Below are 45,004 nucleotides of genomic sequence, written 5' to 3'. Positions count from 1 at the left end.
GAAAGGCCAATCAAACTCGGAGATAGCTGGTTCTCTGCGAAATCTATTTAGGTAGAGCGTCATCCGAATACCCCGGGGGGTAGAGCACTGGATGGGTAATGGGGCCCCACAGGCTTACTGATCCTAACCAAACTCCGAATACCCGGGAGTACTAGATGGCAGACACACTGCGGATGCTAACGTCCGTAGTGGAGAGGGAAACAACCCTGACCTACAGCTAAGGCCCCCAATTCATGGCTAAGTGGGAAAGCAGGTGGGACGACCAAAACAACCAGGAGGTTGGCTTAGAAGCAGCCATCCTTTAAAGATAGCGTAACAGCTCACTGGTCTAAACAAGTTGTCCTGCGGCGAAGATGTAACGGGGCTCAAGCCATGAGCCGAAGCTTAGGATGCCGTAAGGCATGGTAGCAGAGCGTAGTGTGACATAGATCCATGCCTCCTTGATCCCTTCGGGGATATTGGAGGCGAGGATCTTTCGATGAAGCCGGCCTGTGAGGGATCCGGTGGAGAGATCACTAGTGAGAATGATGACATGAGTAGCGACAAAGAGTGTGAGAGACACTCTCGCCGAAAGTCCAAGGGTTCCTGCTTAAAGCTAATCTGAGCAGGGTAAGCCGGCCCCTAAGCCGAGGCCGAAAGGCGTAGGCGATGGGAACCAGGTTAATATTCCTGGGCCAGGAGGATGTGACGGATCACAGGTGTAGTTCAATCTTATCGGATTGATTGGGCTGCTGAGTGGTTCCTGGAAATAGCCCTCCATCAGACCGTACCCTAAACCGACACAGGTGGACTGGTAGAGCATACCAAGGCGCTTGAGAGAACGATGTTGAAGGAACTCGGCAAAATACCTCCGTAAGTTCGCGAGAAGGAGGCCCGGTTCCTAGGCAACTAGGGGCTGGGGGCACAAACCAGGGGGTGGCGACTGTTTATTAAAAACACAGGGCTCTGCGAAGTCGCAAGACGACGTATAGGGTCTGACGCCTGCCCGGTGCCTGAAGGTTAAAAGGAGAGGTGAGAGCCTTGAATTGAAGCCCAGGTAAACGGCGGCCGTAACTATAACGGTCCTAAGGTAGCGAAATTCCTTGTCGGGTAAGTTCCGACCTGCACGAATGGCGTAACGACTTCCCCGCTGTCTCCAACATCGACTCAGCGAAATTGAATTGCCTGTCAAGATGCAGGCTTCCCGCGGTTAGACGGAAAGACCCCGTGCACCTTTACTACAGCTTCGCACTGGCATCAGGACTGCAATGTGCAGGATAGGTGGTAGGCTTCGAAGCAGGGACGCCAGTTCCTGTGGAGCCTCCCTTGAGATACCACCCTTTGCATTCTTGATGTCTAACCGCGGTCCGTTATCCGGATCCGGGACCCTGCGTGGCGGGTAGTTTGACTGGGGCGGTCGCCTCCTAAAGCGTAACGGAGGCGCGCGAAGGTTGGCTCAGAGCGGTCGGAAATCGCTCGTTGAGTGCAATGGCAGAAGCCAGCCTGACTGCGAGACTGACAAGTCGAGCAGAGTCGAAAGACGGCCATAGTGATCCGGTGGTCCCGAGTGGAAGGGCCATCGCTCAACGGATAAAAGGTACGCCGGGGATAACAGGCTGATACTGCCCAAGAGTCCATATCGACGGCAGTGTTTGGCACCTCGATGTCGGCTCATCTCATCCTGGGGCTGGAGCAGGTCCCAAGGGTACGGCTGTTCGCCGTTTAAAGAGGTACGTGAGCTGGGTTTAGAACGTCGTGAGACAGTTCGGTCCCTATCTGCCGTGGGTGTAGGAGACTTGAGAGGAGTTGCCCCTAGTACGAGAGGACCGGGGTGAACGATCCACTGGTGGACCTGTTGTCGTGCCAACGGCAGTGCAGGGTAGCTATGATCGGACAGGATAACCGCTGAAGGCATCTAAGCGGGAAGCCCCCCTCAAAACAAGGTCTCCCTGAGGGCCGTGGAAGACCACCACGTCAATAGGCCGGAGATGTAAGCGCAGCAATGCGTTCAGTTGACCGGTACTAATCGCCCGATAGGCTTGATTTGATCCAGTAACAGAAAGACAAATCACCAGAAGCATACACTGACCTTGAGTTGGACAACGTTGATTGATGTGAAACCCCGCAAGGGGTGACACAACAACCGTGCGGGAACGCGCATTCGCAAGCGAATACGCCGCCTCCCGCGCGCCGCCTTTTTGCAAAGCAAAAAGAGCGACGGGGATTTTCCTCGGTTTGGTGGTCATAGCGCAAGTGAAACACCCGGTCCCATCCCGAACCCGGAAGTTAAGCACTGCAGCGCCAATGGTACTTGGGCTCAAGCCCCGGGAGAGTAGGTCACCGCCAAACCTAGAAAAATCCCCCCTCTCTAAAACGATCAAAAACACGACCAGGTCTCAAACAGCCAAATAGGCAGCAGACCAACCCAAAGTGTCGCGGGATGGAGCAGCCCGGTAGCTCGTCAGGCTCATAACCTGAAGGTCGCAGGTTCAAATCCTGCTCCCGCAACCAAAACAGCCGAACAAAACAATCCACAAAATCCAAGCTGCGGGCCAAGGCTAATCCTTTACCGATAGGGTATAGAGTAATGTCTTGGGGCGCCGAGCAGAAGCGCTTTAGGAATGCTTCTCCGAAAGTGCTCCACTGTGGCGCCACACCTTCACGTCCGATGAGCCAATTCGCCTAACTTACGTTCGCGCTACCGCCGATGCGATTGACATCTGTGTTGGGAAAGAACTCTGCCCAGACGTGCCAGAACAGCCCGGCACGCAAGGTTTCAACCCGCGTGAGTTGCCCCCGATCGCTATTTCCCCAAAAGTCACATCGCTTTACTGGTTTTCCGCTGTCGTTGTACCAGACCCCGAGGCTTTCGAAATGTGGGTCTATTTGCACCACAAGATCACGCCCACCGACTTGTGTGTTCACTAGCCAGTTCTGATCAACCACGAAGTCGTCGGTCCAACACACGGCATCCGACCCGATGGTCACGCCCCAAACAGGTGTCTTGTTGGGCAGGCGTGTGTCGGGCGCGTGCTCCATGTTGTCCATGACGGGGTCAGCCTCTTGATGCTGCCTGGCGATCCCCCATCCGAAAATGATCTCTAGCGCCATGTCGAGCAGTCTCAGGAACGGGTTGCTTGACGGCTTGTTCAGAAAGACCTCACCTTCCGGATAGGCTTTCTTGAAGCCACGGAATGTCATGCGGAACGTTGGCCATGGCTTCATTTGAGCTTCCGGGCGCAATGGACAGGCGGGACCGTCCGACGCGGTGTCCCGATCCGCTTCTCGGAACCCATAGATGTGTTGAATCGGTTCCCCGGTGTCGTTGTCCCGCAGGATCAGGTTGTTGCCATGTTGCGCAAGAACTTGAAGGTTCAGCCGCTTTCCTTCGATGGATGGCCTGTAACCCTGGCCAAGATTGGCCATTGCACAATAGGTCATGACGATGTCTTCGCCCCCAAGCCCCTTGGCGTCGCCGGCCAGGTGAGGCCGCATGATCTGGGCGTCAGGATGTGCCCGGGCGTGATCGCCGTTTGTCATCACGATCACGGGCGCGGTCGGTCCGACGAATCGTTCCGCTTCGGCAATGCTGTAATACCGGGCTGTGTTGAGCTGGTTTCTCAACCCTAAATGGACCCACACATAGGGAAAGCCATACAGAACCAATGCCAGAGCCGCGCCCAACCACCAGATCGCGCCGACGCCGGCACCGAACGCAAAGCGAGCTATGGTAGCAACCGCAAAAGCCGCAAGGCCAAGCCCGATCAACCGATATTCGTTGCGAATGAAGCGGATCATGTTTTCTCGCTTTACCTTCAGCAACATCTGGGAAACGTCACCTAGGTCGCGGAAATAGACAAAGCCAATCCCGAGCGAGACAGCGAGTCCGATATAGAAGATCAGGTTGGCAAGCATGGAGGTGCCTCTTGAAGGTGGTGGGCCGACGTGAGGTCGACTGCAGTTAGCGTTCGACCGCAGCCTGTTTGGTCAGAAAGGCTTCGACCGCGGCAACGGTTTCCGGGCGCAGGTTTTCGATGCCTTCATAAGGCACGCCGCGCGCAGGTTCGGTATCAGGATACAGCTTCTTTCGGGCAAGATGCCGGCCCAGAATGCGCTGGAATTCCTGGCCGCCCCACGCGCCGACTTCGGTCGAAACCGGGTACTTTTCATGCGTATCCCGATAAATATCGAAGAAATTCGCCAGAATTGCACTTTCTCCGGCACCCGGAAGGTTCAGTTTCAACTGGTCCTTCACGATCGCCTTCGGGGACGCCACCGAATAGATGATCACGTGATCGCGCCGCGTTTTCGACTCATCACCGAACAGGATTGACGCGGATTGGTCCACTCCATCCACAAGCCTGTCCCGCGGGATGAACGCGTCGGCGCCCGCCAGGCGGGACAGGGTCGTATACAGATCCGACACATGGATGATGTTGTTCACGATCGAGTCCGCCTCGATCATTCCGGGCCAGCGGATGAAGGCATCCACACGTACGCCGCCTTCTGTCGTATCTCCCTTGCCGCCGCGGAAAATCATCGGTGTGAAACCTGACTGTGGGGAATATTTCGTGAAGTGCCCGTTGTCGCCCATCAGCACCACAATGGTGTTTTCGGCTACGCCGAGCGTCTCCATCTCGTCAAAGAGCACGCCCAGATATTCGTCCAGCAGTTGCAACTTGTCGGCGTAAAGGCCGCCATTCACGCTTTCGGGGCCGTCGCGTCCTGCACGCGTGTTGTCCAGCGGGATCATCGGCCAGTATTGCAGAAAGAAGGGGGTGTCGCCGCCTGCCAGCCGCTGCAGTTCAGACAGCGCCTTGAGCTGGAACTGTTCGTTCATCTCATCATATTTTTCTGCGTCCCAACGCTCGCCGGGCTGCATGCGGATTTCGCGGATTGGACCGCCGGCCTCACCTTCGATGACGGTGGCCATAGCGGCAGGATCGGGGCGGAACCAATCGTCTACGATATAGTCCTCTTCGAAGTCCTGGATACCGACCGAGACCTGCTCGCGGATGGCGTCATCGTTGAAGATCGTCAGCTGACCCTGTTGATGGATGGCATGCTGCGCATAGTCGAAACCCTGGTTCATCGCCCAGCTTTCCGCGATATCACCCATATGCCACTTGCCGACATGGCTGGTGGCATAGCCGGCCTCTTTCAGAACCTCTGCCAGCGTGACCTCATCTCCGGGAAGGCCAAAGCCGGCAATGTCGACCGTCGTATCGCCCATGCCCATGCGTACCGGCAGGCGCCCAGTCATCTGGGCCACGCGCGTCGGCGTGCACGAGGGCTCGGTATACATTCGAACCATGCGCATGGCTTCGTCCGAGAACGCATTGATGTTGGGGGTCTCAATTCCGCGTACCGCATTCAGTTCGGGAATGCCCATGTCGCCGAAACCCAGATCGTCGATCAGAATGGACACGATGTTGGGAGGGTTGCCAGCATTGCCTTCCCGAAATTCTTCCAGTAACGCATCGACGGCAGCGTTGTCTTCAATCCACTGCTCGCCATTCTGCGCTTCCAGAATATAGTACTGTGCGTCATGGATGATCGGTGTGTCCTGCGCAAAAAGCGGGGAAGACAACAGGATCGAGATGGCCGGCGCCAAACAAAAGAGTCTTGTGAACATAAGGGTTTCCCCGCTGCAGGATGGTTGCGACTGCGACAAGTCTAATTATTTCGGTCCCTAAATCAAATTCAGGGGCGGTGGCATGAAGGCCGGTCACCCCGTTTGGGGGCAAACCACCGGCGTGATCACTAGGCTGTTTCGAACAGGGCGTCGGTGAGCACATGTTCCGAAAGCGCACCGGGCGCGCCGATCGCTACAAGCCGCGTCTCGGGTTTTCGGTCACCCCATGCGCCATCCCGTGAGATGTCCATGCGCTTTCCGACGACCTGCACAAGAATGCGATGGTCCGGGTCCTCCTCGCTGAAAACGAACCCTTTGAGGCGATAGACGTCGCCCGGAAGCTTTCGGATTGCGCCTCTCAGCGATGACAGGCTGATGGGTTGTTCGGCCTTCATCATCGTGGTTGAGAATCCGTCAGAATGGTCAGCGTGTTGGCACCCGCAGTCAGACCCATGCTCATGATGCTCCGGCACTTCTGTCTCAAGCTGTTCGGCAGCAAACCGGCCGACCGACAGCAATATGTCCAGCGGGACATCCGCATTGACCGCTTCGACCAGGCGATACCTGCGGAAACGCGAGCCGAGCCAGTCGTGCACTTTCTGAACTGTTTCTCTGCTGACCAGGTCCACCTTGTTCAAGATGACCATGTCGGAAAACGCGATTTGCCTGAGTTTCAACTCCATCTGCTCTGGTGCGGCGAACAGCTGCTCGGCGTCGACAAGGCACATGAGGCTGTCGAGCCGGATCATGTCCCGGAACTTCTGATCCGTGAACGTCATCGCGATCGAGGACGGGTCCGATACGCCACTGGCCTCGAGGACGATGTATTCCGGTTTCTCCGGTCGGGCGAGAACGGCCTCGACCGTTTCGATCAGGTCATCCCGGATCGAGCAGCACACACAACCATTCGCCAGGCTCATCACATCGTCTTCCAGGCCAACCACAAGATCAGCATCCACATTGATCGAGCCGAAATCGTTGACCAGAACCGCAACCCGCAGACCATGATTGCCGGTCAGGATGCGGTTCAGTAGGGTTGTTTTCCCCGCCCCGAGAAAGCCGGTAAGAATTGTGACCGGAATTGCCGCAGTCGAACCAAACTCGATCATACTGTCACTCCGTCTTCTTCTTGCGGTTTGGAATGACGTCGTCGGTCTTGATCACAAAGTCGCTGGGCCATTCGGGATTGGGCGCGCGGAACACGTCGGAGGGGTAGTATTCCTTGGGGTCGATCTCCATGTCGCGGTACTTTTGGTCCTGCTGTTCGGCGCGCGATGACCGAGGGGCAGGTGGCTTGATTTCATCGGGCAAGGTGATCTTGCCTTCGGCTTCCATCTTGCCCAATTCACGGAACGGTGCGACCGAGCCTGACTTGCCGGGCAGTGTCGCCTTCCGATACCAGATCGCATCTTTTGTGACGTTGACCACGGCCACGTCCAGACCCCAGGCGAACAGCCCATCATAATGGGCCCGGATACCCGCCAGCATCTCGGCATCAATGTCCTCGTCCTGCGTGTAATGGGTCACCATCGCAAGCCGGGGGCGTGCCTCAGCCATCATCTTGCCAACCGCATAATGCGAGGTGTGATGGGTATCGATCGTGTAGTTGAACAGCTCCTGCGGCAGGCCGTATTTGTAGGTCATCAACTGGCCGATATCCTGACCCGACATTTCGGTGACGAACACATCAACGCCTTTGCCGTATTCAAGGCTCAATTCATCCGGTCGGCCGTCCCCGGTCCAAACGAAGCTCAGGCCGTTCCAATCCAGGCGATACCCGACGGCGCCGTCCTTGGCATGGCTGCGTGGCCAAGAGCGCACGGTGACGCCATCTTCGTCATAGACGATGCCGCCTTCCTGACGGAAATCGAACTCGTTGACCTCGATTTCGTAACCGTCTCCAATCGGGAATACGTCGAAGGCCTCTAAATGCCATTTCAGCATTTGCTTCATGCCGTCCACCATGCCCGCCGTTCCAAGCTCGGGTGTCCGGCCGGACGGGCCGTGGATCCGCAGCGGCGTGTAGCCACCCGACCAGGCTCTGAACGGATAGATATAGGGGATGTCGGCGTAGTGATCGACATGCAGATGCGTGATGAAGATATCGTTGATCAATTGCGCAGGCACCTGCATCCCGATGATGTTGCGCACACAGCCCGACCCGAAATCGAAGAAGAACCGTTTTCCATTGCCCAGCTCGACCATCACACAGGTGCCTGCCTGATCCTCACGCGGAGGAAACGGCGTTGACCCGCAGAAGGAGATGCGCATCTCGTCGGGCCCCAATTCCTCGGAAAGCGGGAAATAGTTTGCGTTCGACCCGGTCATGTATTTAGTCGGCCGGAAGTATTCGGGCAGAGTGATGCCGCCGGCCGGCCGGCCGCCATAGGGGTTCTTCAGGCTTTCACCCAGAGGGCCGTCCCCCTCATGCGCCTGTGCTGCGCCAGAGCCGTAGCTGACAGCCCCCGTTGCCACCGCACCTGCCGCCAGCCCCTGCATGACATGCCGGCGCGAAGGGTTTTCGATTTCATCCGCTGGCTGGTTTTGCTCGTTTTCGTGATCGTTGCTTTGGTCTTTGTTGGTCATTGCTAAACCCTCAGTCGGATGCGTTTCTAAGATTGCGCTTCGCCAGACGACGAAGCTCGTTCACAAGCTCAGATTTGATATGGGCCCATTCCTCGCGCTCGGACGCAGTGATCGACGTATCCTTGAGCTTTGCGCAGACTTTGCCGAAGTCCTCGATGGCCTCGCTCAGAAACGCGTCCGGCTCGAACTGGCTGGAAAGCGCAGTCGAAAGCTCGGGTAGCTCGTCTTTGAGGTCGTCCGTCACTGGATAAAGCCCGATTCCCAATATCTATTCTCGCATCAAGATGCGTGCGGTTGACCGGGGCGGCCAAGTGAGTCACCGTGAGTTGGGGGTGAGTTTGCAGTGAACCAAGCCAATGATTTATTGTTAGATCAAGATGTTGGGCAACCATCGCCTGACCTGGTTCGGCAGGCGCTGCGTGATGTTGTTGCCAGCGCCGAGTTCCAAACTTCGCCCCGGCTTCAGCAGTTTCTGACTTATGTCGTCGAGGAAACCCTCGCCGGTCGCGGTTCCCAGATCCGCGGCAAGGCCATCGCAGTCGAAGTGTACGGTCGCAGCATTGATGGCAGCGGTGGTCGAAATCTGGTTCGGGTAGAGGCGAGGCGACTACGGCGTTTGCTGCGTGAGTTTTACGAAGACCATTGGGACGGCCAAGGCGTTCGGATCTTCGTCGATCCCGGCGGATACAAGCCGCGGTTTTCGCACCAAGCTTCCCCGGATGATCCGAAGTCAGACCTGGCAAGCCACGGCCCGCCCGGCGGGGCCAGGCACCTGCGTGGACTTCTGTTGGTCGGGCTGGGCGTTGTGGCCATGATCGTCATGCTGGGCATGTGGCTGAGACCCGGCAACGACGAGGCCGGGCAACCCTCCAACACCACCCGGCAGGCCGAACGGGCTGCGCTTGGTCAGCAATCGCTTGCCAGATTGCAGGCGGCCAACCTGGCGGATCAGGCGCGGGGGATGTTCTTTCCGGTCTTCGATGTCAAACGCCAGCAGATCGCCCTGGGAATGTTCCAGCATTCCACCGAGCTCGACCCGGCCTTGCCCGATGGCTATGCGGGAATGGTGCAGGTCTTGGCCACACTGGCTCTGCTGTCGCAAGACGAGGGCACACGAGAGGATCTGTTGCGCCAAGCATCCCAGATGTCAGGAACGGCACTTGAGTTGTCCCCGTCGGGTGCTTGGGCCAACGCCTCGAATGGCTGGCGATTGGCGGTGTCGGGCGACGCCGATGAAGCTTTGAAATACGCGCGGCTGTCTGCCGAACTTGCGCCTGAAGATGGGCATGTTCTGGACCTTGTCGGGATTGCCGCCCTGATTGCGAACGAGCCCGAACTTGCGGCCGAGGTCAGCAATCCGTCGCGGGCCAGATCCGGGTCCGGCCGATTTGGGGCGAGAAATATCTGGGGCGTATCGCAGCTTGTGCTCGGGAACTACGAAAACGTTGTCGATGCCTTTCAGGGTGCGCCTGCTGCAGGAGCGCCCGTAAGCGGGCCATCACTTTTGTTCCAGGCCGTCGCTCATGATCAGCTGGGCAATTTTGACGAAGCGCAAAGACTTGTTGATGAGTTGGAGGCCACGTGGCCGGATTTTCCGTCCGAATTTCTGGTGCAAAGGATCTTTCCGGGTGACGCCGATATACGGAAGAAGATACTCGGATCTCTGGCGAAGTACTGACAGACCCGTCGCAGCCTGCGCCGCTAAGAAGTCTTCAAGTTCCAACTGATGGCTTCGTGCGCGGCCCAGCTCGGCGTTGACGTTTCGGTGCTGCAGTCCATCGTCGGCTTTGGGGAAACTTGCGGCAAACTTTTCTTGACCTTCCAGCGCGGGAATGGGGCAGACAGTCCCCCCGAAACTGTGCGCAAGGCGGCAAGACCGGCAGGTCAAACAGGTTTGATCAGTGTCAGACCGTTTTGGTGTCGCCCGCGCCAAGCCAAAAACAACCGAGTGAAACGAGACGATGAACAAACTGACGCTATTGGTAGGCGGCGTTCTGATCGCAGGCGCTGCCGTGTTCGCCTACAACCTCAGCCAACAACCTGCAGGGCACTCGATGGAGGTGCCTGACACCTCGTCGCTGTCGCGGGGGGACCCGATCGCGCAAGTCAGCGTGCCGGCGACGTTCAGTGCGCCGGCCCAGATGGGCAAGGTTGCCTTTGACGTCAAATGCGCTGTCTGCCATGGGGCGAATGCCACGGGTTTGGAAGGCCTGGCTCCGCCCTTGGTGCACAAGATCTATGAGCCCAGCCACCACGGGGACGAGGCTTTTCAGCGGGCGGTTCAATATGGTGTTCAGGCCCACCACTGGCGCTTTGGCGACATGCCACCGGTCGCTGGCTTGACCCGTGCAGACGTGCAGGGCATCGTTGCCTATGTCAGGGAACTGCAGCGCGAGAACGGGATAAACTGAACCTTGCACAGTTGGGCGGACAGGATGATCGGACGGTGGGTTCTGGCCTTGGGCCTGGTTCTGGCCGGTATTCTGGTGTTCTCGGAACCCGCCTTTGCGCATGGGGGCGATGAGGGCACACATGCCGTCGTCGATCTGGAAGCATCCGACCCCGACCATGTCGAACAGGGCCACCCGGGCCATTGCCACGGCGGGGCCTTCTGCAACGGCGTGGCCATGACCGTGGCCGCGCCCGTCGTTTCCGCGCTGGTCTCAACGATCAACCGCCGTGCCATCCCGTCGGGCCAATACCGGATGTTGCCGGTGGCCCTGTTCGATCCGCCCCCGCCGCGCGCCGTGTCCTGAGTCAGGTAAGGCCTCTTCTGGGGGCGAGTTGAAGCAGACATACAGGACAAGACGATGACCTTTTTCAAGCTGACGACGGGCGCCGTGCTGGCGTGGATGGTGGCCGTGACCGCCCTGGCGCATGGTGGCGCCACCGGGATCGTGAAGGAACGCATGGACGGCATGTCCGCCATGAAGGACGCCATGAAGACCCTGACGCCGATGGTGCAGGGCAAGACGCCCTATGACGCCGGCACCGTCCGAGACGCAGCCGAGACGATCGGCCGCCATGCCGGCGACAGCATGACCCGGCTGTTCCCCGAAGGCAGCGATGGCATGCCCTCCGAGGCCAAACCCGCGATTTGGCAGGACTGGGACGCCTTCGCCGAACTGGCCGAACAGCTGCAGACCTATGCCGAGGGGCTGGCCTTGGCGGCCGACAACGGGCTGATGATGGCCGGTGCCGGGCAAGGGTCCGGCATGATGGGCGGATCGGGCATGATGGGCGGCGCTTCGATGATGGGGGGCGGGGCCATGACGGGCGGCCCCCCCGGGCGCGAGGAGCTGTCCGAGATGCCCGCCGATGGCGTGTTCATGATGCTGGGCCAGACCTGCTCGGCCTGTCACACGCGGTTTCGGTCGGAATAAGGTGCTTCGATGAAACGCCTCTATCGTCTGGTCCTTGCCTCTGCCGTACTGGCTGCGGCGGGGCTGGCCGCCGTAATCGCGTGGCCGATCGGTCTGACGCCGCAACTGCCCGACCTGACGGGCGACGTTGACCGCGGGGCCTACCTGGCGCGGGCGGGCGGCTGTATCGCCTGCCACACCAACTTCGCCGAGGGCGGCGCGCCCCTGGCCGGCGGCGTCAAGCTAAAGACACCCTTTGGCACGCTGTATTCCCCCAACCTGACCACCGACCCGGACCACGGAATCGGTGGCTGGACGATCGAGGAATTCGCCAAGGCCGTACGCCAAGGCGTGGCGCCGGACGGGCAGCCCTATTACCCGGCCTTCCCGTACCCGTTCTACGCCGAATTCACCGATCAGGACATCGCCGACCTGTGGGCGGCGTTCCAGACCGTGCCCCCGGCGGCCACGCCGTCCCGCGCGCAAGAGATGGCCTTTCCCTTCAACCAGCGCTGGGGGCTGAAACTGTGGCGCGCGGCCTTCCTTGATCCTCCGCGCACCGATCCGGTCCCCGGCAAAGGTGATGTGTGGAACCGCGGCCGGCTGCTGGTCGAAGGCGCCACCCACTGCGCCGCCTGCCACACCGGGCGCAATCTGCTGGGTGCCCGCAAATCGGATTCCGAGCGCTTCAGGGGCAGTGATGCATTGCCGGGCGGCGACAAGGCGCCGGCCATCGACTCTGCAACCCTGCAGAGGCGGGGCTGGACGGTCGACAGCCTGGCCTATGCCCTGCGCACAGGTATCATGCCCGACGGTGACGTATTCGGCGGCGCAATGGGCGAGGTCGTGACCTACGGCACCCGCTTCCTGACCGAAGAAGACCACCGCGCCATGGCCACCTATCTGCTCGATGCCCATGACGAAGGGTAAAAAGGTGGAGCCGCCGCGCCGAGTGATCTCGCCAATGATGAAATGGGGTACACCGGTGGCCGTTGTGATCATCGGTGTAGCCAGCGCTCAATGGTGGATGTCAAAAGGGGTGCCTGACGGTGCATCCGCCGATCCGCTACGTGGGGCGGCGCTTTATGCCGAAAACTGTGCGTCGTGTCACGGGGTCAAGCTGGAGGGTCAAGCCGATTGGCAAACGCCTGATGCGGACGGCGTCCTGCCAGCCCCGCCGCATGATCGAACCGGGCACACCTGGCATCATGGCGATGGCCTATTGTTCGACTATACCAAGTTGGGCGGCGAGGAGATGCTCAAGCGAATGGGAGTCTCGGGGGTCCAAAGCGGAATGCCGGGATTTGCCGACAGCCTGTCCGATCAGGATATCTGGGACATCCTCGCGTTCATCAAGGACAGTTGGCCCGAACGCGAACGCGCGATTCAACGCCAACGTACCGAGGCGGAAGCCCGGGCAGGCAACTGATTTTTTGTCGGAGTTTACGCGTCAATTCTGTGTCTGCTCAAGTCGGTTGGGCGAGATCACTACTCGCCTCCGCTCGGCTCGGTCCCGTGTTCGCCACCCTATGAAGCAAGCAGACCCGACAGTTTGAGTGCCCCGGACTGCAGCAGTGGCAGGAATTGCTTCAGGCTTGTCAGATCGTGCCGCTGCGTGGGGGCGTGCACGGACAGAGTGGCCGCAAGCCGGTCATTCTCGTCAAAGACCGGAACCGCGACGGCGGCCATGCCGGGCATGAACTCCTCGTCGTCGGTCGAGTAACCGTTCTGGGCGATTTTGGCGATCTCGGCACGCATGGCCGTGGGGTCGGTAATGGTTTTCTCGGTGTTAGCGGTCAGCCCGCGGGCCGAGAGAAACCCATCCAAGGTGTTTCGGCGCAGGGTCGAGAGGTACATCTTTCCGCTGGCGGTGCAGTGGAATGGCACCTGGGTCCCAATCGGCAGCTGGATTCTCAGTGGCCATTTGGTCTCGACCCGGTCGAGATAGATCATCCCCTCGCGGTCGGGGATGGCAAGGTTGCAGGTCTCACCAATTTCGTCGGCTACTCCGCGCAGAATGGCCAGGCGGGCCGTGCGGAGATGTTCGGACGACACGGTGTTCACGGACATCTGCCGCAACCGGGGGCCGGGCCCATAGGACCGGCCGTCCAGATCTCGTTGAAGGAACCCTTCGGCCTCGGCCGTCTGCAGCAGCCGGTGGACCGTCGGCTTTGCCAGACCCAACGCTTCGATCAGATCTGCCGGTTTGACCGCGACCCCGCGCCGCGCGACCTCTTCCAAGATCAGCAACAGGCGCAGGTTCGTTGGAATTTGAGTGTCCTTGTCTTGTGTGTCCGTCGCGGTCATCCGGCTACAGTCTAGTTTTTCGGCAGTAGTATCAAGGCCAGATCAGGCACCAGTGACACCAGAATCCAGACCGAGAGCAACGCCACCAGATAAGGCACCGTATACCGCAGAAGCCGGAAATACGGCACGCCTGTAACTCCCGAGGCGACATACAGGTTCAGCCCGTATGGCGGCGTGATGAAGCCAATGGATGCTCCGACAAGGAAGATCACCGAGAAGTGGATCGGATCAATCCCGACCGAAGCTGCGATCGGCGCCAGAATCGGGGCCAGAATGATGGTCACCGGCAGGCTTTCCAGAACCATGCCCGAGAAAAACACGATCACCATCGAGGTGAACAGAACAGCATGGTAGCCCCCCATCGAGGTCACGAAATTGCCGATCGTTTCCTGGGCACCCAGCAGGGAAAGGATCTGCTGCATCACCACCGAGATGGCAATCAGAGGCGCCAGGATCCCGGTGATCTGTGCCGAACGGATGACGATTGACGGGATCTCGGGGATCGTGAAGCCCTCGACCACCAGCATTTCGGCAAAGCTCTTGTCCGTTGGGGAAACATCGTCGCGGGCGCCCATGATCCGGTTGATCGGATAACTCACCAGCCCGGCGATGACGCAGAAGCCAACGGTGACCCCGGCGGCCTCGGTCGGAGAGAACTTGCCGGTGTAGATGCCCCACAGCACAAGCCCGATGGCAAAAAAGCCCAGCCACGCGCCGAAGGCGGTTTTCAGAACGCGGTTCAGCTGCAGCGGGATCAGGTGACCCCAGCCGTTCATGCGGCAGATGATCCAGCAGGCAAACTGCATCCCGATCACCATCAGCGCGCCGGGCAGGATGCCGGCCACGAACAGCTCGGAAATCGGCAGGTTCATCAGGAAGCCATAAACGATGAAGATGATTGATGGTGGGATGATGATCCCGACTGTGCCGCCCGCCGCGGCGGTCGCAGCGCTGAAGCGTTCGTCATACCCGCCCTTGACCATCTCGGGGTGCAGCATCGATCCGATCGTGGCTGTCGTGGCCGAGTTCGACCCCGAGATCGCTGCGAACAACCCGCAGGCCCCAAGCGAAGCCATCGCCAGACCGCCGCGTATCCAGCCGAGACAGGCATAGGCGAAATCGCTGAGCCTTCGGGCGATACCCGACTTGTTGATCAGGTCTCCGGTCAGGATGAACAGGGGCATGGCCAGCAGCGCGAAGCCCTTGTTGAACACGTTCAAAAGCTCAGCGCCCATGTTGTCGAGCGTCAGGCCCAGAACAAACGAGCAGCCGATCACCCAGTAGCCGATGACCAGAAGGACCGGCACGCCCAACATGAACAGGAATGTCACGCCGAGCGAAATCAAAGTAACCCAAGTTCCGTCTGCCATCAGTCTGCCCCGATCACGGCCTGCTTGATCAGCGGCTCGCCTGTTTTGAAGTTGCGCAGATCGTCCGCCAGGTTCTGGAACACTCGGCCGACCATAAGAAAGAATGACAACGGTGCCGCCAGCAGGAACCACCACTGCATGACGTTGTCCGTGCCCAGAACGATCTGGAAGTTGGACGCTGACAAGGCCACCAGCCGCGACGTGGTCACGATGACGATGACCGCGAAGATGAACCACAGCACCGCGTCCAGGATCAGGCAGGCCAACTGCCCGCCGCGTGGCATCGCGGTCCGGAATTCGCTGAAGCTCAGATGCGTTCTGAGGCGCACGTTGTAGGAGGCCCCGAACCACGCCATCACCATGAACAGCAAGGGCGGAATTGTTGTGGACCAGGGTTCCTGGTCATTGAAGACGAACCTGTCGATCACGCCCCAGAAGATGATCAGCGCAATGGCGAGATAGGAATACACCATCACGGATCGTTCCAGATGGCGCTCGATGAAGGGAACCTTGCGATAGATCAGCATGACTAGAAGCCCGCCCAGCGCAGCGACGACGGCGCCGACAACCCACGCTGCGTCGGACTCCAACGCTGATTGAATTTCAAAGGAATCCTGGCTGAGAAAGGCGCTGAATATCGCGCCAATGTCTGCCCAAAATGACATGAACCCCGTCCTCCCAGTCGGTCTTCGGTTGAACCGGCCCGCGCGGGGCCGGTTCAAATCAGTTTATCAGGCTTGGCCCATCCACCAACGGCGCGGCTCGACATTTTCCGGCAGGGTGTCTGCCGGGATCTCGCGCGCGATGTCGTAGATCTCCTGATAGGTGTCGATGCCGCCGGCCCACTTGTTCAGGCGCTCGCGCCATTCCGCCCAGGGTTCCGGGTTGAAGTTCGGGGCACACATTTCCTCGGCCAGCTTGATCTGGTCGTCCGGCAGGAAGGCCGCACGCACACCGTTCTCGGCAAAGATCGTGTTGGGCAGCTGCGGATCCGAGAAGCCGACCGTGTTCAGCAGCGCGGCTTCGTTTGCACCCTGGATCAGGGCCTGCGTGAAGTAGGACGATTCCATGACCGCATCCTGCAACTCGCCGCCCAGGCTGTCGAAGACCTTGGCCGACATCGACGTGTGTTCGGTACCGCAGAAGAACTTGAGGTTGACCGACTGGGAAACGACTGGCGCCATGTTCGCATAAGCCACCGCCGATGCCCAGGTTTCGGCCCCATCGATCAGACCGGTCTTCAGCGCATCCAGCGTCTCTTCCCAGGCCACCGGAACAGGGTTCAGGTTCAGCAGTTGCATCGCGATTCGACCCAGCTGAGTGCCGGTCACGCGGTTCTTGGTGCCAAACAGCTCTTCCAGTTTGGTGACGGTGGGCTTGTCCGCAAAGGTCGACCCCATCTGAAGCCCGCGCAATTCGCAGTGGGTGAAAAGGAACTTCAATCCGTGGCGCTTCTCGAGCGGCTCGCGCAGGATCCGCTGGCTGGCGGGGCTGTAGAAGAAATGATACTGCGCTGCGCGGCTTGGGAACATGTAGGCATAGTCCAACACGTTCAGATAGGGTGCGCCACCGGCCGAGTTCTGGGTCGAGGCCGCGTAAATGTCCACGATGCCCTGCTGGGTTTTTTCGACACAGCTCAGCTGACCGCAGATCTGGTTGTCGCCGATGAACTCGATGCGAATCTCACCGTCCGTGCGTTCCTCGAGGTCGCGGGCGAATTCGATGGCGCCGGCCCGTTCGATGAGAAGGTTGCGCGTGTTGAAGCCTGCCGCACCGAATTTCAGCGTATGCTTAGGCTCTTTCGAGAACCGTTTTTCATACGTGGATTCAGCCGCCTGCGCGAGATTGGCAAGGCTCATGGCCCCACCGAAACCCCCTGCTGCCAGCAGAGTGGAACTCATGCCATAGCGTCCGGCAACGCGGAAAAAGTCCCGCCGTGAAATGCCACTTAACTTTCGTCCGATCTCCATTGCTATCCTCCCGTTTCGCAATTAATGAGACGTTTTGTATCAAAAAATGCTAGCTTAATTCATGCATCTTGCATAGGGTTTTTTTAGCAACTTCGGGAGGAGCCGATCATGGAAGTGGACTATGTGATTGTCGGTGCCGGTTCTGCGGGATGTGTCATCGCCAATCGGCTTAGTGCTGATCCCCAAACCAAAGTTGCATTGATCGAGGCGGGCGGACCAGACACCAACCCGTGGATTCACATCCCGGTCGGGTACTTCAAGACCATGCACAACCCCTCGGTCGATTGGTGTTATCGCACCGAGCCTGACCCGGGCCTGAATGGGCGTTCCATTGATTGGCCGCGCGGAAAAGTGTTGGGTGGGTCGTCGTCGTTGAACGGGCTTCTGTACGTTCGCGGACAAAAAGAGGACTATGACCGCTGGCGCCAGATGGGAAACGTCGGGTGGGGCTGGGACGATGTTTTGCCCCTGTTCAAACGCAGCGAAGATCAAGAGCGCGGAGAGGACGAGTATCACGGCGTAGGTGGCCCGCTGTCCGTCTCCAATATGCGCATACAGCGCCCGATCTGCGATGCCTGGGTCGCCGCGGCGCAGGCCGCAGGCTATCCGTTCAATCCCGACTACAACGGTGCCAACCAGGAGGGCGTCGGGTATTTTCAGCTGACTACGCGCAACGGTCGTCGTTGCAGTGCGGCCGTCGCCTATCTCAAGCCCATCCGCAACCGGCAGAACCTGACGATCATCACGCGCGCGCTGGTGACGCGGGTTGCCATGGACGGCAAGCGCGCAACAGGCGTCGTTTACCGCGATCGGTCGGGCGAAACCAAAACGGTGAAAGCCCGGCGCGAGGTCATCCTGTCCGGGGGGGCAATCAACTCTCCGCAGATCCTGATGTTGTCAGGCATCGGTGACCCGGATCATCTGAAGGCAAACGGAATCGAGCCCGTTCACGCCTTGCCGAACGTCGGCAAGGGGCTGCAGGATCACCTGCAGGCGCGCCTGGTATTCAAGTGCAACGAGCCGACCCTGAACGATGAGGTGCGGAGCCTGTTCAACCAGGCCCGCATCGCGCTGAAATACGCGTTGTTCCGGGCCGGTCCCATGACCATGGCGGCCAGTCTGGCAACCGGTTTCATGAAGACCCGTCCTGATGTTCAAACCCCGGACATCCAATTTCACGTCCAGCCCTGGTCGGCGGACAGCCCTGGCGAAGGCGTGCACCCGTTTTCGGCCTTTACGATGTCGGTCTGCCAACTCAGGCCGGAAAGTCGTGGAGAGTTGCGGTTGGACGGACCGGACCCTGCCAGCTATGTCAAAATCATCCCGAATTACCTGTCGACAGAGACCGATTGCCGTACGATCGTCGGCGGCGTCAACATCGCGCGCAACATTGCGCGCCACAATCCGTTGGCCTCAAAGATCTCCGAGGAGTTCCGACCGACGGCCGATCTGTCCTGTGACGACTATGAAGGTACGTTGGACTGGGCGCGCTCGAATTCAGTGTCGATCTATCATCCGACCGGAACCTGCGCGATGGGTACGACCGACGCGGCCGTTGTCGGACCTGATTTGAAGGTGAAGGGGATCGAGGGGTTGCGCGTTGCAGATTGCTCGATCATGCCGGAAATCGTCAGCGGAAACACCAATGCGCCCGCCATCATGATCGGCGAGAAGGCCAGCGATCTGATCGCGGGACGCGGCTGACACGGAGTCTGTGGGTCGGTTTTTGGCTGGGTAAGGTCAGAGCGTCATTCGACGGGCAATCCGAATACCGCGATTGCTGCGCCAAGAATGCAGAACAATGCAAACACCAACGCGCGGAAGCGCAGGTTTTGCTGAGACGCCGACCGGGCCGCGATGCCGGCCTGCAGCGCGTAATAGGCTGCAAAGGCGCGCGACGCATAGCTGATGATTTCAAAGACATTCGATGTCCAGGTCAGTATCAACCCGACGCCGACCAAAACGGTATAGGCGGTCCGTTCAGAGACGCGCCCGCCTGAAATCTCGGACAGCAGTCCACCGGACCCGCTTGTATCCGCGACGGCGGCGCTGAACTGGGCCGACAGGGCCGCAATAACCAGAAGGACGGGCAGTATCGGGGCGACAACCTGCATCAGGTCAATGATCGCCGTTTCGTCCAGAACCAAGCCTCCCGGTTCGACCGAATAGGTCAACAGGCAGATATAGATCAGGTAAACCGCGCTTGCGATCAACTGGGCCCACCGCATCGAGCGAATGCGCGTTTCCGCATCATAGGCGTGGCCGAGGTAACGCGAGGTTTCAAATCCCTGCACGGTGACGATCAGGCCCGCCAACAACATGAACGCGTGCGAGCCGCGCTCGGCCGGCGGGTCAAAGACAAGCGCATCTTGGCTGTATTGCTCGGCGAAATACGTGGCAAGTCCGACAAGCAGCCCGGCGATGATTGCCAGTTTCAGGCCGACTGAAATCTGCTCCAACCGTTCCAGCGCGGAAAACCCCCGGGTGCAGCCAACGAAAAGGATCAGCACAAGCACGCCCGAGGTCACAAGGCGGGCATGAAACGCGTCATCCACCTGGGTCAAGCTCACGCCAAACGAGCCGAACAGGTTCAGGTAGTAGGCGACCGAAATGAAGTAGGCAAAAGACAGGCTTGCCGACGCGACCCTTTCGGCCCGCTCGATACCGGCACCCCGGTCGGATCTGTGCGCAATGTCGCGGATGTTGTATCGAATTGCGCTTCCAAACCCCCAGGCCGCGGCGCAGAGGCCCAGCATGGCAAGCGGGGCCAGATCGCCAAAACTGACGTCCAGGATTGGACCAAGAACAAGGAACCCGCTGCCGATGATCGACGCCAGCGGGGTGATCGAGGCTCTCCACATCCGGGAATTGGCGACACGTGGCCAAACCAGAATGGCCAAGACCACCACGACCGCGGCCAGGATCAACGTATTCTGCAACTCGGTCGTCAAGGGAACGGTTCGGCCTCGCTAGTGCTCGTCGGGACGCCGCTGGTGGGGGTTCAATCGCTGAGGGGCGATCATGGTATGTGTACCGGCATCCAAGGTCGCTCAGATTTACCAATCAGCGGTATCCCGTTCAACTCTGGCGCTTGGTTGTGCCGCGTTCCATCGCCTTTTCCCAAGCCAGATGGCGGGCGCGTCAAAAAAACCGGGTGGCTGTCAACGTCTTGTTGCATCGCTCGTGCAAGGTCTTCCGGCACGCAAATATGACGTGACGTGCCGGGGTATGAGTTGGACATTTCGCGTGTAATCCATCAGGTTCCGGGCAACACAGCTCCGGTCGCTCGGCCCTTGTATGGCCGCGTTCGGCGCGCAATATTCGCAGGTTGAACCAGATGCAGTATCACAACAAACCCTATGATCAGCTCAACATCGGGGACACGGCCGAACTGAAGCGTCTGTGCACCGAGGATGACTTTTATGCCTTCGCCGCGAATTCGGGCAATCACAACCCGCTGCACCTGGCCCATGAGGACGGGGATGGAGACGACCGGCCCGAGGCGGTGGCGCCATCGCTGTTCGTGGGCGCGCTGATCTCGGCTGTTCTGGGAAACATCCTTCCCGGGGCCGGGACGCTTTATAAGTCGCAACAGTTCGACTTCGTGGGCCGTGCCATGGCCGGGGACGAGCTTTTGGCGCGCGTGGTCGTCACCGAAAAGCGTGCCAACCGCGAGGTGGTCTTGGATACCACCGTCACCCGATGCAGGGATGACGCGGTCATCGTCAGCGGCAAGGCCGTGGTAATCGCGCCGGACCGCGCGCTGTCGTTCCGCGAAATCGAGGTTCCCGGCCTGATCGTTCAGCGGCACCGTCACTTCGACGCGTTGCTGGAGAAATCCCGGCCGCTGGATCCCATCCCGACCGCCGTCGTCGCGCCGGAGGACCCGAACTCGCTGGGCGGCGCGATCCTGGCTGCGCGGGAAACGATCATTGAGCCGATACTTGTCGGTCGCCCGGACCTGATCGGGCAGGCGGCGCAGGAACTGGGCGAAAAGCTGGATGGTTTCGAGATTGTCGCCGCGGAAGAGCACAGCGAAGCCGCCCGCATCGCCGTCGACCTTGTGGTCGAAGGCCGGGCCGGGGCGCTGATGAAGGGGCATCTGCACACCGATGATCTGCTGAGGGCCGCATTGCGGAAGGATCAGGGATTGCGCGCGGGCCGGCGCTTTACCCATGTTTTCGTCATGGACGTGCCCGGGCAACCGCACCCGCTGCTGGTGACCGACGCCGCGATCAATATCGAGCCCGATCTGCAAACCAAGATCGACATTACCCAGAACGCGATTGATCTGGCGATCTCGATCGGGATGGAAACGCCCAAGGTCGGCGTTCTGTCGGCGGTCGAGACGGTGAACCCGGCCATTCGGTCCTCGATCGACGCGGCGTTGCTGTCCAAAATGGCTGAACGGGGCCAGATCATAGGAGGCTTGGTCGACGGTCCGCTGGCCATGGACAATGCGGTCAGCATGGCCGCAGCACGGATCAAGGGGATCGTCTCGCCAGTGGCCGGACAGGCCGACATACTTGTGGTTCCGAACCTGGATGCGGGCAACATGCTGGCCAAACAGCTGACATATATCGCCAACGCCGAAGCGGCAGGGGTGGTTCTGGGGGCGAAGGTGCCGATCATCCTGAACAGCCGCGCGGATGACGACAAGGCGCGTTTGGCATCCTGCGCCGTGGCTGCCCTGCACGCCGCCCGCATTGCCGGGGGGCGGTCATGAGCCATGTCATCACGCTGAACGCAGGCTCGTCGTCTCTGAAGTTCGGGCTGTTTTCGTTGCCATCCGATGACCCGGTTGCAATCTGCACCGGAATCGTGGACCGCATCAGCGCCGCTGGCGCGACCATCCGCGCCAAAACGTCGGATGGCCGCACATTGGGCGGTGATGTGGCAGACGGGATTGCCGATCACAACGAGGCCCTGAACCATGTTCTGGACCTGATCGTCCAGCAATTTCCCGCGGCCAATATTGCAGCCGTCGGCCACCGCATCGTTCACGGTGGTCCTGACCACGATCAACCGATCTTGCTGACACCTGAAAGCCTTGCAGCGCTTGACGAACTCTCGCCGTTCGCGCCGTTGCACCAGCCCTACAACCTCAGCGGCGTTCGTGCCTCGGTCGAGCGGTTCCCCGATGCGGTGCAGGTTGCCTGTTTCGACACCGCCTTTCATCGCAGTCACCCTTGGGTCAACGATACGTTTGCCTTGCCGACCGAGTATTATGACAAGGGCGTTCGCCGTTATGGGTTTCACGGCCTCAGCTACGAATACATCTCGGGCCATCTGGCCAAGACCGCTCCGCTGCTGCATGGCGGCCGGGTCATCGTGGCGCATCTGGGCAACGGCGCGTCGATGTGCGGTATGATCCACGGCCGCTCGGTCGGGTCCAGCATGGGGTTCTCGGCCATAGACGGTCTGCCTATGGGAACCCGATGCGGCCAGTTGGATCCCGGTGTCGTCCTCTACCTCATGGACCAGAAGGGCATGAGCGTGGATGAGATCACCGAACTTCTGTATCGCAAATCCGGTCTGCTGGGTCTGTCCGGTCTGTCCAGCGACATGCGAACTCTGGAAAAGTCCGACAGCGGCAGCGCGCGCCGGGCCATCAGCTATTTCAATTTCCGTGCGCGGCGTGAACTCGGTGCCCTTGCGGCTGTGCTGGGTGGGCTGGATGCGGTGGTGTTCACTGGTGGGATTGGCGAGAACTCTGCGCTGGTGCGCGAAAGGATTTGCGTCAACATGGGATGGTTGGGGATTGAGCTGGACCACGATGCCAACACGGACCACGCCCGGATCATCTCGACACCGCTGTCCCGGGTTCAGGTCATGGTCATCCCCACCAACGAGGAACTGGTGATCGCCCGTGCGGCTGCTCGCTTCGTCTATCCGCACATGTACGAGACGCTTTTGGACAAAGCGAGCCCAGCCGCGCCACCCCCGGCCGATGGTTTGGGGCCTGAGTGATCAGGCGCTAGACGTCAGCGAAGGAAATTCTGCGAATTTTTCGCAAAAAGTGTCTCTCTACGGGAAACCCCCAATTTCGGGCATAGGTAGGCTGGGCTATTGTCTGATTAACCAAGGTCAAACTTGGCCTACCACTTTCCCCGAAGAGGGGCTGGCTACCTACCCCCTCAGCCGGCCCCTCAAAAACCCCAGAAAATCAGTTGAATCCCTTGGCAGCCAAAGCCTTAGAGCCCGGTGCCAGATAAGCCCGTGATGCGCATTGCCAGGTCGGGGAGGCGCGCAAAGTCGTCGAAGCTGGCCAAATGAGGAAGTTCTGAGACCGGCGACTTTCGATACCCTTCCGAATACAGCAGAAATGGGACTTGGGCACGTTGGGCGGTTTCTGCGTCCACTTCGCTGTCGCCCACAAAGACACGCGCGTCGTTTGAACCCAGTGCCTCGAACGTGGCGGTCAGGTGGGCGGGGTCGGGTTTGCGGGATTTCACTGTATCTCCGCCGATCACCACGTCGAAGAACTGCGCCAGATCCAGAACCTCAAGGATATGCTGCGCGGGCGCTTCCGGTTTGTTGGTGCAGACCCCTAGCGCGATATTTGCAGCCCGCAGTCGTCGCAGAGCGTCTTTGACACCTGGATAAGGCCTGGTGATCGCACTTGATGCCTGGCTGTAATGGTTCAGCGTGACCTGTGTCAGTTCGGAATGGCGCTCAATGCTCAGTCCGCAGTGGAGGATCACGCGCTCAACCAGTTTTGGCAGACCATTGCCGACGAATCCCCGGATCGTTTCTTCGGGCAGGGGCGCATAGCCCTGATCGGCCAGCATCCGGTTCGCTGCTGCCGCAATGTCGGCCAGGCTGTCCACCAGCGTGCCATCCAGATCAAACACGATTGCCGCCGTCATCTCCGCTCCCGTCTCTAAGTGCCGAGACCCGGCCTAACGGGCCTGCCGCAAGGGCGCAATGGTTCGGTGTGCGAATAGCAGGAAACCGGCACTTGACATACCTTAGTATTTTTATCAGATTAAGCATGAAGACACGCAGCCAACCCGGTTCCGGGCCAGCCAGATCCATGAAAGTTGAACGGAAAAGGCGCTTTGCCTGAACACAACCGGAGATGACCCGATGAACGCGCAGAACCCGAATCCGACCCAAGCCTATGCCGTTTCGATGCTGCCGGCCCACAAGGCCGAGGACCTGACGCAGGGCGGCAACCTGGCCCATATCGAACTGGGCGACCAGCTGTATACCCTGCGCATCACCCGCGCGGGTAAATTGATCCTGACAAAATGAGCGGCGCATCGACCCGGGGCGGCGCCCCGGTCGGACGGCTGGCCGATCTGACCCCGATCGAGGCTGGCGCCGTCATGTACCTGCGGATGTGGAGTGACGGGGCCGCCGGCCGTGCCGACGCCGCACATGACTTCGACATCGCGCTGGGCGCCGATCATGGGCAGCTGGCCATGCTGGCGCTGGATCGTCTGTGCAGCCTGTGCGCCCATCACGCCCGCCGCCCCCTGATCCGGCACGGGCTGGGCTGCGCCTGTCTGGGCGCGGACGAAAGCTGTTTCGCGCAGATGATCGCTGCGGCCTCGGAAGGGGCGCGCGAGGATGCGATGATGCTGGCCGCCTTGATCGTACGCCCCGATTTCGCGCCCGCGCTGGCGTCACTGTCCGAAGAGTTCGGGCTGGCCCTGCGGCGCATGACCTCCGCCGTTCCACTGCCGACCACCGGCCATCAGACCCCCTCGGCCGTGCTGCACTGACAGCGCGGTTCAGTGCCCTGGCCGAATTCGGCCGGGGCGTTTCTCAGCAGCAGCCGCACCCGTCATGGTGATGGCTGTGGTCGCACACCGGGGCAGGGGCATAGTCGCCCACCTCGGCCAACACAGACCGCAGCGCCCACAGGATCATGTCCACATCTTCGGCCTCGATGGTCAAAGGCGGGCGGATCTTCAGGATGTTGTCCTTCGGCCCCTCGCTGCCGATCAGGATGCGGTGGTCCCGCATCCGGTTCTTGACGTACCGGCAGATCTCGGTGCCTTCCGAGCCGTCGGGGTTGATCAGTTCGACCCCAAGAAACAGGCCCATCCCCCGCACGTCGCCCACGCAGGCGAACTCGGCTTCGATCGCGCGCAGACCATCCATCAGCCGTGCGCCCATCACGCGGGCATTCTCCTGCAGGCCCTCGTCATCGACGATGTCCAGCACCTCCTTGCCGATCCGGCAGGACAGGGTCGAGCCGCCGAAGGTCGAGAAGAACTCGATCCCGTTGTCGAAACTGTCGGCGATATCGCGCGTGGTGACCAGCACGCCCAGGGGGTGGCCGTTGCCGATGGGTTTGCCCAGAACCACGATATCAGGGGACGCGCCCTGATGTTCGAAGCCGAAATAGTACTCGCCCAGCCGGCCCAGGCCCGTCTGCACCTCGTCGGCGATGCAGACGCCGCCGGCGGCGCGGATCTTTTCGTAAACCGCTGGCAGATAGCCTTTTGGCGGGATGATCTGCCCTCCGACCGAGGGGAAGGTCTCGGCGATGAACCCCGCGACCCCGTGCCCCTTGCGCTGCAGGGCTGCAATCGCGTCGTCGACCAGGTCGGCATATTTCTGCGCGCGGTCGGGGTCATCACGTTTGAACCGGCCGCGATAATCGTCGGCCACCTCGACCAGTTCCACCCAATCGGCTTGGCCCACGCCGCCGGGCTTGTTGAATTTGTAAGCCGAAATGGCCACCGCCGCATTGGTGTTGCCGTGATAGCCGTGATCGGGCGTCACCATGCCCTTGGCCCCGCTATGCGCCCGCGCCAGGCGCAGGGCCAGCTCGTTGGCCTCGGTGCCCGAGTTGACGAAGAAGCACACCTGCAGGTGTTCGGGCAGTTTCGACAGCAGCTTGTCGGCAAACTCCACCTGCGCCGGATGCAGATAGCGGGTGTTCGAATTCATCCGTTTCAACTGATCCGCCGCCACGGCCTGAATGCGCGGATGCGCGTGCCCCACATGCGGCACGTTGTTGTAGGCGTCCAGATAGGGCCGCCCCCATTCGTCGAACAGGTGATGTTTCCACCCACGCACCAGCATCACCGGGTCGTCATAGGTCAGGCTCAGGTTGCCGCCAAAATGCGCCCGCCGTTTGTTCAGGATCTCGGCCTTGTCGGTCGGGCGATAGAAGACCTTCTCGTCGGGCAGGTTCAGCAGGGCCGCCGGGTTCGGGCAGACCGCATGCCACAGGTCCAGCTCGTCCGGGTCGGCGACGCCCGGCCAGTCGGCCTGCATGCCGTCCGTGGTCAGCGCCAGCTGGAAATGCACATGTGGCGCCCAGCCGCCGTTCTGGCCGGCATCGCCCAGCCGGGCGAATGCCGCCCCCTGCGCCACCGGATCGCCCGGTTTCAGCCGGTCACAGACCTCGGGGTCCAGATGCCCGTACAGCGTATAGAACGCGTCACCTTCGGGGGTTTCGTGATGCAGGATTACCACGCCGCCATAGTCCAGATGGTTCGCCCGGTTCTCGACCGCCTCGACCCGCCCGCTCAGCGGTGCCAGCAAAGGCGTCCCCGCCGGCGCGAACACATCCACCGCCAGATGCACCGTGCGCCGGTCCGACGCCTTCCACGGACCTTTGCGGAACGCAGGCTCGGCATAGATCAGGCGCGGTTCGTTGTAATAGCCCAGCCACAACCCGTCGCCGAATTCCGCGCCCACCCGCGCGGCCTCGTCCAGCGGCATGTGGAACGGGTTCTGCGGCCAGGTCGAGTTTTCGACCGACAGCGAACCCATCGGAACGTCCGACAGATCCTGCCCCAACAACTGCGCAAACTGCCCGCGATGCTCGGCCAGATATGCGTGAATGCGCTCGGCCCCATCGGTGACGGGCAGCCCGCAGACCGCCCGCAGCCGCGCCGACATCAGCTCGCCATTGACCGAACCATCCTCGAGAAACCGCCAGGCCGGTGCCTGGCTGATCGTCACATACGGGTCGTCGGGGTTTTCGGTGGCCATCAGCGTGGAATTGACGACCGACACGGCCAGCCGCATCCGCAGCAGAGGCCAGAGCAAATCCACCTCCTGCGGGCGCAGCCGGTTTGCGGCGTGATAGCCCCGCACCAGCGCGGCCAGTGCCCGTTCAGGGCGGGGGTAATCCAGCACCACATACGCCCCAGCGATCGCCAGTTCGCACACCCGCGGCGCGGCGCACATGTCGCCCAAATCGATGAGGCCCGAAACCTGCCGACGCTCCGACAGCTCTCCTTCGACCAGGATGTTGTAGTCATTCACGTCATTGTGGATGGCCTGCCGGGGCAGCTCGGCCAGCATGTCCGCGACGGCATCGAACTGTGCACAAATCTCGCGCAGAAGGGCCGCGCGATCGGGGTCGGCAACCGCATCCAGCTTGTCAGCGATCCAGCCGGCCTGGGTCAGGTCCCATTTAAACTCCGGCCGCTCCAGGCCGGGATGCGAAAACCGCTCCAGCGCCCGATCGGTCGCCCCCAATACCCGGCCCAGTTTCAGGATCAGGTCCTCGGATTTCGGCACCGTCTTGGCATAGCACCGGCCCGGCAGCCTTTCCAACAGCCACGCCAGACGAGGCCGTCCCGCGTCGTCGTCGATCTGCAGCAGCAAACCGCCGTCCAGACCGGGGATGACCTTGGGAAACGGTAGCCCCGGGGCCTCGGCCGCGATATGCTCCAACGCCTTGATCTGCAGATCCACCAACTGCGAGTCACACCCGGCCCGCATGACCTTCAGAACATAATCCTGCCCATTGGTGGCTTGCACCAGGAAATTCAGGTCATACTCGCCATCCAGCCGCGAGAGCCGGGCGTCCAGCCCCCAGACCCGCCGCAGCGCGGCCGCCCAAAACTCACTGACATCATTCATTCGAACTTCCGCCCCGTGCGCGCCGGGGCCCTCTTCATCTGGCTGAATATATCCTCGGGGGGAATCGCGCTTGGGCGCGATGGGGGCAGACGGCCCCCCGTTTTATCCCAATGCCCGCAGGCGTTTGATCAGTGACGAGGTGTCCCAGCGGGCGCCGCCCATCTTCTGTACATCCTTGTAGAACTGATCGACCAGCGCGGTCACCGGCAGTGATGCCCCGGTCTCGTCCGCCGTGTCCAGGCAGATGCCAAGGTCCTTGCGCATCCAGTCCACAGCAAAGCCGTGGTCGAAATGGTCATCCAGCATGGTCTCGTAACGGTTCGACATCTGCCAGCTTCCGGCGGCCCCCTGGCTGATTACCTCGACCACCGCGCGCCCGTCCAGCCCGGCCTTCTCGGCGAAATGCAGCGCTTCGCTCAGGCCCTGCACCAGCCCTGCGATGGCGATCTGATTGCACATCTTGGTCATCTGGCCCGCGCCGCTGTCTCCAATGCGGCGGCAGATCTTGGCATAAACCTGCATCACCGGCTCGGCCCGGTCATAGGCAGCCTGATCGCCGCCGCACATGATCGACAGAACCCCGTTCTCGGCCCCGGCCTGACCGCCCGAGATCGGCGCATCGACAAAAGAGATCCCGCGCGCCTTTGCCGCCGCATACAGCTCGCGCGTGACCTTGGCCGAAACGGTGGTGTGGTCAACGAAAACCGAGCCTTCCGCCATGCCGCCGAACGCGCCATCCTCGCCGGTGCAGACCATGCGCAGATCGTCGTCGTTGCCGACGCAGGCCATCACGAACTCGGCCCCCTCGGCGGCACCGCGCGGCGTGGTCGCCATCTGGCCACCATGCTGCGACACCCATTTCTCCGCCTTGGCCGCGGTGCGGTTGTAGACGGTCACCTCATGCCCGGCCGCCTGCAGATGCCCGGCCATCGGATAGCCCATGACGCCCAGGCCAAGGAATGCAACTTTCGCCATTTTCGAGATCCTCCCTGTGACCGGTCCGGGACATGAAACGCCCAATGGCCGGAATGCTTGCCAGAGACAAAGCAAAGCCGCGGCCAAAGGGCAACCCCGCACCGGGAGACAGGCCGCAATTAATGGCCGTGCGTCACGCGCCGCTGATTTTGCGCTCCATCAGGCGCTGGTACAGGCGTGGGGCCAGCCGGTTCAGCCACCAGGCCAGCCGCGCCACCCGGCCCACCGGGATGACGGGCCGCCCGCGATCCATCCCTTGCAGGATCACGCGGGCGGCCGCCTCGGGGGTCATCTCGTCCATGCCGTCGCTGGCAGATCCGGGGCGTGCGGTGCCATCCGGCTGCCGATCAGCCCGGCCCGGGTTGGTCGCCACGAATGATGGCGCCGCGATATGCACCCGCACGCCATGGGGGCGTTCTTCGGACCGCAGCGATTTGAAGAAACCTTCCAGCGCGTGTTTCGAGGCCGCATAGGCCGTGCGGTGATACAGCGGCGCAAATCCCGCCACCGACGAGATCGCCAGATGCGCACCTCGCGACCGGCGCAGCGCGGGCAGAAAGGCGCGGGCCATCGAGACGGCCGAAAAATAGTTGATCTCGAACACCTTGCGGTGGCTGGCGTCGTCGGACTGATCGAACCCGCAGATCTGGGTGATCCCGGCGTTGTAGACGACCAGATCGATGCTGCCGCAATGCGCAAGCGTATCGTTCACGGCGCGCGCCAGTTGCGCCGGATCGGTCAGATCGCAGGCAATCGCCATCTGCGTAGCGGTGTCCTGCACCCCATCCACCTTCAGATCCAGCAGGACCACGCGCCATCCACGCTCTTGCAGCGCGGCCGAGAGCGCCTGACCCAGCCCGCCGGCACCGCCCGAGATCACTGCGGTTTTCATAGGCCCACACTCCTTTTCCAAAGGTCGAACACCTCGGCGCTGGTCTTCTGCGGGACATAGCCGAACACGGTCTTCAGCGCCGTATTGTCCAGAACCGGTCGGTATTGCAGGAACCGCACCTGTTCAGGTCCATAGCGCGACAGGCCCAGAGGGCGGGCCACGGCCAGCGCCGCCTTGAGCGCCCACGCCGGCAGGCGCAGCACGGGTTTGTCCAGCGCGCGAGCCAGATCGTCGACGCCCAGCGCGCCGTCCCCGGCCACGTTGTACACCCCGGGCGGCCCATCGGTGGCTGCGCGTTTCAGGATGCGGGCCAGATCGCGGGTCCAGATGAACACGAAGGGGCTGTCGCTGCCCGCCACCGCCAGCAGGCGGGGTTTGCGGAACAGGGCGGTGATCTGGTTGTCGGTGCCGTCGCCCAGCACCGTGCCCACCCGCAGCACCACCTGCTCCAGCTGCGGCGCGGCGGTTCGGGCCTCGGCCAGCAATTCCTCGACCTGCCGCTTGTGGTCGGAATAGGGAAACTCGGGGTTGCCGCGCACCGGATCGGTTTCGCGCAGCAGCACCGGGTTGTCCGCGTGATAGCCATAGGCCGCTCCCGACGAGGTGACGACCAGCCGCCGTACGCCTTGGGCCAGCGCGGCATCGACCACCTTGCGCGTGCCGCCCACGTCCACCGCATGGGCCTCGGCCCGCGACATCCCCGGCGGAGGCGTGACGATCGAGGCCAGATGCACGATCACCTCGGGCTTCACCTTGGCGATCACCCGGGCGGGGTCGCCCGTGGTGACGTCCATGCGCAGAAACGGAACCTCGTCCGGCAGCGTGTCCGGGCGGCGCAGATCGGTGGCAAACACCTCATGGTCGCTCAGCTCGTCCAGCAGGGCGCGGCCGACCAGGCCCGCAGCACCGGTGATCAGGATGCGGGTCATCGGGCGGCCTCGGTCCGGGCCATTAGTTGCGCCAGCGCCAGCCCCGAGATGGCATGCCAGATTCCCCAGAAAGCGGCCACCACTGCCATCCCGCCCAGCCCGTTGAAAAAGGCGAAGATCAGCACCAGCCCAAGGCCCGAATTCTGGATGCCGGTCTCGATCGTGATTGCTCGCCGGTCAAAGGGGGACAGCCGGGTCAGAGTGGCCACAACCCAACCGCCCCCCAGTGCCAGTGCGTTGTGAGCGATCACAAGCCCGGCGACCGCCCCGGCGTAGCCCAGGAAGAAACTCCAGTTGGCCGCCAGGGCGAGTACGATGAAGGCCACGAAAATGGCCATGGACAGGATCTGCAGCGGCCCGCGCAGCCGCGCCGTCAGGGCGGGGCGCTTCTGGTTCAGGGTCACGCCCAGAACCAGCGGCAGGATCAGCATCAGCCCGACGATGATGGCGATCTGCACCGGGTCGATCTGGGTCTGCTGCAGAATGGCGCGGGTCGGCGGGTACAGCCCGCCCCACAGCGCGATGTTGAACGGGGTCATCACGATGGCCCCGATGGTGGCGAAGGCGGTCATCGACACCGAAAGCGCCGCGTTTCCGCCCGCACGATGGGTGATGAAATTCGAGATGTTGCCCCCCGGACATGCCGCCACCAGGATCAGCCCCAATGCGATCGAGGGGCGCGGCTCGGTCAGCCAGACCAGCAGGAAGGTCAGCACCGGCAGCACCAGGAATTGCGAGGCGAGCCCCACCACCACGGGCTTGGGCGCGCGCCGCAGCCGGTCGAAGTCGCGTGGTGACAGGTCGATGGCGATCGAGAACATCACGATCGCCAGAATCGCGTTCAGCAGAGTCAGCGAACCGGGGCTGAAATTCAGCGTGATCTCGTCGATGCCGGTCATGCGCGGGCTTTCCGGAACCGCGCGATCCAATCCGTCACCGCCTTGCGATAGGTCGCCTTGTCCACGTAATAGGCCATGCGGGGCAGGTTCAGGTACTGCATGCCTCCGGTGGCGCGCTGATAGTCTTTTTGTTTTTCCGCCTTCAGCGCCGCGGCCACGGGGCAGCCGGACTGAAGACCCTTGATATAGCGCGCCACCATTTCGGCCTGCTCGTGGCGTCCTTGCCAGCCCAGCCCGGTGGCCTCGATCATGCCCAGAACAAACAGATCGTCGCGTTCGGGATGCATGGCGTTTAGGTACAGATGCGGCGCATCGCCCTTCCAGTTCAGCAGGTTGGGGTCGATGAACGGGTAATGCAGCTTGTACCCGGTCGCGGCCAGGATCATGTCATAGTCGCTGGCGCTGCCGCCCTTGAAGTGGACCGTGCGGCCCTCGATCCGCTCGATGTCGGGGCGAATGCGCAGGTCGCCGTGGCCCGCGTGGTACAGGACCAGCGAATTCACCACCGGGTGGCTTTCGTAGAGTTTGTAGTCAGGCTTGGGGAATCCGTATTTCTGCGGGTCGCCCACGAACCAGCGCAGGATCATCCCGTCGATCCGGCGCTTCAGCCACATGGGCAGGCGGATCATCCCGCCCAGCGTGTCGGCGGGTTTGCCAAAGACGTATTTCGGAACGAAATAGTATCCCCGCCGCATCGACAGGTCGCACTGCGCGGCGTGATGGATGGCGTCCACCGCAATGTCGCACCCGGAATTGCCCGCGCCCACGACCAGCACCCGCTTGCCGTCGAACTGGCTGGGATAGCGGTACTGCGCGGCGTGGATCAACTCGCCGTCGAACCGGCCGGGAAAATCGGGCATGTTGGGTTCCGACAGGGTGCCATTGGCGATCAGTACCCCGGCAAACTCACCGCTATGCGTGCCTTGGTCGTCCCGCCAGGTCAGTCGCCAGCCATCGCCCGGTGTACCCAGCGGCGAGGCGTCGATCACTTCGGTGTTGAACTTGTAGTGATCGTGCAGGCCGAAATGATCGGCAAAAGCCCGGAAATAGTCGCGCATCTGCCGGTGCGACGGGTATTCGGCCACGTCGTCGCCCATCGGGAAATCGGCAAATTCGGTCATCGTCTTGGACGAGATCAGATGCGCGGATTCGTACATGGTCGACCGTGGCGCATCGATATCCCACAACCCGCCCACATCGGAATGCAGCTCGAAACCTTGGAACGGGATGCCCTGTTCCTTCAGCACCTTGGCCGCCGCCAGCCCCATCGGACCTGCGCCGATCAAGGCATAAGCCTTGCGCGCCTGTGTCATGAACCCTCCCCTGTTCGTGGCGCTTAACTTGAACGATCGTCCAAAATAAGGCAAGATGAAAAACATGAGCGCGAAATACATTGAAAAACAAAGGCAAAGGGCGCCGTCGGCCCGGTCGCTGGAAACCAAGGCGCGGATTTTGGACGCGGCCGAGGCGCTGTTTGCCGAGCGGGGATTCGAGGGCGCCTCGATCCGCGATATCGCCGGGCGGGCCGGGGTGCAGGTGGGACTGGTCCACCACCATGGCGGCGGCAAGGAAGAGCTGTTCTTCCAGACCGTCGCGCGCCGCGCCGACGAGCTTGCCCGGATCCGGATGCAGGCGCTGGAGGATCGGCGCGCGCAGGGCCCGCTGACCCTGCGGGGTATTCTGGACTGTTTCATCCGCCCCTATGTCAGCCTTGCCGAAACCGGCGGCCCGGGCTGGATGGCCTATGGGCGGCTGGTGGCGCATGTGTCGGTCGATCCGCGCTGGCGCCATATCGCGGCCGAGTGTTTCGACCCCACCGCTCAGCTGTTCATCCGTGAAATCGCCGCTCTGTATCCGCAGGCCGACCCGGCGCTGTTGGCCACGGGCCAGGTCTATTCGGTCTCGGCGATGCTGGCGCATCTCAACAGCGCCTGGCGGGTGCAGGCGCTGTCGCAGGGGGGCGATCTGTCCGGGATCGACCAGCTGGTCGAGTTCTGCGCCGCGGGGATCGAGGCAATGGTGCACTCGGGCCACGCTCGGCCCTGACCCGGCTCAGTCGATGGCGCGGGGGGCGAGACGCGCAAGGATTCAAAATCTCGGTCCTCAATTTTCAGTTTGTCGGCAGCTTGGGTGACGACTCGGGCTTTGGTTGCGCCTTGGATTCTGTGTAGGGGGCAAATCCGGGATAGACGGCCTGCATCCCGTCGATGGCCTGCGCGCGGAACTGGGTCTGGAACGGGTCTGGCTCGGCGGCGCGCACGGCCTCGGGCGAGAGGTAGAAGCCGACGGTCACGACCGAAACGGCAAAGACCGATCCGGCGGTCAGGGTGGCGAGGGTGTTGGTAATCGCGCGTAGCATGGCATTGATACTCCTGTTGCTGACGGGTTCGGGGTCTTGGGGGTGGCTCAGGCCTTTCGGGCCAGGGCCTGCTTCAGTTGGTCGTTCTCGGCCTGCAGCTGGGCCAATTGGCGGCCAAGCGCGTTCAGATGCGGGCGCAGTTCGGCCTCGGTGAAGCGGGGAGTGATGTGGCGCGGGCAGTTCCAGTCCAGCGCCGCGACCTGGATGATCGCCGCGCGTTCGGCCTCGGCCCCATCGGGAAACAGATCGCGCGCGGCCTCGGCGCCTTCACGAAAGTCCACGCGGCCCAGGATCTTGAGCCTGCGCTGGTTGGCATAGTCCATAAGGATCAGCGCGATCCGGTCATTGCCGTCCAGGTTCCCGCGCGAGATATACTGTTTGTTGCCCGTGAAATCGGCATAGCCGATGGTCCGGTCGTCCAGCACCTTCAGAAACCCCGCCGGGCCGCCGCGATACTGGACATAGGGCCATCCGGTCTCGGACACGGTGGATTGATAGAACCCGTCGCGCGCCTCGATGAAGGCCTGCTCGGTGGGGCCGATCAGGTGACCCTGCTGCGGGCCGCCGTCGATGAACTTGGCGTAGGAGGCGGCGGACCCCATCCGCTCTTGATGGGCGCGGACGGCGGGAGTGAAGGTCAGTTCGGAAAAGGCGCGGGGCATGGGGTGCCTCCTTTCACAGGTTCAGATCGGACAGGCCGGGATGGTCGGCGGGCCGTGGCCCCAGGGGCCAGTGAAACAGGCGCTGGGCGTCGGTGATCGGCAGATCGTTCAAGGACGTATGTCGCTGGGCCATCCGGCCATCGGCGGCAAACTCCCAGTTCTCGTTACCGTAGGAGCGGAACCACTGGCCGCTGTCGTCATGCCACTCATAGGCATAGCGCACCGCGATGCGGTTCCCGTCACAGGCCCACAGCTCCTTGATCAGGCGATAGTCCAGTTCCGTGCGCCATTTGCGGGTCAGAAAGGCGTGGATCTGGGCGTGGCCGGTCAGGAACTCGGACCGGTTCCGCCACTGGCTGTCCTCGGTATAGGCCGGGGTCACGATGTCGGGGTTGCGGCTGTTCCAGGCGTCTTCGGCCTTGCGAACCTTTTCGATGGCGGTCTGCGTCGTGAACGGGGGCAGGGGAGGGCGCGGCATGGTCAGGGCCTTCAGGCGAGGGTGGCGGCCAGTAGGGCCACGGTCAGAAGGAAGGGAACATAGCTTGCGGGAAATGGGCTGGCGCGGCGTCGCATCGGTCAAATCCTTTGGGTGTACAGATCAGTAAACTGTGCTGATAAGGTGTACAGATCGGTCAACTATTTCAACCCTTGGGGCAAAAAAAGTTTTTCGTTCTGGCCTTCGTCATGGAAAATAAGACCTAAAAACAGTGGCTTCATCGGCGTGAATTGCACCTGCGCGGCAAAGGCATTATGTACTGATCTGTACATGAGGGAGCCGAATCATGCGTCCGAACAAACGGGGCGAGCTGGTCCGCAAAGCACTGCAGGTGTTTTACCGCGACGGGTTTCACGCCACCGGAATGGACCGGCTGGTGGTCGAAACCGGCGTGTCCAAGACCTCGATGTACAAGCATTTCCGCACCAAGGAGGAGCTGATCCTGGCGGTGCTGCGCCTGCGGGACGAGAATTTCCGCAACTGGTTCGTGCGCCGGATCGAGGAGCTGGCCGACACCCCCGCCGATCAATTGCTGGCCGCGTTCGATGCGCTGGGCGAATGGTTCCGCGAGGACAATTTCCGCGGCTGCATGTTCATCAAGGCGGGGGCCGAATACCAGGATCCCGACCACCCGATCCATGTGCAGGCGGGCGAGCACAAGCGCCTGCTGCTGGAATATTTCACCGACCTGTGTCGCAAGGCTGGCGCGCGGGACCCGGACAAGCTGGCCTGCCAGCTGCTGCTGCTGAAAGAGGGCGCGATCGTCACCGCCGTGCTGCTGCACAGCTGCGATCCGGCGCGCGACGCCAAAGAGGCGGCTGCCGTCTTGCTGAAAAACGCGCTGGCTTGACCATTGAAAACCCGCTTTAGTTCCCGAAGCAGGTAAAAGGGGGGTATATGCAGCAGGCTTCGGATTTTCTGGAAGAATGTCAGGTTCTTGATGACGCACTGACGGGGCTGGGTGCCGCGGACTGGCAGATCGTGACCCAGTTCAAAGACTGGACGATCGACGACGTGTTGGTGCACCTGCATTTCTGGAACCAAATGGCCGACCTGTCACAACGCGACCCGGATGCGTTCCAAGCCCGGGTGCAGCAGGTGATGCCGCGTATCCAGGCCGAGGGATTTCGCGCGACGGAAAACGCTGCAATCACCGAACGAGGACATGATCTGCGCGCCGCATGGTCTGATCTATGCAGCCGAATGGGCCGCGACTGGTCGGGGCTGGACCCCAAGTCGCGGGTCAAATGGGTGGGGCCGGACATGTCGGTGCGGTCCTCGATGACCGCCCGGCAGATGGAGAGCTGGGCGCATGGGCAGGAGGTATTCGACATTCTTGGCCTGACCCGGCCCGAGACCGACCGGATCCGCAACATCGTCGTGCTGGGGATGAACACCTTTGGTTGGACCTACACGGTACATGGCCGCCCGGTGCCACCGGTGGCACCCTATCTGCGCCTGATCGCGCCGTCGGGGGCGCTGTGGGAATTCGGCGCGCCCGGTGCCGACCTGATCGAAGGGCTGGCCGTCGATTTTGCCCGCGTGGTGACCCAGACCCGAAACGTGGCGGACACCGGCCTGTCGGTGCAGGGGCCGGTCGCGCAGGAATGGATAGCCATCGCCCAGTGTTTCGCCGGCGCCCCGGAAACGCCGCCGCCGCCCGGCGCCCGGCACCGCGTAGGGCATTGACGCCAAAGGACGTTGCGTAGCAGCGCAAACCGACGCGGCGTCACCCGGATTGGCGGAATCGGCGGCGAAAGCTACCCTCTCCGCCAACAGAATTCCGGAGAACCAATCATGTCGCTTTTTACCTCGACCGCTTCCTGGGTCACTGACGAACACCGCATGTTTGCCGAAATGGCCGGACGGTTCATGGATGATGAGCTGGTGCCCAACATCGAAGCCTGGGCCGAGCAGGGCGTCGTCGATCGCGACTTCTGGCGGAAGGCCGGGGAAACCGGGCTGATGGCCGGGGCCATCCCCGAGGAATTCGGCGGCGTCGGCGGCGGCATGGGTTTTGATGCGGTCACGATCTATGAGCAGACCTCGCGCGGGGATGCGGGCTGGGGCTATGGCATCCAGTCGATCGTGATCCATTACATCACCGCCTATGGCAGCGAGGACCAAAAGAAGAAATGGCTGCCCAAGTTGGCCTCCGGCGAGATGGTCGGCGCGCTGGCCATGACCGAACCGGGCACAGGCTCGGACGTTCAGGCGATCCGCACCACCGCCGAGAAGGATGGCAATTCCTACCGGATGAACGGGTCCAAGATCTTCATCACCAATGGCCAGACCGCCGACCTGATCATCGTGGCCGCCAAGACCGACAAGTCGCTGGGTTCCAAGGGCGTGTCGCTGATCGCGGTCGAGACCGAGGGGGCCGAGGGCTTCCGCCGGGGGCGCAACCTCAAGAAGTTGGGCATGAAGGCCAATGACACGGCCGAGCTGTTCTTCGAGGACGTCAAGGTGCCGATGACCAACCTTCTGGGCTCCGAGGAAGGGCAGGGCTTCTATCAGCTGATGAAGCAACTGCCGTGGGAACGTCTGACCATCGGCATCATGGCGCTGGGCGCGATCGACTTCGCCATCGCCGAGACGGTCAAATACACTCAAGAGCGCAAGGCGTTCGGCCAACGGGTGATGGACTTCCAGAACACCCGCTTCAAGCTGGCGGAATGCAAGACCAAGGCCGAAGTGCTGCGCAGCTTCGTCAATGACTGCATCGCCAAGCTGGAGGCCGGGCAGCTGGATGCGGCCACCGCCTCGATGGTGAAATACTGGGGCTCCGAGGTGCAGAACGAGATCATGCACGAATGCCTGCAGCTTTTCGGCGGCTATGGATTCATGATGGAATACCCCATCGCACGGCTGTACGCGGATGCGCGGGTGCAGATGATCTATGGCGGCACCAACGAGGTAATGAAGGAACTCATCGCCCGCTCGATCGACGTCTGACCGGGCGCTCCCGCCCGTCGTCAACGACCCTTGCGGGCCGCCTCCTCCGGTTGGGCCCGGCCGCACCCGAGCGTTGCTCGGACGCGGCGGTAGCGGATCGGCTATGTCAGCTGCCCGTGCAGCCATGCGCGGAACGAGACAAGCGGGGCCGGTTCCGTGCGATTTTGCGGCCATACAAGATAGTAGTCGCCCAGACTGACCGGCGGAGCTGCGCAGGCCGGAACCAACCGGCCGGCCTCGAGCTCGGCTGAGATGAGATAGCTGGGCAGCAGTGCAACGCCCAGCCCATGGATCGTGGCCTGGATCATGGTCGAAAACTGGTCGAACAGCATGCCTCGGACGCCCTCGACAGGGGTGCCTTGCGCGGCGAACCAGCGTTCCCACGCATCGGGCCGGGTATCCAGATGCAGCAGTGGTGCGTCGACCAGCCATTCAACCTTTGGGGTTTCGGCTGGCAGCAGCGCTGGCGCGCAGACCGGCAGAACCTCTTCGCGCATGATCGGCAGATAGTTCACCCCGGTCCAGTCTCGCTGGCCGAAATGGATAGCCGCGTCGAAAGGTTCGGTGCTGAAGTCGAAAGGCTTGAGCCGTGTGCTCAGGTTCATCGTCACTTCGGGGTGGCGCTGCGCGAAATCCTGAAGCCGTGGCGCCAGCCAGTGCATACCGAACGCGGGCAGGATCGACAGTTGCAAAGAACCGCCAGAGGGGTTGGCCTTCAGCTTCAGTGAGGCCTGCGCCAGTTGCTGCAGCGCTGTTCGGGCGGTTTCCACGTATTCCTTGCCAGCGGGTGTGAGTTGCAGGCGCATTTGGTCGCGTTGGATCAGCGCGACGCCCAGCTGTTCTTCGACGGCCTTCAACTGGCGACTGACCGCGCTTTGGGTCAGCGAGAGTTCATCGGCAGCTGCTGAGGCGCTGCCTAGGCGGTCGACGGCTTCGAGCGCCAACAGGGAAGAAATAGACGGCAGAAATCGACGCGGCGCCAGCATATGATTCTTCCTCATGGCTTGTGGAGGGAATATCACTGGTGGATCCTTCAATCCAATAGCAAAAAGGCGCGGCGGTGGAAAAGTGCAGCGGGGCGATTATGACCATTCAGAACAGTTCGAGCGGATTTCGGCGGGCAGGGAGACTCGCCGGGATCGAATTGTCCGAGATCGTCCAGATCTCGGAACGGGCCGCGCAGTTGCGTGCGCAGGGTGTGGACGTGATCGCGCTCAGCACCGGTGAGCCCGACTTTCCCACGCCGCCGCACGTGGTCGAGGCCGCCCACAAGGCGGCGCTGGAAGGGCAGACCCGATACCCCGCCACCGCCGGAACGCCGGCCCTGCGCGCCGCCATCGCAGAACAGGCCGGGGTCGAGCCGGCGCAGGTCATCGTCTCGACCGGGGCCAAGCAGGTGCTGGCCGGCGCGTTCCTTGCGACTCTCGATCCGGGCGATGAGGTCATCACCACCGCGCCTTTCTGGACCAGCTATGCAGACATGGTGAAACTGGCGGGCGGCGTGCCGGTCGTGCTGGATTGTCCGCGCGAACAGGGCTTCAAGCTGACCCCAGAACAGCTGGAGAGGGCGATCACCCCGCGCACCCGCTGGCTGCTGTTGAACACACCGTCGAACCCGACCGGGGCGGTTTACTCTGAGGCCGAATTGCAGGCGCTGGGCGCGGTGCTGGAGCGGCACCCGCAGGTCTGGGTGATCTCGGACGAGATCTATCAGCACCTCGCCTATGTGCCCTTCACGCCCTTTACCCAGGCGGTTCGGGCGCTGGCAGACCGCACGCTGACGGTGAATGGCGTGTCCAAGGCCTATTCGATGACCGGCTGGCGCATCGGCTGGGGGATCGGCCCCGCTCCGCTGATCAAGGTGATGGCGGCGGTGCAGGGGCAGATCACCTCGGGCGCCTGTTCCATCGCGCAGGCGGCGGCGCTGGCCGCGCTGACCGGCCCGCAGGACCTGTTGGCCGAACGCCGCGCGGCGATGCGTGCGCGCCGCGATCTTGTCGTTGCAGGCCTGAACGCCGCCGGTTTGGACTGCCCGGTGCCCGACGGTGCCTTCTACGTCTTTCCGCAGGCTCCCGCGGCGATGCCCTCGGACCCCGAGTTCTGCCGCCATCTGCTGGATCACGCGGGCGTCGCGGTGGTGCCGGGGCGGGCCTTCGGAATGCCGGGGCATTTTCGGCTTTCCTTTGCCTATGACACCGATAGCCTGACCCAAGGCCTGCGGCGGATTTCCGACGCAACCGCCCAACTTTGACCTGACCGGGGAACCCAGATGGATCGCGCCCAGATCGTTCACGAAAACTTCCTGACCCGTGTCGCCAGTCGCGACCTGCCCGCAGGCGCACCGCCGCGCCCGGGCCTGACTGCGCCCGAGGCGGTTTCGCTGTTCCGCTCGCAGGTCCTCAGCCGTGCGCTGGACCGCACCAGCCGGGCGATGCAGAAGGCGGGGCAGGGGTTCTACACCATCGGATCCTCGGGGCACGAGGGCATGGCCGCCGTGGCCCATGCCCTGCGCCCGACCGACATCGCCTTTCTGCACTATCGCGACGCCGCCTTTCAGATCGCCCGGGCCGAGCAGGTGCCCGGCCAGCAGATCGCCTGGGACATGCTGCTGAGCTTTGCCTGTTCCAAGGAGGACCCGACATCGGGCGGGCGGCACAAGGTGCTGGGCTCCAAGGCGCTGATGATCCCGCCGCAGACCTCGACCATCGCCAGCCACCTGCCCAAGGCGGTGGGCGCGGCCTACAGCCTGGGCGCGGCGCGGCGCCACGATCCCGAACACCGGCAACTGCCCGAGGACGGCATAGCCATGTGTTCCTTCGGGGATGCGTCCGCGAACCACTCCACCGCGCAGGGGGCGATCAACACCGCCGGCTGGACCAGCGTGCAGTCGATCCCGCTGCCGCTGCTCTTTGTCTGCGAGGACAACGGCATCGGCATCTCGGTCAAGACGCCCAAGGGCTGGATTCAGGCCTCGATGGAGCATCGCCCGGGCATCAAGTATTTCCAGGCCAACGGGCTGGACATCTATGAAACCTTCGCGGTGGCGCAGCAGGCGGCCGAGTATGTCCGCACCCGGCGCAAGCCTGCCTTTCTGCACCTGAAAACCGTGCGGCTTTACGGCCATGCGGGGGCGGATGTGCCCATCACCTATCTCAGCCGCGCCGAGGTCGAGGCCGACGAGGCCAACGACCCGCTGCTGCATTCGGTGCGTCTGCTGGATCAGGCCGGGGCGCTGTCGCCCGACCAGGCGCTGAAGATCTATGGGCAGACCTGCGCCCGCACCGACCGCATCGCGGCGCAGGCCGCCACCCGCCCGCATCTGGCCACCGCCGCCGAGGTCGCGGCCAGCCTGATCCCGCCGAAACGCCCCTGCAAGCCCACCAACGGCCCCAGCGCCGAGGCCCGCGCCGCCGCCTTCGGCAGCGACCTGCGCGCGATGGACGACCCGCAGCCGATGGCGCGCCTGATCAACTGGGCGCTGACCGACCTGATGCTGGAACATGGCGAGATCGTCTGCATGGGCGAGGACGTGGGCCGCAAGGGCGGCGTCTATGGCGTGACGCAGAAGCTGCAGGTGCGTTTCGGCCCCGACCGGGTGATCGACACGCTGCTGGACGAACAGTCCATCCTTGGCCTTGCCATCGGCATGGCCCACAACGGCTTTGTCCCGATCCCCGAGATCCAGTTCCTCGCCTATCTGCACAATGCCGAGGACCAGATCCGGGGCGAGGCCGCCACGCTGCCCTTCTTCTCGAACGGGCAGTTCACCAACCCGATGGTCGTGCGGATCGCCGGGCTGGGATACCAGAAGGGCTTTGGCGGGCATTTCCACAACGACAACTCGCTGGCGGTGCTGCGCGACATTCCGGGCGTGATCATCGCCTGCCCGTCGATCGGGGCGGACGCGGCGCGGATGCTGCGCGAATGCGTGCGCCTTGCGCGCGAGGAGCAGCGGGTGGTGGTGTTCCTGGAACCCATCGCGCTCTACCCGATGCGCGACCTGCATCAGGCGCAGGACGGCGCGTGGATGACCCGCTATCCCGCGTCCGACGAACGCATCGCGCTGGGCGAAGTCGGCGTGCATGGCGACGGCACCGATCTGGCCATCGTCACCTACGGCAACGGGCACTACCTGTCGAAACAGGCGCTGCCCGAACTGGCAGCGGCGGGCCTCAAGACCCGCATCATCGACATGCGCTGGCTGGCGCCGCTGCCGGAACAGGCGCTCCTGGAGGCCACCAAGGGCTGCAAACACGTCCTGATCGTCGATGAATGCCGCCGCACCGGCAGCCAGTCCGAGGCCCTGATGACGCTCTTTGCCGAACAGACCGACCTGCCCACCGCCCGCGTGGTGGCCGAGGATTGCTTCATCGCCACCGGCCCCGCCTATGCCGCGCCGCTGCCCTCGAAGGATGGCATCGTGGCCGCCGCCCTGACCCTGACAGGAGCCAAGAAATGACCCGCACCGCCGTCGTGATCTGCCCCGGCCGGGGCACCTACAACAAGCCCGAGCTGGGCTATCTGCACCGTCACCATTCGAACCGCATGGAACTGTTCCGCGAATTCGACGCGATCCGCGCCGAGACGGGCCAGGAGGCGGTGACCGCACTGGACGGCGCGTCGCGATTCTCGGTCAGCAAGTATTCCCGCGGCGACGTGGCCTCGCCGCTGATCTACGCCTCATCGCTGGCCGATGCGCAGGCGCTGGCCGAGGACATCGAGGTGGTGGCCGTCACCGGCAACTCGATGGGCTGGTATATCGCGCTGGCCGCTGCTGGCGCGCTGTCGCCGGAAAACGGGTTCCGGGTGGTCAACACCATGGGCGCGCTGATGCAGACCCACCTGATCGGCGGGCAGCTGGTCTATCCCTTCACCGGTGACGACTGGCGCGACGACCCGGCCCGAAAGGCCGAGCTCTTGGCCGAGGTGGCGCGCATCAACGCCCTGCCGGAGCATGACCTCGCCCTGTCGATCGACCTGGGTGGGATGCTGGTTCTGGCCGGCAACGAGGCCGGGCTCAAGGCGTTCGAGGCCGCGCAGCCCGTGGTGCAGCAACGGTTCCCGATGCGGCTGGCCAATCACGCGGCCTTTCACACGCGCCTGCAGGCCCCCGTGGCGCAGGAGGGTCGCCGACAACTGCCCGCCACGCTGTTCACCCAGCCCGACCTGCCGATGATCGACGGGCGCGGCAAGATCTGGTGGCCCGACGCCACCGACACGGGCGCGCTGTGGGATTATACGCTGGGCCATCAAGTGACCGAGCCCTACGACTTCACCCGCGCGGTGCAGACCGCCGCCCGTGAATTCGCGCCCGACCTGTTCATCGTCACCGGCCCCGGCGCCACGCTGGGCGGCGCGGTGGCGCAATCGCTGGTGCTGGCCAACTGGCGCGGCATGTCCGACAAGCAGAGCTTTCAGGCCCTGCAGGCGCAGGACCCGTTCCTGATCGCTTTGGGGCGCGAGGATCAAAGACCTCTTGCCATCGGCTAAGCGCTCGGGGAATCTGCGCGCGCATTCAAGGACATCCCGCCCATGACCACCGACCCCGAAACCAGCCTGTGGACCAAGACCAGCCGCGAGCGGGTGGATGCCCCGCCCCTGACCGGGCCTGTCACGATGGACCTTGCCGTGATCGGCGGCGGCTATACGGGCTGCTCGGCGGCGCTGCACGCGGCACAGGCGGGGGCGTCGGTCTGTCTGCTTGAGGCGCACCAGATCGGCCATGGCGGGTCGGGCCGCAATGTCGGGCTGGCCAATGCCGGGCTGTGGCTGCCCCCGGCCGAGATCCGCGCCCATCTGGGCCACGAGGCCGGCGACCGGCTGATCACCCTGCTGGCGCAGGCCCCGGCCGAGGTGTTCCGCCTGATCCGTGACCACGCCATCGATTGCGAGCCGGTGCAGGCCGGAACCCTGCACCTGGCCCATTCGCCCAAGGGTCTGCGCGACCTGCAGACCCGCCACCAACAACTGTCCGCCGATGGCGCTCCGGTCGAACTGCTGTCGGCGCAGGAAACCGCCCGCCGCACCGGCAGCGCGGCGTTTCACGGCGCCATTTTCGACCCGCGCGCCGGGACGATCCAGCCTTTGGCCTATGTGCAGGGCCTCGCCCGCGCCGCGCAGCAGGCCGGGGCCGCGATCCACGCCAGCAGCCCGGTGCAGGCCCTGCACCACGATGGCGAGGCCTGGCATCTGGACACCCCGCAGGGTTCAGTGCGCGCCAAGGCGCTGATCCAGGCCACCAACGCCTATCACACGGGGCTGGCCGACACCCGGCAGGCCTATGTGCCGGTCTATTACTTTCAATACGCCACCGACCCGCTGCCCGACGAGATCCGCGCCACCCTGCTGCCGGGGGGCGAGGGGTGCTGGGATACCGGGCTGATCATGACCTCGTTCCGCATGGATCAGGCCGGGCGGCTGGTGATCGGGGCGATGGGCGATCTGGGCCACGCGGGCAGTTTCGCTCATCGCGGCTGGATCACGCGCAAACTGGCGCAGATCTTCCCCGCTCTGGCCGATCAGCCGCTGAAGAACGGCTGGCATGGGCGCATCGCCATGACCTCGGACCATATCCCGAAGCTGGTGCAGATCGGGCCGAACGCGCTGTCGGCGCATGGCTATTCCGGGCGCGGGATCGGGCCGGGCACGGTGTTCGGCCGCATGATGGCCGACAGCCTGCTGTCGGGCGACCCCGCCCGCCTGCCGCTGCCGCCGGTGCCTGAGCACAGCGAAAGCTGGACAGGCCTGCGCCGCGCCTTCTTTGAGACCGGCGCGACGCTGACGCATCTG

General features: G+C 62.5%; 40 protein-coding genes, 1 tRNA gene and 2 rRNA genes (2 of these 43 only partly in view). 22 read left to right on the top strand and 21 right to left on the bottom strand.

The window, feature by feature from the left end:
* The 3 genes from K3752_RS13335 to K3752_RS13325 form a co-directional block, all read left to right on the top strand.
* Positions 1–2,026, top strand: a 23S ribosomal RNA gene (locus K3752_RS13335) (it extends 801 nt beyond the left edge of the window).
* A 187-nt stretch (positions 2,027–2,213) separates the two neighbouring features.
* A 5S ribosomal RNA gene (gene rrf, locus K3752_RS13330) occupies positions 2,214–2,328 on the top strand.
* 85 nt (positions 2,329–2,413) lie between these two features.
* Positions 2,414–2,490: transfer RNA gene (locus K3752_RS13325), tRNA-Met, on the top strand.
* A gap of 171 nt (positions 2,491–2,661) precedes the next feature.
* On the opposite strand, the gene K3752_RS13320 is transcribed toward K3752_RS13325, so the two are convergent.
* The 5 genes from K3752_RS13320 to K3752_RS13300 form a co-directional block, all read right to left on the bottom strand.
* Positions 2,662–3,894, bottom strand: coding sequence for a DUF3179 domain-containing protein (locus tag K3752_RS13320; RefSeq protein WP_260063502.1), 1,233 nt, complete (start codon positions 3,892–3,894; stop codon positions 2,662–2,664).
* Between the two features lie 46 nt (positions 3,895–3,940).
* Entirely contained in the window at positions 3,941–5,614 is a 1,674-nt protein-coding gene (locus K3752_RS13315; protein ID WP_260063501.1) for a sulfatase-like hydrolase/transferase, read from the bottom strand.
* 128 nt (positions 5,615–5,742) lie between these two features.
* The gene (locus tag K3752_RS13310; protein WP_260063500.1) at positions 5,743–6,723 is read right to left on the bottom strand and encodes a GTP-binding protein; all 981 of its coding nucleotides are present in this window, start codon (positions 6,721–6,723) and stop codon (positions 5,743–5,745) included.
* 4 nt (positions 6,724–6,727) lie between these two features.
* The gene (gene gntH, locus K3752_RS13305; RefSeq protein ID WP_260063499.1) at positions 6,728–8,200 is read right to left on the bottom strand and encodes a guanitoxin biosynthesis MBL fold metallo-hydrolase GntH; all 1,473 of its coding nucleotides are present in this window, start codon (positions 8,198–8,200) and stop codon (positions 6,728–6,730) included.
* 10 nt (positions 8,201–8,210) lie between these two features.
* Positions 8,211–8,444 carry a hypothetical protein gene (locus tag K3752_RS13300; RefSeq protein WP_170357967.1) on the bottom strand — a complete coding sequence of 78 codons (234 nt, stop codon included), beginning with the start codon at positions 8,442–8,444 and terminating at the stop codon, positions 8,211–8,213.
* A 120-nt stretch (positions 8,445–8,564) separates the two neighbouring features.
* Here K3752_RS13300 and K3752_RS13295 point away from each other — a divergent pair, with 120 nt between their 5' ends.
* From K3752_RS13295 to K3752_RS13270, 6 genes are all read left to right on the top strand, one after another.
* On the top strand, positions 8,565–9,878 hold the full coding sequence (locus K3752_RS13295; RefSeq protein WP_260063498.1) for a hypothetical protein: 1,314 nt from the start codon (positions 8,565–8,567) through the stop codon (positions 9,876–9,878).
* Between the two features lie 283 nt (positions 9,879–10,161).
* Complete coding sequence (locus tag K3752_RS13290) at positions 10,162–10,611, top strand: cytochrome c (protein WP_170337617.1); 450 nt, start codon at positions 10,162–10,164, stop codon at positions 10,609–10,611.
* A 24-nt stretch (positions 10,612–10,635) separates the two neighbouring features.
* Entirely contained in the window at positions 10,636–10,956 is a 321-nt protein-coding gene (locus tag K3752_RS13285) for a hypothetical protein (RefSeq protein WP_260063497.1), read from the top strand.
* 54 nt (positions 10,957–11,010) lie between these two features.
* Positions 11,011–11,583: a cytochrome c gene (locus K3752_RS13280; protein ID WP_260063496.1), complete on the top strand. Its 573-nt coding sequence runs from the start codon at positions 11,011–11,013 to the stop codon at positions 11,581–11,583.
* Between the two features lie 9 nt (positions 11,584–11,592).
* On the top strand, positions 11,593–12,492 hold the full coding sequence (locus tag K3752_RS13275; protein ID WP_170357978.1) for a cytochrome c: 900 nt from the start codon (positions 11,593–11,595) through the stop codon (positions 12,490–12,492).
* On the top strand, positions 12,479–12,991 hold the full coding sequence (locus K3752_RS13270) for a c-type cytochrome (RefSeq protein WP_409233603.1): 513 nt from the start codon (positions 12,479–12,481) through the stop codon (positions 12,989–12,991). Before K3752_RS13275 ends, K3752_RS13270 begins: the two co-directional genes overlap by 14 nt.
* A 98-nt stretch (positions 12,992–13,089) precedes the next feature.
* On the opposite strand, the gene K3752_RS13265 is transcribed toward K3752_RS13270, so the two are convergent.
* From K3752_RS13265 to K3752_RS13250, 4 genes are all read right to left on the bottom strand, one after another.
* On the bottom strand, positions 13,090–13,869 hold the full coding sequence (locus tag K3752_RS13265; RefSeq protein ID WP_170357980.1) for an IclR family transcriptional regulator: 780 nt from the start codon (positions 13,867–13,869) through the stop codon (positions 13,090–13,092).
* 11 nt (positions 13,870–13,880) lie between these two features.
* Positions 13,881–15,239 (bottom strand): TRAP transporter large permease, encoded by a 1,359-nt coding sequence (locus tag K3752_RS13260; RefSeq protein WP_093962896.1) that lies wholly within the window; start codon positions 15,237–15,239, stop codon positions 13,881–13,883.
* Positions 15,239–15,904 carry a TRAP transporter small permease gene (locus tag K3752_RS13255; RefSeq protein ID WP_093962895.1) on the bottom strand — a complete coding sequence of 222 codons (666 nt, stop codon included), beginning with the start codon at positions 15,902–15,904 and terminating at the stop codon, positions 15,239–15,241. The genes K3752_RS13260 and K3752_RS13255 overlap by 1 nt, the downstream gene beginning before the upstream one ends.
* Positions 15,905–15,970: 66 nt before the next feature.
* A complete protein-coding gene (locus K3752_RS13250; RefSeq protein ID WP_093962894.1) occupies positions 15,971–17,209 on the bottom strand; it encodes a TRAP transporter substrate-binding protein in 1,239 nt (412 codons plus the stop codon).
* Positions 17,210–17,317: 108 nt separating this feature from the next.
* Between K3752_RS13250 and K3752_RS13245 the strand changes: the two genes are divergently transcribed.
* On the top strand, positions 17,318–18,913 hold the full coding sequence (locus tag K3752_RS13245) for a GMC family oxidoreductase (protein ID WP_260063495.1): 1,596 nt from the start codon (positions 17,318–17,320) through the stop codon (positions 18,911–18,913).
* A 44-nt stretch (positions 18,914–18,957) separates the two neighbouring features.
* Here K3752_RS13245 and K3752_RS13240 read toward each other — a convergent pair whose 3' ends face one another.
* Positions 18,958–20,160: a hypothetical protein gene (locus K3752_RS13240; protein ID WP_260063494.1), complete on the bottom strand. Its 1,203-nt coding sequence runs from the start codon at positions 20,158–20,160 to the stop codon at positions 18,958–18,960.
* A gap of 386 nt (positions 20,161–20,546) precedes the next feature.
* Between K3752_RS13240 and K3752_RS13235 the strand changes: the two genes are divergently transcribed.
* A complete protein-coding gene (locus tag K3752_RS13235) occupies positions 20,547–21,935 on the top strand; it encodes a bifunctional enoyl-CoA hydratase/phosphate acetyltransferase (protein ID WP_170401398.1) in 1,389 nt (462 codons plus the stop codon).
* On the top strand, positions 21,932–23,179 hold the full coding sequence (locus K3752_RS13230; protein WP_170401401.1) for an acetate/propionate family kinase: 1,248 nt from the start codon (positions 21,932–21,934) through the stop codon (positions 23,177–23,179). Before K3752_RS13235 ends, K3752_RS13230 begins: the two co-directional genes overlap by 4 nt.
* A gap of 224 nt (positions 23,180–23,403) precedes the next feature.
* Here the strand turns inward: K3752_RS13230 and gph are convergent, their stop codons facing one another.
* Positions 23,404–24,078 carry a phosphoglycolate phosphatase gene (gene gph / locus K3752_RS13225; protein WP_260063493.1) on the bottom strand — a complete coding sequence of 225 codons (675 nt, stop codon included), beginning with the start codon at positions 24,076–24,078 and terminating at the stop codon, positions 23,404–23,406.
* A 220-nt stretch (positions 24,079–24,298) separates the two neighbouring features.
* Here gph and hemP point away from each other — a divergent pair, with 220 nt between their 5' ends.
* On the top strand, positions 24,299–24,466 hold the full coding sequence (hemP, locus tag K3752_RS13220) for a hemin uptake protein HemP (RefSeq protein ID WP_005978533.1): 168 nt from the start codon (positions 24,299–24,301) through the stop codon (positions 24,464–24,466).
* Positions 24,463–24,939, top strand: a complete 477-nt coding sequence (locus tag K3752_RS13215) for a hypothetical protein (RefSeq protein ID WP_170337651.1) — start codon at positions 24,463–24,465, stop codon at positions 24,937–24,939. Before hemP ends, K3752_RS13215 begins: the two co-directional genes overlap by 4 nt.
* Before the next feature lie 43 nt (positions 24,940–24,982).
* Here K3752_RS13215 and K3752_RS13210 read toward each other — a convergent pair whose 3' ends face one another.
* From K3752_RS13210 to K3752_RS13185, 6 genes are all read right to left on the bottom strand, one after another.
* Positions 24,983–28,048: an aminotransferase class III-fold pyridoxal phosphate-dependent enzyme gene (locus K3752_RS13210; protein ID WP_260063492.1), complete on the bottom strand. Its 3,066-nt coding sequence runs from the start codon at positions 28,046–28,048 to the stop codon at positions 24,983–24,985.
* Between the two features lie 102 nt (positions 28,049–28,150).
* Complete coding sequence (locus K3752_RS13205; RefSeq protein ID WP_260063491.1) at positions 28,151–29,023, bottom strand: NAD(P)-dependent oxidoreductase; 873 nt, start codon at positions 29,021–29,023, stop codon at positions 28,151–28,153.
* 133 nt (positions 29,024–29,156) lie between these two features.
* A complete protein-coding gene (locus K3752_RS13200; RefSeq protein WP_260063490.1) occupies positions 29,157–29,915 on the bottom strand; it encodes an SDR family oxidoreductase in 759 nt (252 codons plus the stop codon).
* On the bottom strand, positions 29,912–30,844 hold the full coding sequence (locus tag K3752_RS13195) for an SDR family oxidoreductase (RefSeq protein WP_260063489.1): 933 nt from the start codon (positions 30,842–30,844) through the stop codon (positions 29,912–29,914). Before K3752_RS13195 ends, K3752_RS13200 begins: the two co-directional genes overlap by 4 nt.
* Entirely contained in the window at positions 30,841–31,743 is a 903-nt protein-coding gene (locus K3752_RS13190) for a bile acid:sodium symporter family protein (protein WP_260063488.1), read from the bottom strand. The genes K3752_RS13195 and K3752_RS13190 overlap by 4 nt, the downstream gene beginning before the upstream one ends.
* Positions 31,740–33,056, bottom strand: a complete 1,317-nt coding sequence (locus K3752_RS13185; RefSeq protein ID WP_260063487.1) for an NAD(P)/FAD-dependent oxidoreductase — start codon at positions 33,054–33,056, stop codon at positions 31,740–31,742. Before K3752_RS13185 ends, K3752_RS13190 begins: the two co-directional genes overlap by 4 nt.
* 64 nt (positions 33,057–33,120) lie before the next feature.
* Between K3752_RS13185 and K3752_RS13180 the strand changes: the two genes are divergently transcribed.
* Positions 33,121–33,789 carry a TetR/AcrR family transcriptional regulator gene (locus tag K3752_RS13180; RefSeq protein WP_260063486.1) on the top strand — a complete coding sequence of 223 codons (669 nt, stop codon included), beginning with the start codon at positions 33,121–33,123 and terminating at the stop codon, positions 33,787–33,789.
* 64 nt (positions 33,790–33,853) lie between these two features.
* Here the strand turns inward: K3752_RS13180 and K3752_RS13175 are convergent, their stop codons facing one another.
* From K3752_RS13175 to K3752_RS13165, 3 genes are read right to left on the bottom strand one after another with little or no spacing between them, the layout of a single operon-like run.
* Complete coding sequence (locus K3752_RS13175) at positions 33,854–34,102, bottom strand: hypothetical protein (protein WP_260063485.1); 249 nt, start codon at positions 34,100–34,102, stop codon at positions 33,854–33,856.
* A gap of 47 nt (positions 34,103–34,149) precedes the next feature.
* Positions 34,150–34,764: a pyridoxamine 5'-phosphate oxidase family protein gene (locus K3752_RS13170; RefSeq protein WP_260063484.1), complete on the bottom strand. Its 615-nt coding sequence runs from the start codon at positions 34,762–34,764 to the stop codon at positions 34,150–34,152.
* A gap of 13 nt (positions 34,765–34,777) precedes the next feature.
* Entirely contained in the window at positions 34,778–35,242 is a 465-nt protein-coding gene (locus K3752_RS13165) for a nuclear transport factor 2 family protein (RefSeq protein WP_170358019.1), read from the bottom strand.
* A gap of 304 nt (positions 35,243–35,546) precedes the next feature.
* On the opposite strand from K3752_RS13165, the gene K3752_RS13160 reads away from it, so the two are divergent.
* The 3 genes from K3752_RS13160 (at position 35,547) to K3752_RS13150 (ending at position 38,215) form a co-directional block, all read left to right on the top strand.
* Complete coding sequence (locus tag K3752_RS13160; RefSeq protein ID WP_260063483.1) at positions 35,547–36,110, top strand: TetR/AcrR family transcriptional regulator; 564 nt, start codon at positions 35,547–35,549, stop codon at positions 36,108–36,110.
* A gap of 47 nt (positions 36,111–36,157) precedes the next feature.
* Positions 36,158–36,949 carry a TIGR03084 family metal-binding protein gene (locus K3752_RS13155; protein ID WP_260063482.1) on the top strand — a complete coding sequence of 264 codons (792 nt, stop codon included), beginning with the start codon at positions 36,158–36,160 and terminating at the stop codon, positions 36,947–36,949.
* 108 nt (positions 36,950–37,057) lie between these two features.
* Positions 37,058–38,215 carry an acyl-CoA dehydrogenase family protein gene (locus tag K3752_RS13150; protein ID WP_260063481.1) on the top strand — a complete coding sequence of 386 codons (1,158 nt, stop codon included), beginning with the start codon at positions 37,058–37,060 and terminating at the stop codon, positions 38,213–38,215.
* A gap of 101 nt (positions 38,216–38,316) precedes the next feature.
* Here the strand turns inward: K3752_RS13150 and K3752_RS13145 are convergent, their stop codons facing one another.
* Positions 38,317–39,201 carry a LysR substrate-binding domain-containing protein gene (locus tag K3752_RS13145; RefSeq protein ID WP_260066317.1) on the bottom strand — a complete coding sequence of 295 codons (885 nt, stop codon included), beginning with the start codon at positions 39,199–39,201 and terminating at the stop codon, positions 38,317–38,319.
* Positions 39,202–39,299: 98 nt separating this feature from the next.
* On the opposite strand from K3752_RS13145, the gene K3752_RS13140 reads away from it, so the two are divergent.
* The 4 genes in view from K3752_RS13140 to K3752_RS13125 are tightly spaced (at most 42 nt apart) and all read left to right on the top strand, a layout consistent with a single transcriptional unit that may run on beyond the window.
* The gene (locus K3752_RS13140) at positions 39,300–40,466 is read left to right on the top strand and encodes a pyridoxal phosphate-dependent aminotransferase (RefSeq protein WP_260063480.1); all 1,167 of its coding nucleotides are present in this window, start codon (positions 39,300–39,302) and stop codon (positions 40,464–40,466) included.
* Between the two features lie 18 nt (positions 40,467–40,484).
* A complete protein-coding gene (locus tag K3752_RS13135; RefSeq protein WP_260063479.1) occupies positions 40,485–42,674 on the top strand; it encodes a thiamine pyrophosphate-dependent enzyme in 2,190 nt (729 codons plus the stop codon).
* On the top strand, positions 42,671–43,705 hold the full coding sequence (locus tag K3752_RS13130) for an ACP S-malonyltransferase (protein WP_260063478.1): 1,035 nt from the start codon (positions 42,671–42,673) through the stop codon (positions 43,703–43,705). Before K3752_RS13135 ends, K3752_RS13130 begins: the two co-directional genes overlap by 4 nt.
* Positions 43,706–43,747: 42 nt before the next feature.
* A protein-coding gene (locus K3752_RS13125; RefSeq protein WP_260063477.1) for an FAD-binding oxidoreductase crosses the window boundary here: on the top strand, positions 43,748–45,004 show its 5' portion. Its footprint extends 18 nt past the window's final position; 1,257 of the gene's 1,275 nt are visible here — the first part of the coding sequence; it begins with the start codon at positions 43,748–43,750; the stop codon falls past the right edge of the window.

Origin of the sequence: Ruegeria sp. B32 (assembly GCF_025141855.1) — a bacterium.
GTDB classification, from domain to species: domain Bacteria; phylum Pseudomonadota; class Alphaproteobacteria; order Rhodobacterales; family Rhodobacteraceae; genus Ruegeria; species Ruegeria arenilitoris.
Note: the sequence above shows the minus strand (reverse complement) of the source record. Positions and strands in the feature narration are given on the sequence as shown.

Coding starts and splice junctions, on each gene's coding strand:
- gph (WP_260063493.1), bottom strand. CDS start 24,078: ATGACGGCGGCAATCGTGTTTGATCTGGATGGCACGCTGGTGGACAGC.
- K3752_RS13270 (WP_409233603.1), top strand. CDS start 12,479: ATGACGAAGGGTAAAAAGGTGGAGCCGCCGCGCCGAGTGATCTCGCCA.
- K3752_RS13230 (WP_170401401.1), top strand. CDS start 21,932: ATGAGCCATGTCATCACGCTGAACGCAGGCTCGTCGTCTCTGAAGTTC.
- K3752_RS13290 (WP_170337617.1), top strand. CDS start 10,162: ATGAACAAACTGACGCTATTGGTAGGCGGCGTTCTGATCGCAGGCGCT.
- K3752_RS13150 (WP_260063481.1), top strand. CDS start 37,058: ATGTCGCTTTTTACCTCGACCGCTTCCTGGGTCACTGACGAACACCGC.
- K3752_RS13140 (WP_260063480.1), top strand. CDS start 39,300: ATGACCATTCAGAACAGTTCGAGCGGATTTCGGCGGGCAGGGAGACTC.
- K3752_RS13245 (WP_260063495.1), top strand. CDS start 17,318: ATGGAAGTGGACTATGTGATTGTCGGTGCCGGTTCTGCGGGATGTGTC.
- K3752_RS13260 (WP_093962896.1), bottom strand. CDS start 15,239: ATGGCAGACGGAACTTGGGTTACTTTGATTTCGCTCGGCGTGACATTC.
- K3752_RS13210 (WP_260063492.1), bottom strand. CDS start 28,048: ATGAATGATGTCAGTGAGTTTTGGGCGGCCGCGCTGCGGCGGGTCTGG.
- K3752_RS13180 (WP_260063486.1), top strand. CDS start 33,121: ATGAGCGCGAAATACATTGAAAAACAAAGGCAAAGGGCGCCGTCGGCC.
- K3752_RS13265 (WP_170357980.1), bottom strand. CDS start 13,869: ATGACCGCGACGGACACACAAGACAAGGACACTCAAATTCCAACGAAC.
- K3752_RS13145 (WP_260066317.1), bottom strand. CDS start 39,201: ATGCTGGCGCCGCGTCGATTTCTGCCGTCTATTTCTTCCCTGTTGGCG.
- K3752_RS13170 (WP_260063484.1), bottom strand. CDS start 34,764: ATGCCCCGCGCCTTTTCCGAACTGACCTTCACTCCCGCCGTCCGCGCC.
- K3752_RS13185 (WP_260063487.1), bottom strand. CDS start 33,056: ATGACACAGGCGCGCAAGGCTTATGCCTTGATCGGCGCAGGTCCGATG.
- K3752_RS13165 (WP_170358019.1), bottom strand. CDS start 35,242: ATGCCGCGCCCTCCCCTGCCCCCGTTCACGACGCAGACCGCCATCGAA.
- K3752_RS13135 (WP_260063479.1), top strand. CDS start 40,485: ATGGATCGCGCCCAGATCGTTCACGAAAACTTCCTGACCCGTGTCGCC.
- K3752_RS13155 (WP_260063482.1), top strand. CDS start 36,158: ATGCAGCAGGCTTCGGATTTTCTGGAAGAATGTCAGGTTCTTGATGAC.
- K3752_RS13285 (WP_260063497.1), top strand. CDS start 10,636: ATGATCGGACGGTGGGTTCTGGCCTTGGGCCTGGTTCTGGCCGGTATT.
- K3752_RS13200 (WP_260063490.1), bottom strand. CDS start 29,915: ATGAAAACCGCAGTGATCTCGGGCGGTGCCGGCGGGCTGGGTCAGGCG.
- K3752_RS13160 (WP_260063483.1), top strand. CDS start 35,547: ATGCGTCCGAACAAACGGGGCGAGCTGGTCCGCAAAGCACTGCAGGTG.
- K3752_RS13310 (WP_260063500.1), bottom strand. CDS start 6,723: ATGATCGAGTTTGGTTCGACTGCGGCAATTCCGGTCACAATTCTTACC.
- K3752_RS13215 (WP_170337651.1), top strand. CDS start 24,463: ATGAGCGGCGCATCGACCCGGGGCGGCGCCCCGGTCGGACGGCTGGCC.
- K3752_RS13315 (WP_260063501.1), bottom strand. CDS start 5,614: ATGTTCACAAGACTCTTTTGTTTGGCGCCGGCCATCTCGATCCTGTTG.
- K3752_RS13195 (WP_260063489.1), bottom strand. CDS start 30,844: ATGACCCGCATCCTGATCACCGGTGCTGCGGGCCTGGTCGGCCGCGCC.
- K3752_RS13175 (WP_260063485.1), bottom strand. CDS start 34,102: ATGCTACGCGCGATTACCAACACCCTCGCCACCCTGACCGCCGGATCG.
- K3752_RS13235 (WP_170401398.1), top strand. CDS start 20,547: ATGCAGTATCACAACAAACCCTATGATCAGCTCAACATCGGGGACACG.
- K3752_RS13280 (WP_260063496.1), top strand. CDS start 11,011: ATGACCTTTTTCAAGCTGACGACGGGCGCCGTGCTGGCGTGGATGGTG.
- K3752_RS13205 (WP_260063491.1), bottom strand. CDS start 29,023: ATGGCGAAAGTTGCATTCCTTGGCCTGGGCGTCATGGGCTATCCGATG.
- K3752_RS13275 (WP_170357978.1), top strand. CDS start 11,593: ATGAAACGCCTCTATCGTCTGGTCCTTGCCTCTGCCGTACTGGCTGCG.
- hemP (WP_005978533.1), top strand. CDS start 24,299: ATGAACGCGCAGAACCCGAATCCGACCCAAGCCTATGCCGTTTCGATG.
- K3752_RS13320 (WP_260063502.1), bottom strand. CDS start 3,894: ATGCTTGCCAACCTGATCTTCTATATCGGACTCGCTGTCTCGCTCGGG.
- K3752_RS13255 (WP_093962895.1), bottom strand. CDS start 15,904: ATGTCATTTTGGGCAGACATTGGCGCGATATTCAGCGCCTTTCTCAGC.
- K3752_RS13130 (WP_260063478.1), top strand. CDS start 42,671: ATGACCCGCACCGCCGTCGTGATCTGCCCCGGCCGGGGCACCTACAAC.
- K3752_RS13250 (WP_093962894.1), bottom strand. CDS start 17,209: ATGGAGATCGGACGAAAGTTAAGTGGCATTTCACGGCGGGACTTTTTC.
- K3752_RS13190 (WP_260063488.1), bottom strand. CDS start 31,743: ATGACCGGCATCGACGAGATCACGCTGAATTTCAGCCCCGGTTCGCTG.
- gntH (WP_260063499.1), bottom strand. CDS start 8,200: ATGACCAACAAAGACCAAAGCAACGATCACGAAAACGAGCAAAACCAG.